The 56,282-nt window shown below is 62.6% G+C and carries 56 protein-coding genes (1 of these 56 running past the window's edge); 31 read left to right on the forward strand and 25 right to left on the reverse strand.

All coding sequences use genetic code 11. The annotated features are described in order from the left end of the window. Positions 1-532, reverse strand: a 532-nt coding sequence (locus VFB05_RS10735) for a nitronate monooxygenase (protein WP_325011990.1), incomplete at its 3' end; no start/stop codon positions are given. A gap of 42 nt (positions 533-574) precedes the next feature. Continuing rightward, positions 575-1,549: a nitronate monooxygenase gene (locus tag VFB05_RS10740; protein ID WP_325011992.1), complete on the reverse strand. Its 975-nt coding sequence runs from the start codon at positions 1,547-1,549 to the stop codon at positions 575-577. Between the two features lie 104 nt (positions 1,550-1,653). Between VFB05_RS10740 and VFB05_RS10745 the strand changes: the two genes are divergently transcribed. Both VFB05_RS10745 and ruvX read left to right on the forward strand, forming a co-directional pair. Next, positions 1,654-2,544 (forward strand): LysR family transcriptional regulator, encoded by an 891-nt coding sequence (locus VFB05_RS10745; protein WP_325011994.1) that lies wholly within the window; start codon positions 1,654-1,656, stop codon positions 2,542-2,544. Positions 2,545-2,546: 2 nt separating this feature from the next. Then, positions 2,547-3,020: a Holliday junction resolvase RuvX gene (gene ruvX, locus VFB05_RS10750; protein WP_325011996.1), complete on the forward strand. Its 474-nt coding sequence runs from the start codon at positions 2,547-2,549 to the stop codon at positions 3,018-3,020. Here the strand turns inward: ruvX and VFB05_RS10755 are convergent. Beyond that, positions 3,015-3,800 carry a CPBP family intramembrane glutamic endopeptidase gene (locus VFB05_RS10755; protein ID WP_325011998.1) on the reverse strand — a complete coding sequence of 262 codons (786 nt, stop codon included), beginning with the start codon at positions 3,798-3,800 and terminating at the stop codon, positions 3,015-3,017. The two genes, ruvX and VFB05_RS10755, sit on opposite strands and share 6 nt — an antisense overlap. Before the next feature lie 26 nt (positions 3,801-3,826). Continuing rightward, complete coding sequence (locus tag VFB05_RS10760) at positions 3,827-5,473, reverse strand: acyl-CoA dehydrogenase family protein (RefSeq protein WP_325012000.1); 1,647 nt, start codon at positions 5,471-5,473, stop codon at positions 3,827-3,829. Between the two features lie 206 nt (positions 5,474-5,679). Here VFB05_RS10760 and VFB05_RS10765 point away from each other — a divergent pair, with 206 nt between their 5' ends. The 3 genes from VFB05_RS10765 to plsY are packed head-to-tail and all read left to right on the forward strand — an operon-like array spanning position 5,680 to position 8,566. Next, entirely contained in the window at positions 5,680-6,633 is a 954-nt protein-coding gene (locus VFB05_RS10765; protein ID WP_325012003.1) for an aspartate carbamoyltransferase catalytic subunit, read from the forward strand. A 4-nt stretch (positions 6,634-6,637) separates the two neighbouring features. Then, complete coding sequence (locus tag VFB05_RS10770) at positions 6,638-7,939, forward strand: dihydroorotase (RefSeq protein ID WP_325012005.1); 1,302 nt, start codon at positions 6,638-6,640, stop codon at positions 7,937-7,939. 36 nt (positions 7,940-7,975) lie between these two features. Next, on the forward strand, positions 7,976-8,566 hold the full coding sequence (plsY, locus tag VFB05_RS10775; RefSeq protein ID WP_325012007.1) for a glycerol-3-phosphate 1-O-acyltransferase PlsY: 591 nt from the start codon (positions 7,976-7,978) through the stop codon (positions 8,564-8,566). 83 nt (positions 8,567-8,649) lie between these two features. Here the strand turns inward: plsY and VFB05_RS10780 are convergent, their stop codons facing one another. After that, positions 8,650-9,888 carry an amidase gene (locus tag VFB05_RS10780; protein ID WP_325012009.1) on the reverse strand — a complete coding sequence of 413 codons (1,239 nt, stop codon included), beginning with the start codon at positions 9,886-9,888 and terminating at the stop codon, positions 8,650-8,652. A gap of 162 nt (positions 9,889-10,050) precedes the next feature. Between VFB05_RS10780 and dprA the strand changes: the two genes are divergently transcribed. Beyond that, positions 10,051-11,163 (forward strand): DNA-processing protein DprA, encoded by a 1,113-nt coding sequence (gene dprA / locus VFB05_RS10785; protein ID WP_325012011.1) that lies wholly within the window; start codon positions 10,051-10,053, stop codon positions 11,161-11,163. Positions 11,164-11,165: 2 nt separating this feature from the next. Here dprA and VFB05_RS10790 read toward each other — a convergent pair whose 3' ends face one another. After that, a complete protein-coding gene (locus tag VFB05_RS10790; protein ID WP_325012013.1) occupies positions 11,166-11,570 on the reverse strand; it encodes a helix-turn-helix domain-containing protein in 405 nt (134 codons plus the stop codon). Between the two features lie 93 nt (positions 11,571-11,663). Here VFB05_RS10790 and VFB05_RS10795 point away from each other — a divergent pair, with 93 nt between their 5' ends. Then, positions 11,664-12,275, forward strand: coding sequence for an FMN-dependent NADH-azoreductase (locus VFB05_RS10795; protein ID WP_325012015.1), 612 nt, complete (start codon positions 11,664-11,666; stop codon positions 12,273-12,275). Between the two features lie 53 nt (positions 12,276-12,328). Here the strand turns inward: VFB05_RS10795 and VFB05_RS10800 are convergent, their stop codons facing one another. Then, positions 12,329-13,108 (reverse strand): glucose 1-dehydrogenase, encoded by a 780-nt coding sequence (locus tag VFB05_RS10800; protein ID WP_325012018.1) that lies wholly within the window; start codon positions 13,106-13,108, stop codon positions 12,329-12,331. A 129-nt stretch (positions 13,109-13,237) separates the two neighbouring features. On the opposite strand from VFB05_RS10800, the gene VFB05_RS10805 reads away from it, so the two are divergent. The 7 genes from VFB05_RS10805 to rpmG all read left to right on the forward strand — a co-directional run bounded on the left by VFB05_RS10805 (position 13,238) and on the right by rpmG (position 22,108). Then, positions 13,238-13,711, forward strand: a complete 474-nt coding sequence (locus VFB05_RS10805) for a helix-turn-helix domain-containing protein (protein WP_325012020.1) — start codon at positions 13,238-13,240, stop codon at positions 13,709-13,711. A gap of 212 nt (positions 13,712-13,923) precedes the next feature. Next, positions 13,924-16,677, forward strand: coding sequence for a type I DNA topoisomerase (gene topA, locus VFB05_RS10810; protein WP_325012023.1), 2,754 nt, complete (start codon positions 13,924-13,926; stop codon positions 16,675-16,677). 166 nt (positions 16,678-16,843) lie between these two features. After that, the gene (gene rnr, locus VFB05_RS10815) at positions 16,844-19,180 is read left to right on the forward strand and encodes a ribonuclease R (protein WP_414643178.1); all 2,337 of its coding nucleotides are present in this window, start codon (positions 16,844-16,846) and stop codon (positions 19,178-19,180) included. After that, positions 19,168-19,608, forward strand: a complete 441-nt coding sequence (locus VFB05_RS10820; protein WP_325012025.1) for a DUF983 domain-containing protein — start codon at positions 19,168-19,170, stop codon at positions 19,606-19,608. Before rnr ends, VFB05_RS10820 begins: the two co-directional genes overlap by 13 nt. Positions 19,609-19,628: 20 nt before the next feature. Then, complete coding sequence (locus VFB05_RS10825) at positions 19,629-20,378, forward strand: NUDIX hydrolase (RefSeq protein WP_325012027.1); 750 nt, start codon at positions 19,629-19,631, stop codon at positions 20,376-20,378. A gap of 115 nt (positions 20,379-20,493) precedes the next feature. Beyond that, positions 20,494-21,819 (forward strand): LLM class flavin-dependent oxidoreductase, encoded by a 1,326-nt coding sequence (locus VFB05_RS10830; RefSeq protein WP_325012029.1) that lies wholly within the window; start codon positions 20,494-20,496, stop codon positions 21,817-21,819. A 121-nt stretch (positions 21,820-21,940) separates the two neighbouring features. After that, the gene (rpmG, locus tag VFB05_RS10835) at positions 21,941-22,108 is read left to right on the forward strand and encodes a 50S ribosomal protein L33 (RefSeq protein ID WP_159011529.1); all 168 of its coding nucleotides are present in this window, start codon (positions 21,941-21,943) and stop codon (positions 22,106-22,108) included. 54 nt (positions 22,109-22,162) lie between these two features. On the opposite strand, the gene VFB05_RS10840 is transcribed toward rpmG, so the two are convergent. Continuing rightward, positions 22,163-23,338, reverse strand: a complete 1,176-nt coding sequence (locus tag VFB05_RS10840) for an MFS transporter (RefSeq protein WP_325012213.1) — start codon at positions 23,336-23,338, stop codon at positions 22,163-22,165. Positions 23,339-23,540: 202 nt separating this feature from the next. Here VFB05_RS10840 and VFB05_RS10845 point away from each other — a divergent pair, with 202 nt between their 5' ends. Next, complete coding sequence (locus tag VFB05_RS10845) at positions 23,541-24,146, forward strand: TetR/AcrR family transcriptional regulator (RefSeq protein ID WP_325012033.1); 606 nt, start codon at positions 23,541-23,543, stop codon at positions 24,144-24,146. An 11-nt stretch (positions 24,147-24,157) separates the two neighbouring features. Here the strand turns inward: VFB05_RS10845 and VFB05_RS10850 are convergent, their stop codons facing one another. Both VFB05_RS10850 and VFB05_RS10855 read right to left on the reverse strand, forming a co-directional pair. Then, complete coding sequence (locus VFB05_RS10850) at positions 24,158-25,531, reverse strand: PleD family two-component system response regulator (protein WP_325012035.1); 1,374 nt, start codon at positions 25,529-25,531, stop codon at positions 24,158-24,160. A 12-nt stretch (positions 25,532-25,543) separates the two neighbouring features. After that, positions 25,544-25,909, reverse strand: a complete 366-nt coding sequence (locus VFB05_RS10855; RefSeq protein WP_325012038.1) for a response regulator — start codon at positions 25,907-25,909, stop codon at positions 25,544-25,546. Positions 25,910-26,133: 224 nt separating this feature from the next. Here VFB05_RS10855 and VFB05_RS10860 point away from each other — a divergent pair, with 224 nt between their 5' ends. Together VFB05_RS10860 and VFB05_RS10865 are read left to right on the forward strand one after the other, a co-directional pair. Continuing rightward, positions 26,134-26,433, forward strand: a complete 300-nt coding sequence (locus VFB05_RS10860) for a DUF3572 domain-containing protein (protein WP_325012040.1) — start codon at positions 26,134-26,136, stop codon at positions 26,431-26,433. After that, positions 26,412-27,737, forward strand: coding sequence for a DNA polymerase IV (locus VFB05_RS10865; RefSeq protein ID WP_325012042.1), 1,326 nt, complete (start codon positions 26,412-26,414; stop codon positions 27,735-27,737). Before VFB05_RS10860 ends, VFB05_RS10865 begins: the two co-directional genes overlap by 22 nt. 111 nt (positions 27,738-27,848) lie before the next feature. On the opposite strand, the gene VFB05_RS10870 is transcribed toward VFB05_RS10865, so the two are convergent. Beyond that, positions 27,849-28,724, reverse strand: a complete 876-nt coding sequence (locus VFB05_RS10870) for a cell envelope integrity EipB family protein (RefSeq protein WP_414643179.1) — start codon at positions 28,722-28,724, stop codon at positions 27,849-27,851. Between the two features lie 183 nt (positions 28,725-28,907). On the opposite strand from VFB05_RS10870, the gene VFB05_RS10875 reads away from it, so the two are divergent. The 4 genes from VFB05_RS10875 (at position 28,908) to VFB05_RS10890 (ending at position 31,894) form a co-directional block, all read left to right on the forward strand. Beyond that, entirely contained in the window at positions 28,908-29,375 is a 468-nt protein-coding gene (locus tag VFB05_RS10875; RefSeq protein ID WP_325012044.1) for a RidA family protein, read from the forward strand. Positions 29,376-29,401: 26 nt separating this feature from the next. Continuing rightward, positions 29,402-30,148, forward strand: coding sequence for a glycerophosphodiester phosphodiesterase (locus VFB05_RS10880; protein ID WP_325012046.1), 747 nt, complete (start codon positions 29,402-29,404; stop codon positions 30,146-30,148). 97 nt (positions 30,149-30,245) lie between these two features. Further along, positions 30,246-31,457, forward strand: a complete 1,212-nt coding sequence (locus VFB05_RS10885; protein ID WP_325012048.1) for a GNAT family N-acetyltransferase — start codon at positions 30,246-30,248, stop codon at positions 31,455-31,457. A 14-nt stretch (positions 31,458-31,471) separates the two neighbouring features. Then, on the forward strand, positions 31,472-31,894 hold the full coding sequence (locus VFB05_RS10890; RefSeq protein ID WP_325012050.1) for an HIT family protein: 423 nt from the start codon (positions 31,472-31,474) through the stop codon (positions 31,892-31,894). Between the two features lie 5 nt (positions 31,895-31,899). Here VFB05_RS10890 and tsaA read toward each other — a convergent pair whose 3' ends face one another. The 7 genes from tsaA to VFB05_RS10925 all read right to left on the reverse strand — a co-directional run bounded on the left by tsaA (position 31,900) and on the right by VFB05_RS10925 (position 37,769). Continuing rightward, complete coding sequence (gene tsaA / locus VFB05_RS10895) at positions 31,900-32,385, reverse strand: tRNA (N6-threonylcarbamoyladenosine(37)-N6)-methyltransferase TrmO (RefSeq protein WP_325012052.1); 486 nt, start codon at positions 32,383-32,385, stop codon at positions 31,900-31,902. 4 nt (positions 32,386-32,389) lie between these two features. After that, positions 32,390-33,376 (reverse strand): tripartite tricarboxylate transporter substrate binding protein, encoded by a 987-nt coding sequence (locus VFB05_RS10900; RefSeq protein WP_325012054.1) that lies wholly within the window; start codon positions 33,374-33,376, stop codon positions 32,390-32,392. 51 nt (positions 33,377-33,427) lie between these two features. Next, positions 33,428-33,772 (reverse strand): AzlD domain-containing protein, encoded by a 345-nt coding sequence (locus VFB05_RS10905; protein ID WP_325012216.1) that lies wholly within the window; start codon positions 33,770-33,772, stop codon positions 33,428-33,430. Between the two features lie 8 nt (positions 33,773-33,780). Continuing rightward, entirely contained in the window at positions 33,781-34,515 is a 735-nt protein-coding gene (locus VFB05_RS10910) for an AzlC family ABC transporter permease (protein ID WP_325012218.1), read from the reverse strand. A gap of 68 nt (positions 34,516-34,583) precedes the next feature. Further along, a complete protein-coding gene (locus VFB05_RS10915) occupies positions 34,584-35,576 on the reverse strand; it encodes a lytic transglycosylase domain-containing protein (RefSeq protein ID WP_414643181.1) in 993 nt (330 codons plus the stop codon). A 103-nt stretch (positions 35,577-35,679) separates the two neighbouring features. Further along, the gene (locus tag VFB05_RS10920; RefSeq protein WP_325012058.1) at positions 35,680-36,723 is read right to left on the reverse strand and encodes a phenylacetaldoxime dehydratase family protein; all 1,044 of its coding nucleotides are present in this window, start codon (positions 36,721-36,723) and stop codon (positions 35,680-35,682) included. Between the two features lie 11 nt (positions 36,724-36,734). Continuing rightward, positions 36,735-37,769 carry a carbon-nitrogen hydrolase family protein gene (locus tag VFB05_RS10925; RefSeq protein WP_325012060.1) on the reverse strand — a complete coding sequence of 345 codons (1,035 nt, stop codon included), beginning with the start codon at positions 37,767-37,769 and terminating at the stop codon, positions 36,735-36,737. Between the two features lie 216 nt (positions 37,770-37,985). Here VFB05_RS10925 and VFB05_RS10930 point away from each other — a divergent pair, with 216 nt between their 5' ends. From VFB05_RS10930 to VFB05_RS10960, 7 genes are all read left to right on the forward strand, one after another. Further along, positions 37,986-38,939, forward strand: a complete 954-nt coding sequence (locus tag VFB05_RS10930; protein ID WP_325012062.1) for a helix-turn-helix domain-containing protein — start codon at positions 37,986-37,988, stop codon at positions 38,937-38,939. Between the two features lie 112 nt (positions 38,940-39,051). Then, positions 39,052-39,987: a glycine reductase gene (locus tag VFB05_RS10935; protein WP_325012064.1), complete on the forward strand. Its 936-nt coding sequence runs from the start codon at positions 39,052-39,054 to the stop codon at positions 39,985-39,987. Between the two features lie 130 nt (positions 39,988-40,117). Next, positions 40,118-40,477: a PilZ domain-containing protein gene (locus tag VFB05_RS10940; protein ID WP_325012066.1), complete on the forward strand. Its 360-nt coding sequence runs from the start codon at positions 40,118-40,120 to the stop codon at positions 40,475-40,477. A gap of 81 nt (positions 40,478-40,558) precedes the next feature. After that, complete coding sequence (locus VFB05_RS10945; RefSeq protein WP_325012068.1) at positions 40,559-41,917, forward strand: alpha/beta hydrolase; 1,359 nt, start codon at positions 40,559-40,561, stop codon at positions 41,915-41,917. Positions 41,918-41,936: 19 nt separating this feature from the next. Continuing rightward, the gene (locus VFB05_RS10950; RefSeq protein WP_325012070.1) at positions 41,937-42,965 is read left to right on the forward strand and encodes a TRAP transporter substrate-binding protein; all 1,029 of its coding nucleotides are present in this window, start codon (positions 41,937-41,939) and stop codon (positions 42,963-42,965) included. A gap of 25 nt (positions 42,966-42,990) precedes the next feature. Then, positions 42,991-43,488, forward strand: a complete 498-nt coding sequence (locus VFB05_RS10955) for a TRAP transporter small permease (protein WP_325012072.1) — start codon at positions 42,991-42,993, stop codon at positions 43,486-43,488. 9 nt (positions 43,489-43,497) lie between these two features. Further along, entirely contained in the window at positions 43,498-44,781 is a 1,284-nt protein-coding gene (locus VFB05_RS10960) for a TRAP transporter large permease (RefSeq protein WP_325012074.1), read from the forward strand. A gap of 69 nt (positions 44,782-44,850) precedes the next feature. Here the strand turns inward: VFB05_RS10960 and VFB05_RS10965 are convergent, their stop codons facing one another. Beyond that, complete coding sequence (locus VFB05_RS10965; protein WP_325012076.1) at positions 44,851-45,933, reverse strand: hypothetical protein; 1,083 nt, start codon at positions 45,931-45,933, stop codon at positions 44,851-44,853. Between the two features lie 12 nt (positions 45,934-45,945). Here VFB05_RS10965 and VFB05_RS10970 point away from each other — a divergent pair, with 12 nt between their 5' ends. Next, positions 45,946-46,272 carry a hypothetical protein gene (locus VFB05_RS10970; RefSeq protein ID WP_325012078.1) on the forward strand — a complete coding sequence of 109 codons (327 nt, stop codon included), beginning with the start codon at positions 45,946-45,948 and terminating at the stop codon, positions 46,270-46,272. Positions 46,273-46,406: 134 nt separating this feature from the next. Here the strand turns inward: VFB05_RS10970 and VFB05_RS10975 are convergent, their stop codons facing one another. The 3 genes from VFB05_RS10975 to clpS form a co-directional block, all read right to left on the reverse strand. After that, positions 46,407-47,315: a dioxygenase gene (locus VFB05_RS10975; protein ID WP_325012080.1), complete on the reverse strand. Its 909-nt coding sequence runs from the start codon at positions 47,313-47,315 to the stop codon at positions 46,407-46,409. A gap of 94 nt (positions 47,316-47,409) precedes the next feature. Beyond that, positions 47,410-49,833 (reverse strand): ATP-dependent Clp protease ATP-binding subunit ClpA, encoded by a 2,424-nt coding sequence (gene clpA, locus VFB05_RS10980; protein WP_325012083.1) that lies wholly within the window; start codon positions 49,831-49,833, stop codon positions 47,410-47,412. A gap of 272 nt (positions 49,834-50,105) precedes the next feature. Beyond that, positions 50,106-50,438, reverse strand: a complete 333-nt coding sequence (clpS, locus tag VFB05_RS10985; RefSeq protein WP_325012220.1) for an ATP-dependent Clp protease adapter ClpS — start codon at positions 50,436-50,438, stop codon at positions 50,106-50,108. A gap of 888 nt (positions 50,439-51,326) precedes the next feature. On the opposite strand from clpS, the gene VFB05_RS10990 reads away from it, so the two are divergent. Further along, complete coding sequence (locus tag VFB05_RS10990) at positions 51,327-53,123, forward strand: D-alanyl-D-alanine carboxypeptidase (protein WP_325012085.1); 1,797 nt, start codon at positions 51,327-51,329, stop codon at positions 53,121-53,123. 193 nt (positions 53,124-53,316) lie between these two features. On the opposite strand, the gene VFB05_RS10995 is transcribed toward VFB05_RS10990, so the two are convergent. Continuing rightward, on the reverse strand, positions 53,317-54,048 hold the full coding sequence (locus VFB05_RS10995) for a DnaJ domain-containing protein (protein WP_325012222.1): 732 nt from the start codon (positions 54,046-54,048) through the stop codon (positions 53,317-53,319). A 139-nt stretch (positions 54,049-54,187) separates the two neighbouring features. Between VFB05_RS10995 and VFB05_RS11000 the strand changes: the two genes are divergently transcribed. Continuing rightward, entirely contained in the window at positions 54,188-54,586 is a 399-nt protein-coding gene (locus VFB05_RS11000; protein WP_325012087.1) for a DUF302 domain-containing protein, read from the forward strand. A 5-nt stretch (positions 54,587-54,591) separates the two neighbouring features. Here VFB05_RS11000 and VFB05_RS11005 read toward each other — a convergent pair whose 3' ends face one another. Both VFB05_RS11005 and VFB05_RS11010 read right to left on the reverse strand, forming a co-directional pair. After that, positions 54,592-55,344 (reverse strand): VWA domain-containing protein, encoded by a 753-nt coding sequence (locus tag VFB05_RS11005; RefSeq protein WP_325012089.1) that lies wholly within the window; start codon positions 55,342-55,344, stop codon positions 54,592-54,594. A 134-nt stretch (positions 55,345-55,478) separates the two neighbouring features. Continuing rightward, positions 55,479-56,282, reverse strand: partial view of an alpha/beta fold hydrolase gene (locus VFB05_RS11010; RefSeq protein WP_325012091.1) — the 3' portion only. It continues 60 nt past the right edge of the window; only the last 804 of its 864 coding nucleotides appear in the window; the start codon falls outside the window, past its right edge; it ends in the stop codon at positions 55,479-55,481.

Consider the following 56,282-nt stretch of genomic DNA (forward strand, 5'->3'; position numbering starts at 1 on the left):
CCTGCGCGATAATGATGTCGGCGCCGTTGGCTTCCAGCCAGACCGCCTCCTTCACGATGGTCGCCGAGCCCATCACCAGGCAGCCGGCGGTCTTGACGCGCTTGAGCAGCGCGCCGTCGGGCAAGCCGAAATGGAAGCTGACGACCTCGGGCTTCAATTCCTCCATCAGCTCACACATCGCCGCATCGAACGGCGCGCGATTGGCGGCATTGACCGGCGCGGAGGGGTCGAGCCCCAGTTCCTTGTAATAGGGGGCGAGCCGCTGCCGCCAACCGGCCTCCCGGCCGGGATCGGCCTCGACCGCCTGATGGCAGAAGAAGTTGAGATTGATCGGCGACGCAACGCGCTGGCGGATGATGTTGACCTGCTCGCGCGCCTTGTCGGCGGAGAGCATCGCGCAGGGCAGCGAGCCGAGCGCGCCGCCCTGCGCGGCCGCGATCACGAGTTCGGCGTCCATCACGCCCGCCATCGGCGCGAGCACGATCGGAAATTCTGTTCTGAAGAGGTCGATCAGTCGGTGGTCGGGCCACATGGTCTTGTCTCGCTTGAAATTGGAGCGCTGTTTGTCGGCCGTTTACGCAGCCTGGAAGTTACGCCGGCCTGCTAGAATTTGGTCGGCTTCACTGACAAGCCGCTCGACGATCTCAGCGGCTGGCGGAATGTCGTGGATCAGGCCGACGGCCTGGCCTGCAAACACGGCAGCAACATCGTAATTTCCGGCGTCACGCTCGGCCGCATAGGCCGCTGCGACGGCCTCGACATTGTGGACGAGCTCGGTCTCGCGTCCGGCCCATCGGCGCGCATGGTCGTTGATCAACGTGCGCGCGGTGAAAGGCGCCGGCCACCAGATCTTGCGCGAGATGTCAAAGACCATGCCTCTCACGGTGTCACTGGTGGTCGCGGCGCAGATCCGCTTCTTGGCTTCGTCGGCACCGTCGCATTCGACGCTTGCATAGAAGCGCGTGCCGAGCAGGACGCCGCTTGCGCCCATCATCAGCATCGCAGCCAGCCCTCGCCCGTCGGCGAGGCCGCCCGCCGCGACAACCGGCACGCGGCCGGCCGCAAAATCGACGATTGCAGGAACGATGTCGAGCGTGGTGCGGGACGCGCCGTGGCCGCCGGCTTCGGTGCCCTGCGCAATCAAGATGTCGGCGCCGGCATCGAGCGCCTGCTTCGCCATGTCCTCGGTCTGGACCTGACAGATCAAAAGACACCCCGCAGCCTTGATACGTGGAGCAAACGGTTTTGGGTCGCCGAACGACAACATGATCGCGCGCGGATTGGCCTCCAGCGCGATGTCGAGAAGTTCGGGTTGTTTTGCCATACTCCAGGTGATGAAGCCGATGCCGAATGGCGCCGAGCATTGCTGGAGCTTGGCGGCTTCCTGCACCAGCCAATCCTTGTCGCCGTACCCGCCGCCCAAGATACCAAAGCCACCGGCATTGCCGACCGCCGTGACCAGCCGCGAACCGGCAATGATCGCCATCGGCGCCGAAAGCACTGGATGGCGGATGCCCAGGAGAGATGTCAGTGGCGTAGAGATCGGCATGAGCATTTCCCTGTATGGACAGCTACCGTAACTCAGCCTACCATTCTGCAAAAGTGAATATTAGAGAAGCAAGCTATCTCAAAATGAAAACGGGAGCCCTGCCCGTGGAACTGATCGACCTCGTCACCTTTTCAGCCGTGGCGCGCAATGGCGGCATCACCCGCGCCGCCGAAGAGCTCAAGACCGTGCAATCCAATGTCACGCAACGGGTGAAGGCACTCGAGGCGGAAATTGGTACCGCGCTGTTCGAGCGGCATAGCCGCGGTATGACCCTGACCGGCGCCGGCCGCCGGTTGTTTCCCTATGCGCAACGGATGGCGGCTTTGGCGCGCGAAGCCACGCTGGCCGCACAAGACGACGGCGAGCCAAAGGGTCCGCTTGCGATCGGCTCGATGGAAACGACAGCCGCCGTTCGTCTCCCCACTTTGTTCGCCGAATTTCATCGCCGTTTCCCGAAGGTCACCCTGACGCTCACGACAGCAACGACCGGAGATCTCATTGCGGGCGTATTGAACGCCACGCTCGACGGCGCTTTCGTCGCCGCTCCGATCGAACATGCCGATCTCGTCGCGACCGTCGCCTTCCATGAGGAACTGGTGCTGGTCACGCCAAAGCGATTCACAAGCCTTGCCGGCTTACGCGCCGGCACGCCGGAATCTGGCCCAACCGCGCTGGTGTTCCGCTCCGGCTGCACCTATCGCCAACGGCTCGAACAGCTGTTCACGGATTTCGGCTGGCCATCGGCGGCGCGTTTCGAACTCGGCACACTGGATGGCATGGTCGGCTGCGTCGCCGCCGGCATGGGTGTCTCCGTGCTGCCGCGCGCCGTGGTCGAACGCAGCGAGCAGCGCAAGGATGTCAGCCTGCACACAATCGACGCGCCGTGGTCGCAGGTCGACACGCTCTTCATCCAGCGCCTCAGCGCGCATCAATATAGTGCGCTTGAAGGCTTTACCTCCTGCCTCACCGGCGCCGACCGCGTCATCGCGGCTTGATCATGCCCGCTGTCATCCTGCCATTGATCGAGGCAGCCCCGCACTGGCCGCCGCGCGGCGCACTGGTCGGACTTGATCTCGGTACCAAGACCATCGGCGTTGCCGTGTCCGATCCCGACCGGCGGCTGGCGACAGGCGTGACGACCATTCAGCGCAAGGCTTTCAGGGCAGACGCGGCGCGCGTGATAGAGATCGCCGCGGAGCGCGCCGCTGTTGGATTCGTGCTGGGGCTCCCCATCAACATGGACGGCAGCGAGGGCCCGCGCGCGCAGTCGACCCGCGCCTTTGCGCGCAATTTTTCGAAATTGACGGAGCTTGCCATCGCGCTGTGGGACGAACGGCTTTCGACCGCGGCCGTCGAGCGCGAATTGATCGGCATGGACATGAGCCGCGCCCGCCGCGCCGAGGTGATCGACGAGCACGCGGCGATCTTCATCCTTCAGGGCGCGCTGGACCGGCTTTCGAAGAAGCTATGAGCTCGTGAGGAGGATCGTTTGCACCACGGCGCCAAGATTATTGAGACCGTGCAAAATGATCGTCAGCCAGGTTGAGTTGCTGCGATAACGCAGGTAACCGAGCAAAAGTCCGATCGAGAACACCTCGCCGAGAAAGTACCAGTTGTATTGCAGGTGCAGTCCGGTCCAGACCAGCGACGACAGGATGATCGCGCCGGGGACCCGCAAAAACGACTCCGACCATCCGCGATAAAGGAAGCCGCGGGCGAAAAACTCCTCCGTGATTGGCGCCGCCACGCAGAATGCGATTACAAGGAGCCACAGTGCGCCGTCGGCGCGCGCGGTTTTCAGTACGTCGCCCATGAAGCCGGGCTCGACCTCGCGCCCCGTCGCGCGCGATACCGCATCCCACGCCATCACGAGCACGAACAGCGCAACGACACCAATCCCGAAGTTGGCCCATGAGAAGCCGCGCAGCGCGAGATAATCGGCAAAGCCCGCGCCCTTGATCCGGATCGCGATCCACAAGGCAATCGCGACCGCGGGCAGGCCGGTGATCACCGAGAGCGAGATGGTTACCCCGCGACTGACGACAATGCGCACCGCTTCTCCGAAGGAGCCCTGGTCGAGCGGACCACCCTGTTTGAACATGAACCAGCCGACGACCGCGATTTGGCCCAGGAACATCGCCGCGAAAACAGCCAGGCCCCAGAACGTGGTGCCCCAGAACTTCCAGACACGAGGGCTGGACGTTATGGGCGGCGCGGCGACGATCGGAGATTCGGGGTTGAGAGAATCCATCACTGACTTTCGCTGGGTTGAAACGTTTATTGGGGCAGCGCGCGGTCGAGCAACCGGCCGATATCGTCGGACGCCAAGTCCACGGCGCCGTACATGCCGCCATGATTCCCGGCAAGGCGGGTCGCAGCAAACAGTTCGGCGTGACGCGGCGAGATCGCGTTCAGCGCAGCAGTGGCCGCCAGAAGCGCGAGCTTTTCGACTGCAAGCCGCGCGACACCTTCGGCATCGCTTCGGCGGAAAGCCTTGCCAATAAAGGCCGCCGCCTCGCCCGCTCCCGGCAGACCAGCGGTTTCCTGCGCGAGACCTTGCAGGATTTTAGTGGCCGCCTCCGCTTCACGCGACAGCGCTCGCAACACGTCGAGGCACATCACGTTGCCCGAACCTTCCCAGATCGCGTTGACAGGGGACTCGCGATAATGCCGCGCCAAAATGCCGTCCTCGACATAGCCGTTGCCGCCGAGGCATTCCATTGCCTCGTAGAGAAATCCCGGCGCACTCTTGCAGGTCCAGTATTTGATCGCGGGTGTCAAAAGCCGCATGTACGCGGCTTCACTGGCGTCGACGCCAGCGCCATCGAACGCGCGGCAGAGCCGCATCACCAGCGCAATCGATGCCTCCACATGCAGCGCCATGTCTGACAGCACCGCGCGCATCAAGGGCTGATCGGCAAGATGCTTCTGGAACACGCTGCGGTGCCGCGTGTGATGCAACGCGTGTGCGAGGCCCGAGCGCATCAGGCCGACGGACGCAATCGCGCAGTCCTGCCGTGTCAGTTGCACCATTTGGATGATGGTGCGGATGCCCTTGCCTTCCTCGCCGACCAGTTCGCCGTAAGCGCCCAGGAATTCGACTTCGGACGAGGCATTGGAGCGGTTACCAAGCTTGTCCTTCAACCGCTGGAATTCGATCGCGTTGACTGATCCATCCGGGCGGAAGCGCGGCATGAAGAAACAGCTCAAACCTTGATCGGCCTGCGCCAGCACCAGGAACGCGTCGCACATCGGCGCCGACATGAACCATTTGTGGCCGGTGATCCGATAGCCCGCGCCGTCGCGTTCCGCACGCGTCATGTTCGCGCGCACGTCGGTGCCGCCCTGTTTCTCGGTCATGCCCATGCCGAGCGTCATGCCACGCTTGGATGACCACGGCGCAAAAGTCGGGTCGTAAGCGCGCGTGCCGATGACCGGCATCGTCTTTTTCAGGATATCGCCCTGCACGGCGAGGGCCGCCACCGAAGCGCGGGTCATGGTGATCGGGCACAGATGCCCGGTCTCGACGCCGGAAGCCATGTAGAATTTGGCCGCGCGCACCACCTCGGCCGGTGCGCCCGCGGGTCGGCCATCAGCGCCCCACGTCGAATTGTGCAATCCGGCATGCGCAGAGTGCGCCATCAACTCGTGATAGGCCGGGTGAAACTCGACCTGGTCACGGCGGTTGCCGCGGGAATCGAAGCTGCGCAGCTTCGGCGTGTTTTCGTTGGCAAGCCGCCCGCGTTCGGCCATCGCGGCCGAGCCCCAGTGACGACCGAATTCGGTGAGTTCCTTTGCGGCCGCCTTTCCGCCATTGGCGGCGACAGCCTCAGCCAGTGCCGGATCGAGCGCGAACAGATCGACATCGACGAAGGGCGGCGACTGGTTAAGGACCTCGTGGGTTGCGAATGAAGTCTTGGTCATCGGACATCCCCGGCGGGATAAGCTTGCGCGTTAATCATACGCGGGCGCGCACCCTCTCCGCAGCGAAAAATGCGCCGATCCTCCGGCATAATTGACGAAACCTTGCCGGCAAATGCGGCCCCAAACCGGACTGATCGGGGGATAACTCTTAAGTTCCCTCTTCGCTCTTGCTAGGGGCTGCTCCTGCGCCTATAGCTCTCGCTTTAATGACATCCGTATCGAAATCGACCTTCGTCCTCGGTCACCGGCATCTGCTGGGCATAGAGGGCCTTTCCGCAGCCGATATCACCGGTCTCCTCGACCTCTCCGAGGAGTATGTCGAGCTCAATCGCCAGGTCGACAAGAAGCGCACATCGCTCCGCGGCCGCACCCAGGTCAACCTGTTCTTCGAAGCCTCGACCCGGACGCAATCCTCGTTTGAACTCGCGGGGAAGCGGCTTGGCGCCGATGTCATGAACATGTCGGTGTCCTCGTCCTCGATCCGCAAGGGCGAGACGCTGATGGATACCGCGGTCACGCTGAACGCCATGCATCCGGATATTCTCGTGGTCCGCCATCACGCCTCCGGCGCGGTCGAACTGCTGGCGCGGAAGGTCGACGGTTCCGTGATCAATGCCGGCGACGGCGCGCATGAGCATCCGACGCAAGCGCTGCTCGATGCGCTCACCATCCGCCGCAACAAGGGCCGCATCGAGGGATTGACGGTCGCGATCTGCGGCGATGTCATGCATTCGCGCGTCGCGCGCTCCAACATCATCCTGCTCAACACCATGGGCGCACGCGTCCGCGTCGTCGCGCCGTCCACGCTATTGCCGCACGGCATCGAGCGCATGGGCGTCGAGGTGGCCCGCGACATGCGCGAGGGCCTCGAAGGCGCTGACATCGTCATGATGCTCCGTCTGCAACGCGAGCGCATGAACGGCTCGTTCGTGCCGTCGAGCGGCGAATATTTCCACTACTTCGGGCTCGACCAGAAGAAGCTCGCTTACGCCAAGCCCGATGCGCTCGTGATGCATCCGGGCCCGATGAACCGGGGCGTCGAAATCGACTCCATCGTCGCCGACGGCGCGCAGTCGCTGATCCGCGAGCAGGTCGAAATGGGAGTGGCAGTGCGCATGGCGGTGCTGGAAGCGCTCGCCCGCAACCTGCCGAACGCGTGAAATCATGTTAACCGATCGCCGCCCCATTCTTCTCGCCAACGCCCGCGTCATCGATCCCTCGCGCGATTTCGATGGGCCCGGCGATGTCCTGATCGCCGATGGCCTCATCCGCGACAACAAGCGCGGCATTGGTGCTGCCGGCGTGCCCGAGGGCACCGACATCGTCAATTGCGCCGGCAAGATCGTCGCGCCCGGCCTGGTCGACATGCGCGCTTTCGTCGGCGAACCCGGCGCAAGTCACCGCGAGACCTTCGCCTCCGCGAGCCAGGCGGCCGCGACCGGCGGCATCACCACCATCGTGTGCCAGCCGTCGACCTCGCCGGTCATCGACAATTCGGCGACCGTCGACTTCGTGCTGCGGCGCGCCCGCGACACCGCGATCGTCAACATCCATCCGATGGCGGCGCTCACAAAGGGCCTCGCCGGCGTCGAGATGACCGAGATTGGTCTGCTGAAGGCCGCGGGTGCGGTTGCCTTCACCGACGGCGACAAGAGCGTCACCAATGCGCAGGTGATGCGGCGCGCGCTCACTTACGCGCGCGACTTCGACGCGCTGATCGTGCATCACACCGAAGACCCGCATCTGGTCGGCGAAGGCGTCATGAACGAGGGCGAGTTCGCCACGCGCCTCGGGTTGATGGGCATTCCGACCGCCGCGGAAGCCGTGATGCTTGAGCGCGACATGCGCCTCGTGGCGCTGACCGGCGGCCGCTATCACGCCGGCTCGCTCTCATGCAGGGAGTCGCTCGACATCCTCAGGCGCGCCCGCGAGTCCGGCCTCGACGTGTCCGCTTCGGTCTCGATCAACCACATCACGCTGAACGAGAACGACATCGGTCCCTACCGCACGTTCCTGAAACTGTGTCCGCCGCTGCGCACCGAGGACGATCGCCGCGCGCTGGTCGACGCGGTCGCTTCCGGCCTGATCGATGTGATCATGTCCGACCACAATCCGCAGGACGTCGAAGTCAAGCGCCTGCCGTTTGCGGAAGCCGCCTTTGGCGCGATCGGGCTCGAGACCATGCTGCCGGCCGGCTTAAGGCTGATCCATCAGGGCGAAATGGATTTCAAGACCCTCATTCGCGTGATGTCGACACGGCCCGCCGAACTGCTGGGGCTGCCCGGCGGATCGCTGCGGCCGGGCTCGCCGGCTGACGTGATCGTGATCGACACCGATACGCCTTGGGTGCTCGATCCCGCCGACCTCAAGTCGCAATGCAAGAACACGCCCTTCGACGAAGCGCGCTTTTCCGGTCGGGTGGTACGCACGATCGTCGGCGGACGAACGGTCTATGAACACGTCTAGACACGTGCGACAGTAGCGGATCACGGGGAGGCCGAAATGTCCGCAAACGTGTGGCTGCCGCTCGCTTTCATCATCGGTTATCTCCTCGGCTCGATCCCCTTCGGTCTGGTCCTGACAAAACTTGCCGGCACCGAAGACCTGCGCTCAATCGGTTCCGGCAATATCGGCGCGACCAATGTGCTGCGCACGGGACGGAAAGGGCTCGCGGCTGCGACGCTGATCCTCGATGCGCTCAAAGGCACGGTTGCCGTCATCATTGCGAGCTATGGCGGCGCGGAAGCCGCAATGCTGGCCGGGCTCGGCGCCTTTCTCGGCCATCTCTTTCCGGTCTGGCTCAAGTTCAAAGGCGGCAAAGGCGTCGCGGTCTATATCGGCATCCTGATCGGCCTGTTCTGGCCGGCCGCGATCGTGTTTTGCGTCGTCTGGCTCATCACCGCTGTGATCTCGCGCTACTCATCGCTTTCGGCGCTGATCGCAAGCGTCGTGACGCCGATCTTCCTGTGGTGGTCCGGTCACCCAACGCTTGCGGAGCTGTCGGCGCTGGTGTCCTTGCTCCTGATCTACATGCACCGCGCCAACATCAGCCGGCTGATGGCCGGCACCGAAGGCAAGATCGGGCAGAAATAGAGCATGATCCGGAAAAGTGGGAACCGGTTTTCCCTCGCGACAAACGCGAAGCGTTTGCGCGGAGATCATGCTCAAACAAAAACTTACGATTTCAGCGCCCGCTCCATGAAGCGCGCGGCCGCGATCGCCTTCGCGTCATCGCCGTAATCGGCAATCGTCTGCACGCCGACCGGCAAGTTGCCATCGGCGATATAGGCCGGCACGTTGACGCAAGGCGTGCCCATCAAGGTCCAAAGCGCGTTGTAACGGGGATCGCCGGTCGAATCCAAACCCTTCGGCGGGACGCCCGGCGCCGACAGCGCGAGCAGCACGTCGATATCCTTGAAGATTTCGCTCAAGGCGGCGCGCGCCTTCACGGCAACGATACGCGCGGCGTCGTAATCGGCCGCGGTGTATTGACGGCTGTCGTCCATCCGCCGGCGCAGCATCGGCGGGAAGATGTCGTAATTCTGGCGATACTCCCAGGCGAAAGCCTGGTGCGCCTCGAACTGCTGCACGACGTTGTGAATCTTCCAGGCTTCCGCGACGATGTCGGGCATCTTCAACTCGCGCACCGAAGCACCGGCTTTCGCCGCTGCGCGCGCCGCATGCTGCAAGGCCTCTGCCCCGCCTGCCTCAGGCGGACCGGCAAAATCCTGCGTCACCACGCCGATGCGAGGCGACGTCATCTCAGCCGCGTTCAATTCGCTGCGGCCGGTGATGACGCTAAGCGCAATCGCGACATCCTCGACGCCCGCCGCAAACAGCCCGACGGTGTCGAGCGTCCAGGAAAAGCATTTGACGCCGACGGGCGGCAAAAGCCGATAAGACGGTTTGATCGCCGCGACGCCGCAGAACGACGCGGGCCGGATCACCGAACCGCCGGTCTGCGTGCCGACCGCGAGCGGCAACATGCCCGCGCCAACCGCCGCCGCCGAACCGGATGACGAGCCGCCCGGCGTGTGCGCCCGATTGCGCGGGTTGAGCGTCGGCGTCGGATCATTCGCCGCAAAAGCCGTGGTCGTGGTCTTGCCAGCGACGGTGGCGCCAGCCAGCTTGAGCTGCATCACGATGGGCGCATCGGCGCGCGGCTGATTGCCTTTATAAATCGACGGCGCGCCCATTTCGGTCGGCAGATCCGCCGTATCGATGATGTCCTTGATGCCGACCGCGATGCCGGCGAGCGGGCCTTGCGCCTGCGCCTTCGGATTTTTCGCTCGCGTGACGAAGGCCTTGATATCAGCTTCGTGCTTGTCGATGGCGGCAAGCGATTCCGCGAGCGCGCCTTCCGGTGTGAGCTTGCCCTGTTCGATGCGGCGTTTCTGGTCGGCGAGCGAGATCATGGGATTTTTCCTTCATGTCCGGCATCATGCCGGGCGTCCCGGTTCTTGTTGGCCAAATGCGTAGCAAGGCTGGCATGGCGGGGACAAGGGCCGCCATGACGGGACTGGGTTGCGAGGCCGAGCCCCCTTCCCTGTCCGCGCGGGTTGATCCATTCTGGTTGAATGGACACACGAACACCCGCCATGACAGAGATCACCGGCGCTGAGCGCATCGACCGCTTGCGGCTGATCCGGTCCGACAATGTCGGGCCACGGACGTTTCGCTCGCTGGTTCGTCATTTCGGCAGCGCACGGGCTGCTCTCGAAAGGCTGCCCGATCTCGCCCGTCGCGGTGGCGCCTCAAAGCCGCAGCGTATTCCGAGCGAAGCGGATGCCCGCGCGGAGCTGGAAGCCTGCGCCAGACTCGGCGTCAGCCTGATCGCGCCTGGCGAGAACGGCTACCCGCCGCGGCTGACCGAGCTCGATGATGCGCCACCGCTGCTCGGCGTGCGCGGCGTCATCGACACCATGATGCGGCCGATGATCGCGATTGTCGGCTCGCGCAACGCATCAGCCGCGGGATTGAAATTCGCAAGCGTGCTGGCGCGCGACCTCGCCGATGCCGGCTTCGTCGTCGCGTCAGGATTGGCGCGCGGAATCGACCAGGCCGCGCATCGCGCCTCGATCGAAGGCGCCACGCTGGCCGTGCTCGCCGGCGGTCATGACCGGATCTATCCACCTGAGCATACCGACTTGCTGCAAAGCCTGCTCGCTTCGGGCGCTGCGATCTCGGAAATGCCGCCGGGCTATGTCGCACGCGCGCATGATTTTCCACGGCGCAACCGGCTGGTCGCGGGTGTCTCGCTTGGCGTCGTCGTGGTCGAGGCAGCGCTGCGCTCGGGCTCGCTGATCACCGCGCGCCTCGCCAACGAACAGGGCCGCGAGGTGTTTGCCGTGCCGGGCTCGCCGCTCGATCCGCGCGCGGCCGGCACCAACGGCCTGATCAAGCAAGGCGCGACGCTGATTACGGAAGCCTCCGACGTGATCCAGGCAGTCGAGCCGATCATGGGCCGGCCGCTGAACTTGCGTGAAGATGATGTCGAGCCGCTGGCGCCCGATCCCGATGGCGCGATGCGCGAACGCGTCGTCAATCTGCTCGGCCCAACGCCGGTCCAACTCGATGATTTGATCCGCCTGTCAGGCGCCTCACCTGCCGTGGTGCGGACCGTGCTGCTCGAGCTTGAACTCGCAGGAAGGCTGGAGCGGCACGGCGGCGGCTTGATCTCGCTGATCTAGTCTTACTCGGCCGCTTCCTTGCGGCCGTCGAAACGCTCGCGCGCCGCTTCGATCTCGGGCTGATGCGCCTTGGCCCATTCGCCAAGCGCAATGACGGGTTTGCTCAAGCCGCGTCCGAGATCGGTCAGCTCGTAATCGACCCGCGGCGGAATGGTCGGGAAAATGGTGCGCGTGACGAGGCCGTCGCGCTCCAGGCCACGCAAGGTGAGCGTCAGCATGCGCTGAGAAATGCCGGCGACGAGGCGCTTGATCTCGTTGAAGCGCTTCGGCCCGTCGAACAGCATCATGATGACGAAGACGCTCCATTTGTCGCCGACCCGTGCCAGCACCGAGGCAACGCCCCGGCAATCCGCATGCGGGTCCGGTAGGGTCGGAAGAGCGGGAACCTTGCTGTTAGTCGGTTTCAAAGATGTGCCCTGAGCTCAAAAAAGTGCGTTCTTGTGGGGTCTAGCTAGTCACTCATATAGCGTTGGTTACAAACCAATACCAAGGGTGACTCCATGAAAAAACTGCTCCACATCGATTCCAGCGTGCTCGGCCCCAATTCGATCAGCCGGCAAGTGTCGGCGGCGATCGTCGACCGGCTGCGCCAGACAACACCGGATCTCAATGTGACCTACCGCGACCTGAGTTCCACCCCGCTGTCGCATCTTTCCGGCGCGCATCTTGCCGCCGCGCAGGGCGCCAGTCCGAGCGCTGACGTTGCGCAGGAACTCGCAGCGGGCGCAGTGGTGCTGGACGAGTTTCTCGCCGCCGATACCGTCGTACTCGGCGCGCCGATGTACAACTTCACCATTCCGAGCCAGCTCAAGGCCTGGATCGATCGCATCGTCATCGCTGGCAAGACCTTCAAATACGGCGAGCAGGGCCCGCAAGGATTGGCCGGCGACAAGCGCGTCATCGTCGCGATCTCGCGCGGCGGCTTTTACGGTCCGGGCACGCCGATTGCCGCGCTGGAACATCTGGAATCCTATTTGCGCGGCGTGTTCGGCTTCATCGGCGTGACAAAGCTCGAGTTCATTTCCGCGGACGGAATTCAGCTTGGTCCCGAGCACCGCAAGAAGGCGCTCACAAGCGCGCTGCAAGCCGTCACCAATCTGCGCGCGGCGTAAACATGAAAGAGCCCGCTGCCGTCGTGGCAGCGGGCTCACTCATTACTTTATGATTATCCTCGGAAGACCGGCGCGCCTGCAGGCGAACTGGTCGCGCCACCATCGACGAATATCTCCTGGCCCTGAACATGGGCTGCGTCGTCGGAAGCAAGGAACAGCACGGTCTTGGCAATATGGTCGGGCTCGGCGATGCGGCCGAGCGGCGTTACGCCAGCGATGCGCTTTTCCAGCGCGGCGAAGGCATCGGCCGTCGGCGCGACGCTATTCCAGATCGGCGTGCGAACGGCGCCCGGCGCCACGACATTCACCCGGATACCACGCGGCGACAGTTCCGACGCCATCACCCGCGCCATCGCATTGACGCCAGCCTTGGTCGCCGCATAGGCGGACCAGCCGGGATTGCCGAGCACGGAGATCACCGAGCCATTGAGGATGATCGAGGCGTTATCGTTCAGGTATGGCAATGCCGCCTGCACCGTGAAAAATACCGACGTGAGATTGGTGCGGATCACCTGCTCGAAGGCTTCCGGTGCGGTCTCGCCGACCGGCGTCAGGCCGGGAATGCCGGCATTGGCGAATACAATGTCGATCTTGCCGAATTTCTCCGCCGCCTGCTTCACCGCAGCTTCCGTTGCGGCAACGTCGTTGGCATCAGCGACGATGGCCAGCGCATTCGGCCCCAATTCTTTCGCGGCCGCCGCAAGCGTCTCTTGATTGCGGCCGGTGATCGTCACCCTGGCGCCTTCGGCCACGAACAGCTTTGCGGTCGCAAGCCCGATGCCGCTGTTGCCGCCCGTGATCAACGCCGTCTTGTTTGCGAGCCTGTTAGTCATGACCATCTCCTGATGTGGTTGCATTATTAAACTTCTTGGCCCACATAGGCCACGTGGTTTAATATTGCAACCACACAAGACCGTGATGCCGCCTCGCGGGTCATGGCTTCCATGAGATGGAGGACGCCGATGAAACGGACGAGCTTTGAGGGCGATGAGTGCCCGATCGCGCGCGCGCTCGACGTGATCGGCGACTGGTGGTCGCTCCTGATCATCCGCGACGCCATGCTCGGCCGCCGCCGCTTTGGCGAGTTTCAGAAGAGTCTGGGCCTTGCGAAAAACATCCTCACGGCACGCCTGCGCATGCTGGTCGATGAAGGAATCCTCTCGACCGCGCCGGTCTCCGACGGCAGCGCCTATCAGGAATACATCCTGACCGAGAAAGGCCGCGGGCTGTTTCCCGTCATCGTCGCGCTACGACAATGGAGCGAGGCCTTCGATGGCCACCCGGAAGAGATCGCCACCTTGCTGGTCGATCGGGAGAAAGGCTTGCCGGTCCGCAAGCTCGAACTTCACGCCCAGGACGGGCGGCTCCTTGAGATCGGCGACACCACACTGAAGCCCCGCCCTCTGACTACGCGGAAACGCCGGACGACCGGTTGAGCCGTCTGTTCCCAGGAGACCATTTGCCGCTTCAAATACAACTTATGATGCATATTTTACAACTATTATGAGGTGGGAATCACCCGCTTTTGCCTGCTTTCAACTGCTGGCGATTTGACAGGGACGGCCTCACCACCCATGTTCGGTCCGGAACGGCCGACGCGAGTCTCGCGGAACCGGCCCTTCTTTTTTCCCTAAGCTATTGGAATGACATGAATATCGTCATTGTGGAGTCGCCTGCCAAGGCTAAGACGATCAACAAGTATCTGGGCGCTTCCTATGAAGTGCTGGCGTCTTTCGGCCATGTTCGCGACCTCCCCGCCAAGAACGGATCGGTTGATCCGGACGCCAATTTCCAGATGATCTGGGAAGTCGACCCCAAAGCCTCCGGCCGGCTGAACGATATCGCCAAGGCCTTGAAGGGTGCGAACAAGCTCATCCTGGCTACCGACCCTGATCGCGAAGGCGAAGCGATCTCCTGGCACGTTCTGGAGGTGTTGAAGGAAAAGCGCGCGCTGAAGGATCAGGCGATCGAGCGCGTCGTGTTCAACGCCATCACCAAGCAGGCAATCACCGACGCGATGAAGCATCCGCGTCAGATCGACGGCGCATTGGTCGACGCCTATATGGCGCGCCGGGCGCTCGATTATCTCGTCGGCTTCACGCTCTCTCCTGTCTTGTGGCGCAAGCTGCCCGGCGCCCGCTCGGCCGGCCGCGTGCAGTCGGTCGCCTTGCGGCTGGTCTGCGACCGCGAACTTGAAATCGAAAAATTCGTACCTCGCGAATACTGGTCGCTGGTGGCAACACTGACCACCCCGCGCGGCGAAACATTTGAAGCGCGGCTCGTCGGCGCCGACGGCAAGAAGATCCTGCGCCTCGATATCGGCACCGGCAAGGAAGCCGAAGATTTCAAGAAGGCACTGGAGACCGCCACTTTCACGGTCACCTCCGTCGAGGCAAAGCCCGCGCGGCGCAACCCGCAAGCCCCCTTCACCACCTCGACGCTGCAACAGGAAGCGAGCCGCAAGCTCGGCTTCGCGCCTGCGCACACCATGCGGATCGCGCAGCGGCTTTATGAGGGCATCGATATCGGCGGCGAGACCACCGGTCTCATTACTTATATGCGAACCGACGGCGTGCAGATCGACGGCTCCGCGATCACGCAGGCGCGGAAAGTGATCGGCGAGGATTACGGCAACGCCTATGTTCCGGATGCGCCGCGCCAGTATCAGGCCAAGGCCAAGAACGCGCAGGAAGCGCACGAAGCGATCCGCCCGACCGATTTGTCGCGACGGCCGAACGACATGCGCCGAAGGCTCGATGCCGAGCAGGCCAAGCTTTATGACCTGATCTGGACCCGCACGATCGCGAGCCAGATGGAGTCGGCCGAACTCGAGCGCACCACCGTCGACATCACGGCGAAGGCCGGCGCCCGGGCGCTCGAATTGCGCGCCTCCGGCCAGGTGATCAAGTTCGACGGTTTTCTCGCGCTCTATCAGGAAGGCCGCGACGACGATCCGGACGATGAGGAAAGCCGCCGCCTGCCCGCGATGAGCGAGGGCGAAAATGTCAAGCGTCGGGACCTCGCCGTCACGCAGCACTTCACCGAGCCGCCGCCGCGCTTCTCCGAAGCCTCGCTCGTGAAGCGCATGGAAGAACTCGGCATCGGCCGTCCCTCGACCTATGCATCGATCCTTCAGGTGCTGAAGGACCGCGGCTATGTCCGGCTGGAGAAGAAGCGCCTGCATGGCGAGGACAAGGGCCGCGTCGTCGTCGCGTTCCTGGAAAACTTCTTTGCCCGCTATGTCGAATACGACTTCACCGCGGGATTGGAAGAGCAGCTTGACCGCATCTCGAACAACGAGATTTCCTGGCAGGAGGTGCTGAGGGATTTCTGGCGCGGTTTCATCGGCGCGGTCAACGACATCAAGGACCTCCGCGTCGCCGAGGTGCTCGATGCGCTGGACGAGATGTTGGGCCCGCATATCTACCCGCCCCGCGCGGATGGCGGCGATATCCGGCAATGCCCGAGCTGCGGCAACGGCAAGCTCAATCTGAAAGCCGGCAAGTTCGGTGCCTTCGTCGGCTGCACCAACTATCCGGAATGCCGTTATACGCGTCCGCTCGCCGCCGACAGCGAAGCCAGTGCCGACCGTCTGCTGGGTCAGGACCCGCAGACCGGCCGCGACGTGTTCGTGAAGGCCGGGCGTTTCGGGCCCTATATCCAGCTCGGTGAGCAAAAGGATTACGAAGAAGGCGAGAAGCCGAAACGCGCCGGCATTCCGAAAGGCACCTCACCGGCGGACGTTGAGCTTGACCTCGCGCTCAAGCTGCTGTCGCTGCCGCGCGAAATCGGCCTGCATCCGGAAACCGGTCAGCCGATTACGGCGGGTCTCGGGCGCTTCGGGCCGTTCGTCAAGCACGAGAAAACCTATGCGAGCTTGGAGGCCGGCGACGAAGTCTTTGACATCGGTCTCAACCGCGCGGTGACACTCATCGCCGAGAAGGTGGCAAAAGGTCCAAGCGGCCGGCGTTTTGGCGCCGATCCTGGCAAGCCATTGGGCGATCATCCGACGCTCGGCGCGGTCGCGGCCAAGAAAGGCCGCTATGGCGCCTATGTCACCGCCGGCGGCATCAACGCGACCATTCCGGGCGAACAGACGCAAGACACCATCACGCTCGCCGAGGCGATCGCATTGCTCGACGAGCGCGCGGCCAAGGGCGGCGGCGCAAAGCGAGGGGCCAAGAAGGCGGCCAAGCCGAAGGCCGAAAAGGCCGCTGCGGCCAAATCGGACGCGGATAGTGCAGCCAGTCCTGCGAAGAAGGCGGTTGCGAAAAAATCGGCCGCCAAGCCGAAATCGGAATCGACCTCCAAGGCGCGCGCGCCGGTGACGGCCAAGAAGACCTCGGCCAAAAAGGCCGCCAAACCCGCCGCCAAAAAGAGCGCCGGCAAAGCAAGTGGATAAGGCAAGCGGATAGTGCCGCCCATTTGAAGTTCCCGCACCACAAGCGGCGAATTTCGTTCGGGAACTTCAAATGGAAAGCGGCACTATAGTTTTAAGTTTGCTAGTGCCCATGACTTTCCGAAGTTCGTGAAAGGTGGGTGCTGAGATGGTGCACGAACTTCGGAAAGTGGGCACTAGTGTGGCCAAACAACGCGACAGCGGCTTTCCCTCGACGGACGCCATCGTCGCCTTCATCCGCGCGCATCCGGGAAAGATCGGGACCCGCGAGATCGCGCGCGAGTTCGGCCTGAAGAATGCCGACCGCGCGGCGCTGAAACAGTTGCTTCGGGAGCTCGCTGACGAAGGCGTCATCAAGAAGCAAGGCAAGGATATCGTCGAGCCCGGCCTGCCCGCGACCTTGCTGGCCGACATCACCAAGCGCGACAGCGACGGCGAGTTGCTCGCGGTGCCTGCGGAATGGGACGAGGTCGAAAGCGGCGAACCGCCGAAAATTCGAATCCATATGCCGCGTCGGGCAAAGCCCGGCACTGCGGCCGGTGTCGGCGACCGCGCGCTGCTCCGCGTCGAAAAGCTCGACGAACGCGTCCGTGACGGCGTCGCCTATCGCGGGCGGATCCTCAAAGTTCTCGATCACGCCAAGACGCGCGTGCTCGGCCTGTTCCGAAAAAACCCCGATGGCGGCGGTCGCCTGATCCCGGTCGACAAGAAACAGGCCGGGCGCGAATTGAACATCGCCAAGGCGGATACGCAGGGCGCCGAAGACGGTGACCTCGTCAGCGTCGATCTCGTCCGTTCGCGCGGCTTTGGCCTCGCCTCGGGCAAGGTCAAGGAGCGGCTCGGATCAATCGCCTCCGAAAAGGCGATCAGCCTGATCGCGATCCACGCCCACGACATTCCGCAAGCCTTTTCGAAGAGCGCACTCGCGGAGGCTGACGCAGCCCAGCCGCCGACGCTGAAAGGCCGCGAGGACTGGCGCGACGTTCCGCTCGTCACCATCGATCCGCCGGACGCCAAGGACCACGACGACGCGGTCCACGCCGTAGCTGATTCCGATCCGAACAACAAAGGCGGCTTCATCGTCCATGTCGCGATCGCCGACGTCGCCTTCTACGTCCGTCCGGGCTCGGCGCTCGATCACGACGCGCTGGAACGCGGCAATTCGGTCTATTTCCCGGACCGCGTGGTGCCGATGCTGCCTGAGCGCATCTCCAACAATCTGTGCTCGCTGGTGCCGGGCGAGCCGCGCGGCGCGCTCGCGGTGCGCATGGTGATCGGCGCGGACGGGCGAAAGCGCTCGCACACATTCCATCGCGTGCTGATGCGTTCGGCCGCGAAGCTCGCTTATGCGCAGGCGCAGGCCGCCATCGACGGCCGTCCCGACGACACCACGGGCCCCCTGCTCGATAAAATCCTGAAGCCGCTTTATGCTGCCTATGCGACGGTCAAGCGCGCCCGTGACGAGCGCGATCCGCTCGACCTCGACCTGCCCGAGCGCAAGATCCTGCTGAAGGCCGACGGCACGGTCGACCGCGTCGTCGTGCCGGAACGGTTAGATGCGCACAGGCTGATTGAAGAGTTCATGATTCTGGCCAACGTCGCCGCGGCCGAAATGCTTGAAAAGAAGTCGCTGCCGCTGATCTATCGCGTGCACGACGAGCCGACGCTCGAAAAAGTCCACGCACTGCAGGAATTCCTGAAGACGCTGGACCTGCCGTTCGCAAAAGCCGGCGCGTTGCGGCCGACCGTGTTCAACCGCGTGCTGGCGCAGGTCAAGGGACACGATGCCGAGTCGCTGGTGAACGAGGTGGTGCTGCGGTCGCAGGCGCAGGCTGAATATTCGGCCGAGAATTACGGCCACTTCGGCCTCAACCTGCGTCGCTATGCGCATTTCACCTCGCCCATCAGGCGATACGCCGATCTTGTCGTTCACCGCGCCCTGATCCGTTCGCTCGGGCTCGGCGAAGGCGCCATGCCCGACAATGAAACGATAGAAAATCTTGGCGAGGTCGCCGCGCAAATCTCCGTCACCGAGCGCCGCGCCATGAAGGCCGAGCGCGAAACGGCCGACCGGCTGATCGCGCATTTTCTCGCTGATCGCATCGGCGCCACCTTTCAGGGGCGCATCTCCGGCGTCACCCGCGCAGGTCTATTCGTGAAGCTGACTGATACCGGCGCCGATGGGCTGATCCCGGTGCGATCGCTGGGGGACGAGTATTTCAACCATGACGAGACGCGCCATGCGCTGATCGGCTCACGCAGTGGTGCCATGCACCGGCTCGGTGACGTCGTCGACGTTCGTCTGGTAGAAGCTGCGCCAGTTGCTGGCGCATTGCGGTTCGAGTTGTTATCTGAAGGTCAGGTCGCAGCGCGCGCGCATCGCCGTGATTTCAGGAAGGCCAAGAGCCATCCCGGTAACAAGGTCTATCCGGGACGAGACGCGCGTAAAAAGCGCCGCAAGCCGGACAAGGCTGGCAAGAAGAAAGGCAAGTCATGGAAACGGTGAGCACCCATCCGACGGTCTGGAGCCAGAACACTGCGCTTAAGGAGAAGCGCGACGTCTGGCAGGCCTTGAAGCGCGGCTTTCGCGGCCGCTGCCCGCGCTGCGGCGAAGGCAAGCTGTTTCGCGCCTTCCTGAAAGTCGATGACGCCTGCTCGGTGTGCGGTCTGGACTTCACGCCGCACCGTGCCGACGATCTGCCCGCCTATCTCGTCATTGTCATCGTCGGCCATATCGTGGTGCCACTCGCACTGATGATCGAAACCAACTATTCGCCGCCGATGGCGCTTCAGCTTGCGATCTATCTGCCTCTGACCTTCGTCGCCTCGCTGGGGCTGTTGCAGCCCGTCAAGGGCGCCGTTGTCGGGATACAATGGGCGTTACGCATGCACGGATTTGACGAAGCGAATCCCGAGCCAGACACGCTGGTCTAGGAAAAGGTCGTCACGAAACTATGAGCGAAGCCGGAACTGAGGAGAAAGAGGCCGATCATCACCCCTATCGCCGCCCGGTCGATGCCGCGACGCTGATCCTGGTCGATCGTTCCGGTGCGATTCCAAAAGTCCTGGTGGGCCGGCGTCACGACAAGGTGGTGTTCATGCCCGGCAAATTCGTTTTTCCGGGCGGGCGCGTCGATACGGCTGACGGACGGGTGCCGGTGGCCGCATCCATTCCCGCAGCCCTTGAAGCAAACCTGCTGAAAGGCAGTCCCAAGATCACATCAGCGCGTGCTCGCTCGCTCGCGGTTGCCGCCATCCGCGAAGCCTGCGAGGAAACCGGTTTGTGCCTGGGACGCAAGCAAGACGGCGTTGCGCCGGCGTTGTCGGGCCCGTGGCAACCCTTTGCCGACGCCGGCCTCCTGCCCGACCCATCCGGCCTGTTCTTGATTGCCCGCGCGATCACCCCGCCCGGCCGTGTCCGGCGCTTCGATACGCGTTTTTTCACGGCCGACGCCTCGACAATTGCGCACCGCGTCGAGGGTGTCATTCATGCCGACGCGGAGCTGGTCGAACTGGTCTGGGTCGAGCTCGGCTCAAAGCCGCTCGCCGACCTGCACCCGATGACGAAAAATGTGCTGAACGAATTGGACAAGCGTCTCGGTACCGGCGCGCTGCGCCACGACGCTGACGTGCCGTTCTACCATTTCTATAGCGGCAAGATGCACCGGGACATTTTGGGCGCGCTCCAAAGCCCATCAGCATAACGCCTTTGTCGCTTCACCTTCCAAAAACAAAATAATCTTCTGACTGGTTGCCGATGGCGATGCGGCCCGCCGTGCCTATCTCTCCATGCAACGATAACGGCAAGGATATGGGGCGATGGCACAACGGCAACTCAAGCTCGGCGCGTTCATGCGGCCGATCAGCATTCATACCGGCGCGTGGCGCTATCCCGGTGCGTGGCCCGACGCCAACTTCAGTTTTTCCCACATCAAGCAGTTCGCCCAGAAGCTGGAAGCCGGCAGGTTCGACGCCTTCTTCATGGCTGATCACCTCGCCGTGCTCAACATGCCGATCAATGCGCTCAAGCGCAGCCACACGGTGACGTCGTTCGAGCCGTTTACGCTGTTATCGGCGTTATCAGCCGTGACTGAGCGCATCGGGCTGATCGCAACGGGTTCGACCACGTTTGACGAGCCCTACCACATCGCCCGGCGTTTCGCGTCACTCGACCATTTGAGCGGAGGACGGGCGGGTTGGAATATCGTCACGACGTCAAACCCGGATGCGGCGCTGAACTTCGGGCTCGACGAGCACATGGAGCACGCCGAGCGCTACAAGCGCGCCCGCGAATTCTACGACGTAGTGACTGGGCTGTGGGACTCGTTTGCCGACGATGCCTTTGTGAAGGACGTCGAAAGCGGTCTCTACTTCGATCCCGAGAGGATGCACACGCTCGACCACAAGGGCAAATATCTGTCGGTGCGCGGCCCGCTCAACATCGCACGCCCCGTGCAAGGCTGGCCGGTCATCGTTCAGGCCGGTGCTTCCGACGACGGACGGCAGCTCGCGGCGGAAACCGCCGAGGCCGTCTTCACCGGCGGCGGAAGTCTCGCAGACGGACAAAAACTTTACGCTGATATCAAGGGGCGGATGGAGAAGATCGGGCGCAACCCCGAGCATCTGAAAATCCTGCCGGGCGCATTCGTCGTGGTCGGCGACAGCATCGAGGAAGCCAAGGAAAAGCGCGCGCTGCTCGACAGCCGAGTGCATTACGACAGCGCCATAGCTTCGCTCTCAGTGATCCTGGGCACCGATGCTTCGGGTTTTGATCCCGACGGACAACTGCCGCCGATCCCCGAAACCAATGCGAGCAAGAGCGGCCGTCAGAGGATGGTCGACCTGGCCGCGCGCGACAAGCTCACGGTGCGCCAGCTCGCCCAGCGCGTCGGCGGCTATGGCGGGTTGTCGTTCGTCGGCACGCCGCAGTCGATCGCCGACCAGATGGAAGAATGGCTGACCAGTTACGGCAGCGACGGCTTCAACATCATGTTCCCGTACCTGCCCGCCGGCCTGACCGACTTCGTCGACAAGGTGGTGCCGGAACTGCAGAAGCGCGGGATCTTCCGGAAGGAATATGAAGGACGAACCCTGCGCGAAAATCTGGGCCTGCCGCGGCCGAAAAACCGCTTCTTTGAGAGGTAAATACCCCCTATTTTGCAGATATTTAGCCTCAAACCTTGACTTTGGGCGGTTTGAGGCTAGGTTGCGGCGCAAATGCAGGCCGTGGGCCGGCTTTTCACCCTGACATCTGAGGTTTTAAGACATGGCCAAGGCCGTCACCATCAAGGTCAAGCTCGTTTCTTCGGCGGACACCGGCTTCTACTACGTCGCCAAGAAGAACTCGCGCACCATGACCGACAAGCTCGTGAAGAAGAAATACGATCCGGTCGCGCGCAAGCACGTCGAGTTCAAGGAATCCAAGATCAAGTAAGACCGCGCGATATTCGCGACGGAAACGAACGGGGCCTCGGGCCCCGTTTTTGTTTTATGCCGTCTTCAGCATCGGCGGCGCGGTCGGCCTGATCAGCGCGAACGCAACCTGGACGATGCCGCCGGCAAGCCCGAGCGCAACACCGATCCGCCAGGCCATCGTGTAGGACCCCAGTGAATCGTAGAGGAGCCCTCCGCCGAACGCGCCGAGGAAGCTGCCGACTTGATGACTCATGAAGGCGAGGCCCTGGATCATCGCTTGCCATTTCAGGCCGAACATTTCGGCGACGGCGCCCGCAACCAGCGGACCGACGCCCATCCACAAGAATCCCATGATCGCGCCGAACAGGAGCGTCGTGGCCGGCGTCGGCGGCAGCGTGAAGTACCAGGCCAGCGCGAGCGAACGCAGGATATAAATGCCCCCTAGCAGCGCGAGCTTGCTCCAGCGCTGCCCGGCCCAGCCGAAGAAGATGCTGCCGAGCACGTTGAAGCCGCCGATCATGCCAAGCGTCTGCGCGCTCAGCATCGGGTCCATGCCGCAGATCGCCAGATACGACGGCAGATGCGTGGTCAGGAAGACGAGCTGCATGCCGCAGACGAAATAGGCGCAGGTCATCACTACGAACGAAGCATTGCCGAATGCAAGTCTGACCGCCGCGCCCGCCGAACTGTCACCGATGTCGTCGCGCGAAGGTTTTGGCAGCGGAACGGCATCGACGCGGCCGGCAAACCAGGCTGCCGGGATCATCGCAATCGCCAGCACCACAAAGCCGGCGAGCCCGACCCGCCAGCCATAGCCGGCATTGAGCATTTGTCCGATCGGCGCCGACAGAAGCGCGCCCAGCGAGCCTGCACCGGAAACGAGGCCAAGCACGGTGGAGCGCACTGTCTCGGGCACCGCGCGCGCCGCAACCGACATCGCAATCGCCGCCGCCGTGCAGGCGAGCGAGATTCCGATCAGAAGGCCTCCACCGATCATCACGCTCAGAAGACCATGCGCGGTTGCCATCAGCACAAGACCCGCGATATAGGCGGCGGCGCCTAGCACCATGATTGGGCGGAAGCCGAAACGGACCGTCAGCGCGCCGGCCAAGGGCTGCAGAAATCCCCAGGCGAGGTTTTGCACGGCGATCGCCAGCGTGAAATCGGAGACGGAAATGCCAATGTCATGCGTCAAGGGCTGCATGAAGATGCCGAGCGACTGGCGCAGCCCCATGCTCAAGGTCAGCATGAGGGAGGTGCCGATCAGGATCGGAAGCGTGGGACGCAACACCTGCAACAAGGGCGCTGTTTTGGGCACGGTTCTCATTCTCCCTTGACCTGCTGCGGGCGACCACGCAGCCTTTTGTCGTTCGCAATAGGGTACACAGACCTGTTTACCTACGCTATAGTCGAAGCGTTGTTGCCAGGGCATGAGGATATCGCGCGTTCGCATGGCAAGCCCGACGACCAAACCGACCATGAAAGAGCGGATCCTGGAGACCGCCGACAGGCTGTTTTATCTCAGGGGTATCAGGGCGATCGGCGTCGATACCATTGCGGCCGAAATCGGCATCAGCAAGCGTACGCTCTACAACCACTTTCCGTCGAAGGATGCGCTGATATCGGCCTATCTGGACCGGCGTTCCGTGCAACGGCCGCCCTCCGACAAGTCTCCCGTGGAGCAAATTCTCGGCATCTTCGATTCGCTGGAGCGGCGCTTTGCGTCGAAGGAATTTCGCGGCTGTCCCTTCGTCAACGCCGTGGCCGAGGTGGGCCCGGAGAACCCGTCAGTGCGCAAGATCGCGGTCGCCTTCAAGGAAAGCCGCCGCCTCTGGTTCCGCGATCTGCTGGTGAAAATCGGCGTTGCCGATCCCGAGGGCCTCGCCACGCAGCTTGTGCTGCTGGTCGACGGCTCGATCGCGCAAGATCTGGTGCGCGACGATCCCGCCATGGCGCGGGCCGCGAAGGAAGCCGCCAAAATGCTATTGTCGGGCGCTGGCGTCAGGGTCGACGACCCGTCGTCTGCGCCACAGCCAAAAAGCCGGACGAAAGGCTAATGCCCGAAGGATTACGCCGCGTCGGCCACGACGCGGTTGCGGCCATCATGCTTGGCGCGATAGAGCGCATTGTCGGCTCGCTTGAGCACGTCGGCGACCGCCTCACCCTTCCGCTCCAATGTCGCGAGCCCGATCGAGATCGTGACCTCGATGCGCTTTTCCCCCTTGTTGACGGCGAAAGGCTCGCCGGCGATCGAGCGCCGCAGGCGCTCGGCCACCATGCCCGCGACATGCATGTCGGTTTCCGGCATCACGATGACGAATTCCTCGCCGCCATAGCGGCAGGCAAGATCGATGCCGCGGATCGATTTGCGCACGCGCACCGCGAATTCGCGTAGCACGTCGTCGCCGGCATCGTGGCCGTAATTGTCGTTGATCGATTTGAAGAAGTCGATGTCGAGCATCATCACCGCGAGCGGCTTGCCGCGGCTTGACGCCTGCTCGGCGAGCGTCGCCAGATGGCTTTCCATGTAGCGGCGATTATGCAGCCCGGTCAAAGCGTCGGTAATCGCGGCCTCGATGGAGTTCTGCACATTGTCGCGCAGATGATCGGTATAGCGGCGCTTGCGGATCTGGGTGCGCGCGCGCGCCAGCAGTTCGTTCTTGTCGACCGGGCGCAGCAGGTAGTCGTTGACGCCGATCTCGAGCCCGCGCATCAACCGCGTATTTTGATCGGCATCCGCGATCGCGAGGATCGGCACATGACGCGTCCGCTCCAGCGAGCGCGCCTGGCTGCACAGCCGCAAGCCGTCAAAATTGTCGAGGCCAAGCGAGACGATCAAAAGATCGTAGTCGCCGTCAGCGGCATGAAACAACGCTTCGGCCGGGTTGGTTTCGAGATCGACGGTGTGTTCAGACGTCAGGACAGGCACCAGCCGCTCGTAGGACGACGGCCGGTCGTCGACCAGCAGCACGCGACCGCCCTTCCCGGTATCGACAACCGCGCTGCGCTCCGGCGCCTGCACGCCGATTTCCAGCGACGTGATTGCGCGCATCCTAAGTTCGTCGGTCATCATCTTGAGCCGCGTCAGCGAACGCACGCGCGCGATCAGGACGATATCGGAGACGGGCTTGGTCAGAAAATCGTCGGCGCCGGCCTCGAGCCCGCGCACACGGTCGGCAGGGCTGTCGAGCGCCGTCACCATGACGACCGGAATGAAATGGGTGGCCGGGTTCGACTTGAGCTGGCGGCAGACCTCAAAGCCGTCGATGTCCGGCATCATGACGTCGAGCAGGATGATGTCGCATTCGGCGCGCGCGCAGATCGCCAGCGCTTCGGCGCCGTTCGACGCGGTCAGCACATCGAAATATTCTGCCGACAGCCGCGCTTCCAACAATTTGACGTTGGCGGGAACGTCGTCGACCACAAGAACACGCGCGGACATCTTGCAAACCCTCTATCCGATAAACCGTCGGACGGTCTCGATAAACTTGCCGACCGAGATCGGCTTGGACAAATATGCCTCGCACCCGCCTTCGCGGATACGCTCCTCGTCGCCTTTCATCGCAAACGCGGTGACCGCGACGACTGGAATGGAACGCAGTTCCGGATCGTCCTTGATCCACCGCGTCACTTCAAGACCTGAGACCTGGGGAAGCTGGATATCCATTAGGATCAGATCGGGACGAAGCTGGCGCACGAGATCGAGCGCCTCGAAACCATTGCTGGTGCCGGAAGTCTGATAGCCATGCGCCTCAAGCAGATCGCGAAAGAGCTTCATATTGAGCTCGTTGTCCTCCACGATCAGGACGGTCTTTGCCATCCCGCCCCTCCACTCCCGCCAATGCAAACACAGAGGGCAAAACCCCCGGTGCCGCTCAGCCCTTCAAAAAGTGAAATCAAACTAGCGCCAGATTCGCTCTAACCCGTTAAGCCGAGGTCCCACTTCCGCGACGTGGTTGCCGATTGCTTGAACAGTTTCCGCAGACTCGGGCATGATCGTTTGGAAACTAGAGACCATTAGTTAGCGAAAGGCAAATCGGAATCTTGAGAAAATCGAAGCGGAACCCCCGAGAAGTCGCTGAAATCGTTGCGATTCAGGCGCTTTCCTTTGTCGCAGGCGATCCCGAACGGCTGGGCGCGTTTCTGGCCGAATCCGGGATCGGCCCGGAGACGCTGCGCACTGCCGCCGCCGATCCCCGATTCCTGGCGCATGTGCTCGATTTTGTGATGCGCGACGATGCGACGGTGAAGGCATTTGCGGAAGCATCGCAGCTTCATCCAACCAACATTGCCGCGGCCCATCAGGCGTTAAATGACCCTGCATGGGAGCGCGATGTGCCGTGACATCCAGCGCTCCGAGCGTTGCAGATGGACCGGCCTGCTTTTGCAGGGATTGTCTCCATGATCTGGAATTCGCCGCGAAGCGATGCCGCGCCTGCGGCTCGCCGCGGCTGGTGCGTCATCGCGCGCTTGCCTCGCTCAATCTCGCGCACATCGATTGCGACGCCTTCTATGCCACCGTCGAGAAACGCGACAATCCGGAGCTTGCCGACAAGCCCGTGATCATCGGCGGCGGCAAACGCGGCGTGGTCTCGGCCGCCTGCTACATCTCGCGTACCTATGGCGTGCGTTCGGCAATGCCGATGTTCAAGGCGCTGGCGCTCTGCCCTTCCGCAATCGTGATCCGGCCGGACATGGCCAAGTATGTGCGCGTCGGCCGCGAGGTGCGCCGCGCGATGCAGGCGCTCACCCCTTTGGTCGAGCCGCTCTCCATCGACGAGGCATTTCTCGACCTCTCGGGAACCCGGCGCGTGCACGGCATGATCCCGGCGAAAGTGCTGGCGCGCTTTGCGCAGTCAATCGAACGCGAGATCGGCGTCACCGTTTCGGTCGGGCTCTCCTGCAACAAGTTTCTCGCCAAGATCGCGTCCGATCTCGACAAGCCCAGGGGCTTTGCGACGATTGACCAGGAGGAAGCGCGGATCATGCTGGCAGAGAAACCGGTCAACTTCATCTTCGGGGTCGGGCCGGCGACGCAGGAGCGCCTGATCCAGCGCGGCTTTCGCCTCATCGCGGACCTGCAGCGCGCAGACGAAGCCGAACTGATGAAGCAGTTCGGCGGTGAGGGACAGCGGCTGTGGCGCTTGGCGCGCGGTCTCGACGACCGGCGTGTGGTGGCCGATCGCGGCGCCAAGACGATTTCGAGCGAAACCACCTTCGAGACTGATATTCGCGACTTCGCGACGCTCGAAAGGCTGTTGTGGCGGTTGTCGGAGAAAGTCTCCAGCCGCCTTAAGAGCAGCGGGCTTGCGGGATCGACGATCACGCTGAAGTTGAAGACCGCCGATTTCAAGCAGCGGACCCGATCGCAATCCATCTCGGCGCCGACGCAGCTTGCTGCAAAGATTTTTTCGGTGTCGCGGGAAATGCTGGTGAAGGAAATCGACGGCACCGCGTTTCGCCTGATGGGCGCGGGCGTCAGCGCACTTCGCCCCGGCTCACAAGCCCATGACACCGACATGCTGGACCGGCGTTCGGCCGACGCCGAGCGCGCCATCGACGACTTGCGCAAGAAATTCGGCAATGCCGCCGTGATCCGAGGCATTGCCTATGACGGGCCGGAGACGACGGAGGAAGAGGAAGATTAAGCCGAGCCGATCCAACACCGTCATTCCGGGATGGTCCGAAGGACCAGACCCGGAATCTCGAGATTCCGGACTCGCGCTAATGCGCGCTCCGGAATGATTGGCTTTCGCCAATCACTTGCAGGGCTTGGCGTCCTTGACGTTGAACTTTCCGAGCGCTCCGGAAATGACGAAGTCGTTGTAGTCGAGCACCAGCGCCCGCGACACACCGTTTTCGAACAGCTCGAACGACATGGCATAAACCGGCGTCTGCTCGCCTTCATTGGGCTTGGCATCGTGGTCAAAGTAACTGACGGTCACCGGCCAGCGGGTCGTTGACTTCATCAGGTCGTTTTCGGTCGAGGGATCGGGCGATGCGATGCTCTGATCGCCGCGGATCGGCTGCCCGATCACAGCCATGGTGTTGAAGACCTTCTCGCCGTTGTCCGAACCGTCATAGACGGTCTGCTCGAGGATGCTTTTGCCTTCCTTGGCGGCGGCGATGATGTGCTGGATCTGCTCGGTCGGGAACACGGTCGAACCATCGAGATTGAAGGTCTTGGCCTGCGGCTGCTTCAGCTTGACGGTGATATGGTCGCCGACCCGCTCCGCGATCCCGTCCACCGGACCCGTCTCGATGTCGTTCATCCGCGAATCGATCTTGAAGCGGTAGGTCTTGCCGGACGCGTCTTCCCACGACGTCGAGCGCAGGTCCGATAGCGTGACCTTGTCCTCGCCGTTGTCCATCTCCGACACCTGGCGGAATTCGGAGGTGTAACCCTCGCAGGCGCTTCCGCTGAAGCTGTAGAGGATGCGGCCCCTGGCGCTGTTGATCGAGTTGGATCCTCGCGATTTCAGCAGCGAAAGATCGTAAAGCGCCTGATGTGACAGAAATGCGCCGCTGGCGGCGGCCTCGGCTTTTCCGGCCGTCGCCACCGCCATGGCCGATACCGCGAGGGCGAGCGGCAGCGATTGGGCGTTGCGGGACAAAATCCGGAAAGCTCGGGCCATAGTTCATCCCTTGGATGGTTTCACAAGAATATTCACCGACTCATTGCGCCGCAACTGCGGCCAAAAGGCGAAAAACCACAGTTCATCGGCGGTTATGGTTATGTTTTTGGACATCGCGCCTCGCTTGCAACCGCTCGTCCAATGCGCGAAACAGTTCATCCGGCAACAATCGAGGGATGAACCATGGCGGGTACGGTCGAAAAAAATCTGGCAGAACAAGGCATCACCCTGCACCAACCGCCGAACCCGGTCGCCAATTACGTACCTACGGTGCGCAGTGGAAATTTGCTGTTTGTTTCTGGCCAGGTGTGTCTCGGTGCCGACGGCAAACTTATCGCCAAGGGCAAGCTGGGCGCTGGCGTGAGCGCCGAGCAAGGCGCCGCCGCCGCGCGTGGCTGCGCGATCAACCTTCTGGCCCAGGTGAAGGCCGCGCTCGGCGATCTCGACAAAGTCACGCGCGTGGTGCGTCTCGGCGGCTTCGTCAACTCAGCGCCTGACTTCCTCGACGGGCCGAAGGTGCTCAATGGCGCCTCCGACCTGATGGTCGCGGCCTTCGGCGACAAGGGCCGCCACGCCCGCACCACGGTCGGCGTCTCCGCGCTGCCAGCGGATGCTGCGGTCGAGGTCGAAGGGGTGTTCGAGGTCTCATAACAGGGGCCGAAAAACGAGAGGCGAAGATGCGAGCGCCGGACTGGTTGACCGCGCGGCCGGTGGCCCATCGCGGTCTGCACGATCGCTCGAGCGGCATCGTCGAAAACATGCCGAGCGCGGCACTCGCCGCCATCGAAGCGAATTTCGCCATCGAATGCGACATCCAACTCACTGCCGACGGCGAAGCCATGGTGCATCATGACGATGAACTTGGCCGCCTCACCGAGGGCGCGGGCGCCCTGCTCGGCCTGAGCTGGATGGCCTTGAAGGAAATTCGTTTCAAGGACACGGGCGAAAAGATGATGTCGCTCGCCGACCTCTGCATCCTGGTGCGCGGACGCGTTCCGATCATTGTTGAGGTCAAAAGTCGCTTCGACGGCGATCGCAGGCTCGTGAAACGGATGGCAGAAGTGCTCAAGTCCTACGCCGGACCGGTTGCCGGAATGTCGTTCGATCCGGACCAGGTGGTCGCGCTTCGCGAAATGATACCGGACCGGCCGCGAGGCATCGTTGCGCAGCGCGACTACACTGAGGCCGATTGGCCCGAAGCGACGCCGGCCCAGCGTACAGGCATGCGGCATCTCAAGCACGCGTTGCGAACCCGGCCTCAATTCGTCGCCTATTGGGTCAACGATCTGCCGGCGCCCGCGCCCTGGATCGCGCGGCATCTGTTCGGCCTGCCGCTCCTGACCTGGACGGTCCGCACCGCCGAGCAACGAGCGCGTGCCGGCCGATATGCCGATCAAATGATCTTTGAAGGGTTCCGCCCCTGATCTCGGGACCTTGAAGTCCGCATTGCATTGCACGATCTTAGGGGTGGTCGCCACGGGCGATGGCTGATCAATATCTTGGGACCAGCGCCGACCCTCCATGGATTCATCCGAAATCACCCTCGAAGCGGTTTCCTCCGTCAGCCAGATCCCGGCCGACGAATGGAATGCCTGCGCGAATCCAGTCGTTTGCCCGGTCGGCCTGCCTGACGGTTTCAAAAGCCCCTACAATCCCTTTGTTTCACATACGTTTTTTTCAGCCGCCGAGGCGTCAGGGTCGGCAACCGCCCGCACCGGCTGGGGGCCGCGTCATCTGATCGCCCGGCGCGAGGGCCAGATCTCAGGCATCGTGCCCTGTTATCTGAAATCGCATTCGCGCGGTGAATACGTGTTCGACCGCGGCTGGGCCGATGCCTATGAACGCGCGGGCGGAAGCTATTATCCGAAGCTACAAGCTTCGGTTCCGTTCACTCCGGCGAGCGGCCCTCGCCTCCTGATCCGCAGCGACGAGGATCAGGAGGAGATCCGCACTGCGCTGGCGCGAGGCCTTGTCGGACTATGCCAGGCAACCGAAGCCTCTTCCGTGCACGTGACATTCGCGCGCGAGGCCGAGTGGAAATTTCTTGGCCAGCACGGCTTCCTGCAACGCACCGACCAGCAATTCCATTGGCAAAACCAGGGCTACCAGACCTTCGACGATTTTCTGGCGACGCTGAATTCGCGCCATCGCAAGGCGATCAAGCGCGAACGGCGCGAAGCGGTCGCAAACGGCATCACCATCCATGCGTTGAACGGCGGCAACATTACCGAGGAAGCCTGGGATGCATTCTTCGAATTCTACATGGAGACCGGTTCGCGCAAATGGGGGCGACCTTACCTCACCCGTTCATTCTTCTCGCTGATCGGCGATAGCATGGCGAAGGATGTGCTGCTGATCATGGCGAAGCGCAACAACCGCTGGATTGCGGGCGCCATCAATTTCATCGGCTCCGATACGCTGTTCGGCCGCAATTGGGGCGCGATCGAGCATCACCCGTTCCTGCATTTCGAGGTGTGCTACTATCAGGCCATCGACTATGCGATCACCCACGGCCTGAGAACGGTTGAAGCCGGCGCGCAGGGCGAGCACAAGATCGCTCGTGGATACCTGCCGCAGACCACCTATTCGGCGCACTATATCGCCGACCCGGGCCTGCGCTACGCGATCAACGATTATCTCAAGCGCGAACGTGCCTATGTTGCCGAGATGGGCCGCGAGCTTGCCGAGACCGGACCGTTCCGGAAAGACAACGGGATTGTCGGAGACGAATAGATCAGGAGCTTTTCATGCCCGCTTATGACCCGCAAAATCCCTTTGCCAAAATCCTGCGCGGCGAATTCCCCTGCTACAAGGTTTTCGAGGACGAGCATACGCTGGCGTTTCTCGACATCATGCCGCGTTGCCCCGGTCATACGCTTGTCATCCCGAAGGCGCCCGCTCGCAATATTCTCGACATCAGCCCGGATGATCTGGCGCATGTGACGCGTGTCGCACAAAAGATCGCCAAGGCCTCAATGACGGCGTTCGGCGCGCAAGGCATCACGGTGCAGCAATTCTCGGAAGCCGCCGGCGGCCAGGTGGTGTTTCACCTGCATGTGCATGTGATGCCGCGGCACATGGGTGTGGCGCTGTTACCGCCCGCAAGCCGCAAGGAAGACCCCAAGGTGCTGGAGGCCAATGCCGCGAAGCTGGTGGCGGCGTTGAAATAACGCGCTTACCGCGCCCCGCCCGCGCTCTGCGCTGCAAGCGGCGAGAATTCGCAGCGGTCCGGCTTCAAATCGATCAGCGGCGTCTCGTCGAGGCAATCGAGCCCGCGCACCAGCACGCTTGAGCCCTCGATGGCGACGAACTTGACGATCGAGGTGCCGATCGGATTCGGCCGCACCGGCGAGCGCAGCGAAAAGGTGCCGCGCGTCGATCTGTCATTTTTCGGGCTTTGCAGCACGATATTTCGCCGCGACTGATGCAGCCAGTAGATCACTTCCAGGTGCTGGTAGAAGTCGACGCCCTGAATTGCCGGCACCCAAGGCTCGAAGATTTCGAGCCGGCAGACCGGGCCGTCATGGTTGCCTTGCCGCGGCGTCTCCTCGCGCGATTTCCAGGGCGTGCGGATGCGGCCGATGAAGACAATACCGGCATCGTTCGCCGCCGGCATGTCGACCGCGACTTCACCTTCCCGTAGTTGCGTTTCCACAGTCATCGTTTCAGTCCAATGAAATATTGCGGGCCTTGACCACTTCAGACCACCGCGCGCGGTCGTCCTCGATGAATTTGGTGATCTCGGCCGCGCTCTGCGGCCGCTTCACCGAATAGCCGATTTTGCCAAGCGATGCACGGAAGGACTCGTCGTTGAGCGCCCGGTCGAGGCTCGCTTTCAGAATGGCCGCGACATTCTCCGGCACCTTCGCAGGCACCGCAATCGAGAACCAGACGCTGACGAGATAATCCGGATAGCCGCTTTCGACAATGGTCGGGACGTCGGGCAGTTCGGCGCGCCGCTCGGCCGAACTGACCGCTAATGCCCGCAAGGATCCGGCCTTGACCGCGGGCAAGGCCGTGCCGAAGGAATCGAACATCACCTGCACATTGCCGGCGATCAGATCGACCATGGCGGGTCCAGCCCCCTTGTAGGGCACATGGGTCATCTCGATGCCGGCCATCTGCTTGAACATCTCGCCGGCGAGATGGATGACGCCGCCCGTTCCGGCCGAACTGAACGAGAGCTTTCCCGGATTCTGCTTGGCATAAGCCACGAACTCGGCAACCGATTTCGCCGGCACTGAGGGGTGGACCTCCATCAACAGCGGATCTTCGGTGACAATCGCCAACGTGAGGAAATCGCGGTCGGGATCGTAGGCCAGTTTCTTGTAGAGCATCGGATTGAGCGTGAACATTGAGCCGGATACGACGAGCAGCGTGTACCCATCGGCATCACCCCGAGCGACCGCTTCGGCGCCGATCGCGCCTTGCGCACCGCCCTTGTTCTCGACAAACGTCGCCTGCTTGAGGTCTCTTGCGAGATAATCCGCAACCATCCGCCCGACGACGTCGGTCGGGCCACCCGCTGCATAGGGAACCACAAGGCGGATGGGACGTGTTGGAAATTCGGCGGCATCGCCATGCGTCGCGGCGAGAAGAAAGGCTAAGCCCGCAAGGCAGCCGAACAAGGCTTGCTTGAGATAGCCTCCCATGCTGTTTCTCCGCTGGAGCTGTTTTGCTTGATCAAACCAGCAACGGAGCGATCAGCCAAGCCACCATTTGCCCACGAGCATCACAACTTCGCCGGAGACAACGCCTGCGAAGATCGAGCGCTTCGTCAGCGAAAAGGCGACGAAACCGACAATCAGCGCGCCATAACGCAGGGCGTCGGGAACGCTCGCCAGCGCGCCCGGCGGATGCACCAGGATCTCCGCGATCACGCCGGCGAGGATCGCTGTTGCCACTGCCTTGACCAACATCAGGAGGTCGGAACCCTCGTCGAGCCCGCCGCCGAGCCATAGCCCGAGCATGCGCCAGATCTGGTTCGGGATCACGCCTGCCAACAGCAACACCACGAGCGCATGCCAATCGCCAACGAAATTGCGCAACAGATCGCTCATGGCCCCTCCCGCCATTTGTGGACGAGAAAGGCGATGGTGCCGGCGGCAACGCCGCTGATCAGGATATCGAGGCCGCTGTCGAGCAGCGATGCGAGCGGATAGAAAGCAAGCCCCAGCCCCAGCGCCAGCACGTCCGCCAGCTCTTTCGAGTTGCGCGCGGTCGAAAACAGGAATGAGAGTGGCGTCAACAACAGGATCGCCGACGCGAATGTCTGGGTGAGGTTCGCGGCGAGCTCATAGCCGATCACGGTCGCAACCAGGCCGATCAAAGCGAGCCCGCTACCGAGGCCGTGGACGAAAGCGATGCGGCGATCGCGCGGCACATGCGGCAGGAAGCGGTAGCACTCGACCCATAACGTGACGGCGGTGAAATGTGCGACCAGCACGAGGTCGCGCCGCCTGGTCTTCGGCGTGCGCATCATCGGCAGGACGGCGACCACCATCGGAAACAGCCGGATCGCACTCACGGTCACCGCGATCGCCGATTGCACGATGGAGACGCCTGAGGACAGCGTCGAGATCAGGATGATCTGCGAAGGCCCCGCCCAGACCAGCAGCGTCGCAAGCAAGGCCCAGACCAGCGAGAAGTACGTATCATGGGCCAGCGCGCCGATGCCGATATAGGTGACGAACAGCACAGCCGAGAGAATCGTCGATCGGACCGACGCCATCCCCCACGCGAAGGCGCGAAGCGGCATATTCCATTGCGGGGAGTCGAGCGGCGGAAACATGCGGGAACGGAGTAACGTGAAAGAGATGCTCGTCAACCACGCGGATGCTCAAGGCTGTCATGCACCGCTCATCCCCTCGCCCCAAAATTCCTCAGCACAAAGCAGGCCCCGCCGGCGCGGCGAATGCGATTGCACAAATCGTCGGCCTCGGGCCGCGTTTCGGCGCCAATGCGCACCTGATAGAACGGCCGCATGCCGCGGTTGCGGTTCTGCGAACTGAGCAAGCTCGGCGACTGCTCGCCGATCACGCCGCGCAACTTCGCCATCGCGCGCGAATACATCGCCATTGCAAGGTTGCGGTCAAATCCCCCGGCAAGCTGAACGCCCCACGGCTTTGCGGCGCCAAGCTGCACGCTCTCTTCGAGCCGGCTGACGAAATAGTTCGGCGCACGTTTGAGCAGCACCATCAGCTCCTGGCAGGTGGTGTGGGTGGCCGCGCGGTCTGATACCTGGCCGCCGCGGCCGGCCGCCTGCCATTCCTCGACCGTAGCGCCGGTAATGACCGCAACGTAGTGCCGGGTCTCCTGCGGCATTGATCCTGAGCCTGCGAGCCATTCCTGCACCCGCCGCGGCCCGGCATTATAGGCGGCCGCCGCAAGCCCAAGATTGCCAAATTGACTGCGCAGCTCGCTCAGGAACTCGGCGGACTTCGGCAACGCCTGAACGGGATCGAAGGGATCGAGCAAACGGCGCTCGCTGGCCGTCCCCGGCATGAACTGCGCGATGCCTTGTGCGCGCTCGCCACGGCGCGTCATCGGCCCGATGGCGCCAGCCTGGAAGCGGCTTTCCTGCCAGATGACGCGGGCAAAGAACTCGAGCGGCAGGTTGTTGGCCCTCGCCGCCGCCTCGATCATCAGGCACATGGCCTCCCGCGTATTGGGATCGGTCGGCTTTTCGGGTGGGATCGCGAGTTCTTCGACGCTGGGAACCGCGATGCCGTAACGGTCGTCGTTCGCGGGCTTGGTCTCCTGCGCGAGCGTATCGCCTGCGCTCCAGAGAAGCATTGCTGCCGCGCCTGAGAGCGGCAGCAAGAGCGCAACAAGGTAGGACGCGACACGCATCCCGACACAAGTTCGCAAGGCCATGCTGGTTCCCAGGCGCCGGTTTGAGCCGACGGCGAGCCTACCACACCTTGCGAAACCGACGATGACGCTGCGAGGGCGACTACACCGCCGCTACCGCCTCGACGCCCGCAAGCATGCCGGTCGCGGGATGGCAGTCGCGGTATTCAAAGAACTGCTCGTCCGCGGCAGCTACCGTCACCTCGTGATAAAGCCTGAGCTTCGCCGCCGGCCCCAGCGTCGAGAGATATTTCATCGCCGCGCCAAAAATCTTCACATGGGTCGGATGGGATTCCGCCCAGCGTTCGAGCGCGGCGAGGCTTTTCCACCAGCTCTGCCCGTAGGATTTTTCCGTCGGCGTCCCGTCGGCACCAAGCACGCGCATATAGCGGTTGGCGTAGCAGCCAATGCCAAGGCCCTCATCGCGGAGGAACTCCATGCCTTCGCGCAGCACCGGTTCGACCTCTTCGAGATAGAGTTTGCGCTCGGCGGCGTCCGTATCGCTCCAGTCCTGGCCGGAGCGGATCAGGCACAGATTGGCATGCGCATTGACGCGCAGCCGCCCGCCATCGCGAACAAGCGCAGGCTTGCCGCCGGGCGCCATCTCGTCGGTCTGCGATAGCGCGATGCGATCACGCATGCCACCCCAGTAAGCGTGCTCCTGCACCGCGCCGCTCATGCCATCAGCAATGACCGCAACGCCTTCGGCGCGTCCGAGCGAGGAGAACAGCGTTTCGTAGCGCGCGACGCTCGGCCGCAGCACTTCGATATAACGGCCAATTCCTGTGGCGCCATCGCCCGTCCAAGCTTCGCGCGCGGGCCCAAACCAGGCATCGAACTTCGCGACATCGTCCCAGTAGGCGACCGAGACGACGTTCGAGAAGCCGGCCTGGTCGACATACTGCGCGCGGTCCCAATGCGAGGGGCCGTTCGCGCCCGTGAAACGCCGGGCGATCTCGCCGAGCGCGCTTGCCACGGCCGCGGGCGGCTCGCCGCGGTATTGCAGGCCGAAATAAGCCATCACGACCCGGGTGACAGTCGGCTTGTGGCGCGCCACAAACGACGGATATGGCGGGCTGTAATCGTCGGGTACGCGGCGATGGCGTGAGCGGTCGGTCTTCAGATGTGGGGGAATCGCGGATTCCATGGCGTCGCTCCTCAAGCTGCCTCGTTGGATCTCGCAGGCGCTACCTCAACCTCTTCCGGCGCGACGCTATCGAGCGGTAGCGCGAACGGCTCGACCCGTTTGAACGGCTTCTTGTTGAGAAGCAGCCGCGTGACGTCAGGCCGCGAATAATGTCCGGCGGGATCGGCGGCATTCTTGGCAACCCCGATGGCGCCAAGGTCGATCTCGGCCATCAGAAGGCCCTCGGCATCCGGTGCGAGTTTCTCGGCGAGCGAACTGCCGTCGGGCCCGTAGATCGCAGCAAATCCGCCACCGGCATGCAGCAGGGCATGCTTGTCCGGACGATCGCAGAGTTCGTCGATCATGGCTTGCGAGACGGTGGCGCAGGGCGCCAGCACGAAGCATGAGCCTTCCACCGCATAGACACGCGAGGCGGCATTGTTCACCTCGGCGCCGAGCGCCGGAGCGAAGGGATCATAAAGCGAGAAGCTCGGCCACGAGGCGACGTGGACTTGCTCGTTCTGCGCGTACATCGCGTATTTCGACAGGGGCTGCAGGTGCTCCCAGCAGCACAGGGCGCCGAGCCGGCCGACATCCGCTCGTTCGTGCACGGCAAGATCGCTGCCGTCGCCCTCGCCATAGACCGTGCGCTCGGCATGCGTCGGACGCAGCTTGCGTCGCTTGGCGATGGTCTCACCGTCAGGTCCGATCAGCCATTGCGCGATGTAGAGGCTGCCGCCGTCGCGCTCGGACAGGCCGATCACGGCCGTGAGTTTCGCCTTCTTGACCGCGGCGCGCAGCTTCTCGGCCTGCGGGCTGTCATAGGCGAGCGAATTGTCAAAATAGCGCTGCACGAAGCCGCGGCCGATGGCCCAGGCGGGCGAATCCAGCCAGATGTACCAGGGGTAGCCAGGGATGAAGACTTCCGGAAACGCGATCAGCTTGGCGCCCTTCTCGGCCGCCTCCTCGATCAGAGCAATGCACTTCTTGATTGAGCCATCGAGATCGAGAAAGGCCGGAGCCGCCTGCACCACGGCCACCTTGTATTTGGAATGCGAAATGCCCATCGCTGTCTCCATCGCTAGCAGCCGGCCCTCCGACGGGCGGTTTCCCGTTGATCGGAACCGGCAATCCGTTGCAATCTGTTTGCGCCAGGCACAGGCAACGCGCTCGTCCGCCAAGGAACAAGAATTCGACTGCCGAGGAGCAGTCCGGGGCAGCGGGCGCGGTCAACGAGACGTTTGAATATTGGCCTTCAGCCGACGTGAACGGAGACAGGCGCGATGCCGATCCATTTCACCACCGATACCGCGCCAGGGTATCGGCGGCTTGCTCTCTGGCAGGACATCGTTTGCGATGTGTATGTCGGGCTCGACTGCACCTCGTCGCTCGGCAGTGACTTTCATGGCGCGGTCATGCGCACCCCGCTCGGCCGCGCCGCCTGCACCGAGGTCTCCTCGCATCAGCAGCGCGTCCAGCGCACGCCCTCGCGCATCAACCGCGCGCATGAGGAATATGTCCTGATCGCGCTCGGCAAGCACGGGATCGGCGGTGTGATGCAGGACGGCCGCGAGACGGTGATCCATCCCGGCGAATTTGCGATCTACGACACCACCCGTCCCTATGAGCTGCGCTTCAATGATGCGTTCACGCAGACGATCCTGCAGGTGCCGCGGGATATGCTGAGCCGCTGCATCGCCGGCACCGAAGCGTTGACCGCGATCAGCTTCGGCTGCGATCGTCCCCTCGCAAAGCTCGCGCACGATTTTGTCTATCAGCTCTGCCAGAGCGCCGACCGCATCGCGCCCGACCAGGCGACGCGCTTGTCCGATCAGGCGGTGGATCTGGTTGCCATGGCGCTCGCCGAGCGGCTCCCGGCGCAGCCTGCGGCCTCGACTCACCGCGCGGCGCTACAGTACCGGCTCAAGGCCCATATCCGCGCGCATCTTTCCGATCCCGACCTCTCGCTGGCCGAGACCGCCGCAGCGCTCGGCATCTCGGCTCGCTATGTCAACGATCTGCTCTCCGATGACGATACGTCATTCCAGCGCCATGTGCTGAAGCAGCGGCTCTCGCAGTGCGCACGCGACCTCGCCTCGCCGATGCTGGCGCACCGCCAGGTCGGCGAAATCGCCTTTGCCTGGGGCTTCAACGACCTCTCGCATTTTGGGCGGGTCTTCCGCGAGCACTACGGCGCCTCGCCGCGCGAGTGGCGGCAAAGCAAGCTGGCGCACTGACGCGTAGCGCGGTTTGCATTGCAGTTCTGCCCCTGCTGCAACGTGCTTGACACCTTCCTCCCGCAGTTTAGCTATCGCTCCAATGATAGCTCGCTGGTGAGGCTTTTCCGATATGGCGGCACCTTCTGACGACCGGACTGGCTTTGCGCCCGACGACGACGCACCGATCCCCTATATGGCGCGCACGCGCGAATATTACGCCGCGATCGGCTACACCACGCCCTATCGCTGGGCGCATTACGTCGATGCGCCGTTCCAACCCCTGCGCAAGCCGCTGGCGCAATCGCGCGTCACCATCATCACGACTGCAGCGCCATTCGATCCCGCCAAGGGCGATCAGGGACCCGGCGCGAAATACAACGGCGGCGCCAAATTCTATACCGTCTATGACGGCGACACTTCCAAGACGCACGATTTGCGAATTTCCCACATCGCCTACGACCGCGTGCACACCTCGGCTGAGGACAGCGGCACCTGGTTCCCGCTGCCGCAACTAAAGCGGCTCGCGAAAGAAAAGCGGATCGGGGAAGTTGCCCCGCGCTTTTTCGGCGCGCCGACCAACCGCAGCCATCGCGTGACGATCGAGACCGATGCGCCCCAAATTCTCGCCCGCTGCCAGGCCGATGGCATCGACGCCGCGGTACTGGTACCGAACTGCCCGGTCTGCCACCAGACCATCAGCCTCGTTGCCCGGCATCTCGAGGCCAACGGCATCCCGACCGTCGTCATGGGCTGCGCCAAGGATATCGTCGAGCACGCCGCAGTGCCCCGCTTCCTGTTCTCGGATTTCCCGCTCGGCAACTCCGCCGGCAAGCCGCATGACGTGGCGTCGCAGGCGTTCACGCTCGAGCTGGCGCTGCGCGTCCTCGAGACCGCACCGTCAGGGCAAACGACGGTGCAATCGCCGCTGCGGTGGAGCGCGGATGCCTCCTGGAAGCGCGACTACAATAACGTCGCAGCGTTAAGCGCCGAGGAACTCGCCCGGCGCCGGCGCGAATTCGACGCCCAGAAGGAAATCGCACGGACCCTCCGCGACACGGCCGCTTAACCGTAAGATTCTCGGTATTCCGGCCGATCCTCCTAAAATCGATTTACGTTAACGCGGCTTTTTGGCCACGATGGCCTTCCGCTACCGGCAAAGCCGCGTAAAAGTCTGCCTGTTTTTTAGGAGCTTTTCGATGCCGGAACGACGCCAGACCCCACGCGACAAAGTGATTTACGGCGGCACCGCCGAAATCGCCGAAAGTGGCGCGTCGAGGGATTGCGTGGTGCGCGATATTTCGAAAGACGGCGCCCATCTCGAATTCAGCAACGACATACGTCTGCCCAAGGATTCGCTGCGGCTGACCATTGCGCGCAAGGGACGCTCGTTCATGGCCCGGGTCATCTGGTTGCGCGACAATTTTGTCGGCGTCGCGTTCAACCAGGAGCACTCCTACGAACTACCCGGCTCCGACCTCGCCGAACGCCTGCGCAAGAGCGAGAAGAAAAAGCGCCTGCTGCAGAAACGGATCAAGGAATTGATCGGCGAAGGCTGACCCCCGGTCAGCTAACCCTCCCTTGTGCGCCCTCCCTCGCCCGCCCATAATCGCGGTGCTACCGGGAGGAATAATAAAAACATGCGCATCCTGTTCGCACCTTTCGCCGCCGCCCTCATCGGGCTCGTCGGCCAAGCCGCCTCCGCACAAACCTCCGACCGCACCATCGACGAAATCAAGAGCGAGACGCTCGCCCGCGCCCAGACCGGCGCCTATCCCGCGCTCGGCATCCAGCCCGCTGACGCCAGCGACGCGCTCTCCCGCATCAAGACCCGCGATCCCGATGAATGGGCGGCCGGCTGGAGTGCGGTTGCCGACAGCTACATGGCCAAGGCAAAAGCAGCCTCCGATCCCAAGGTGGCCGACGCCAACTTTGTGCGCGCCTGGCGGCTTTATTACTTCGGCCAGTGGCCGTCGCCGACGTCACCCGGCAAGCAGGCCGCCTATCAGAAGGCGGTCGACGCCTATTTGCAGCACGCCCGTTATTTCGATCCGCCGCTCGAAGTCGTGCGCATCCCTTATGAGGGCAAGGAGATCGTCGGCTACTTGCGGCTGCCCGCCAATACCCCTCGCCCGGCGCCGCTGGTGCTGGCGATATCCGGCCTCGACAGCCGCAAGGAAACCGTCACCGAGACCTATGCGGCGGCGATCCCTGAGGGGATCGGCTTCTTCGCCGTCGATAGTCCCGGCACCGGGCAGGCGCCACACAAGGCGGACGAGAACGCTGACCAGATCTATTCGCGCGTTCTGGATTATCTCGCGACCAGGCCGGAGATCGACAAGGACCGCATCCTCGTCCACGGCCAGAGCTTTGGCGCCTACTGGGCCGCAAAGCTGGCACACACCGAAGCCCCGCGTCTTTCTGGCGCGGTGGCGCAGTCGCCGCCGATCCATCGCACGTTCCAGCCGGAATTTTTTCGCAGCCGGATGTACACGCGCGAATACTTGTTCGATTACGTTCCGGCGAGCCTGTTCGTCTACGGCATGAAATCACCCGACGAGCTGATTGCCTTCCTGCCAAAAATGTCGCTGCAAGCGCAGGGCCTGCTCGGCAAGCCGACGGCGCCCATTCTGGTCGTCGGCGGCACGCGCGATACCCAGGTGCCGATCGACGACCTCGAATTGCTCATCAACAGCGGCAGCACACCGCGCGAGGCCTGGATCAACCCGGCCGGCGGGCATATGGGCCGTAACGGCACAACGTGGCCCGATCCGGTGATCTTCAGAAAGATCATCCTGCCGTGGGAGGCCCGGCACCTCAACGCCAAGACGGCACCACAAGGCCGCGCCCTAGGACGGTCGGCGCATGGTCGATATTCCTCGCGGGCTTTAAGGTTGCGACGAATATCGCTCTTTCAACGGATGCCCACTTCTGTCAGCTTAGCGCCGCTCGGCAGGCCAGCGGTCGGCTGGGCCATAACGCCAAGAAAAGACAGATAAAAACAGCCGGAGGAAACCGATGCCCGCCACGTCCGAGAGCCGCCTCATCGTCAATCGCCGCACGCTTCTACGTGCCGGCGGAGGTCTGGCAGGCATCCTCGCCACCGGCCGTGCGCCGGTCTTCGCTCAGGCCCAGCCGAAAAAGCTGGTGTTTGCGCATATCAACGCCGTGCCGGAATCGGCTGCGGTCGCGTTCGACTGGATGGCAAAAGAACTCACCGCCCGCTCGAATGGCGCGCTCGAAATGCAGTTCTTCGGCAAGACGCTGATCCCGCAAGAGCTCGAGATCATGAACGCGGTCAAGTCCGGCAGCATCGCGATGGGCAGCCCGGCAGGCGCCGCGGCGACGCTGTTTCCCGAGATGGGCGCGTTCCTGGTGCCTTATCTCGTGAAGGACTACGCGAGCGCCTACGGCATGTTCAACGGCGCTATCGGCGACAAGCTGAGCAAGCAGATCGAGGACAATTACAAGCTCAAGGTGCTCTGCTATTTCGATTACGGTTTCCGGCATTTCTGGACGTCGAAGAAGCCGATCGTCGAGCCGAAAGACCTGCGCGGCATGAAGATCCGCGTGCAGCAATCGAAGATCTTCGGCGATACCATCAATGGCCTTGGCGGCAATGCCGTGCCGATGGCCTATGGCGAGGTCGTCACCGCGGCAAAACAGGGCGTGATCGACGGCGGCGATTTGCCGATCGTCAACATGAAGGCCCTGAAAATCTACGAGGTCTCGAAGTACGCCTCCCTCACCTATCATAACTACGGCCCGACCAATGCCGTGATGAATCTCGATATCTGGAACGGTCTGACGGCTGATCAGCAGAAGCTCGTCCTCGAACTGTCGCGCGCCGCGCAGGAAAAGATTCGCCAGCAGACCGAGTCGGTCGATCATTTCGCGGAGGCCAAGGCACTGCTCGAACCGGTCGGAATGACCGTGGTCGAAGCCAAAACCGACGAATTCCGTAAGGTAGCGCAGCAAAAAATCTGGCCGGCTTACAAGGCGCAGTACGGCGCCCTGTGGGACGAGATCGAGGGTTTCAAGGCTTAAAGCTGCGTCGGACCAGTCGAAGCGCATGCTGCGTATCCTCAAAACCGCCCCGAAATTCGCGGTCACGGCGCTGATCGTGCTTGCGATCATCAACCTCCTGCTCGGCGTCATCCTGCGCTATTTCGTCGGCGCCATCACCGACTGGCTCGACGTCGATCCGGTGCCATTTACCTGGGTCGAGGAAGTCGGCGAACTGTCGCTCGCCTGGCTGACGCTGATTGGGGCTGCGATCGGCATCCAGTCGCGCTCGCATTTCGCGCTGTCGGTGTTCGTGCATCATCTGCCGGAAACGACGCAGCTCTGGATTCGCCGTTTCAATCACGCGCTGATTGTTTGCGTCGGTCTTCTGGTCGCCTGGTATGGCTGGAAGCTATGCCTGCTCAACCGCGCCCTGACGACGCCCGGCCTCGGCATCAGCCTCGCCTGGCTTTACGCGTCAGCCGTGGTCGGCGGCCTTTTGATCGCGGTGTATGGCGTTGCGGCGATATGGTCGCCGCAACCCGAGCAGCAATCACAGCATTAGGACGCGCGCATGCTGCTTGCTGAAGTCGCCGCCATCTTTCTTGTACTGATCCTGCTCTCGATGCCGATCGTCTTTGCGCTCGCGGTTGCCGGTATCGCCGGCCTGTGGATCGGCGGTTATCCGATGCAGCAACTTTCCTCCGCGCTGGTGTCGGGCTCGCAGAGCTGGGTGCTGCTCGCCATCCCTGCCTTCGTCTTCGCCGGCAATTTGATGGAACGCTGCGGCATGAGCCATGCACTGGTTGAGCTCGCCCGCGCGCTGATCGGCTGGGTCAAGGGCGGGCTTGGCATGTCGGTGATCGTGGTCGCCTATTTCTTCTCCGACATCTGCGGATCGAAAATGGCGGAAGTTTCAGCGCTGGGTTCGGCGCTGATGCCGCCCTTGAGCAAGGCCGGCTACGACCGCCGCGATTCCGCCTCTCTGATCGCGGCGGGCACCGCGATGGGCATGCTGGTGCCGCCCGCGATCTTCATGATCGTCATCGCGCAAGTCACCAACACCTCGGCGGTTGCGCTGTTCGTCGCCGGATTCATTCCGGCCATGGTCATCATGCTCTGCCTGATGGCGGTGGTTTACGTTCGCGCGCGGCAGAAAAACTGGCCGGTCGACACCAGGCCGAGCTTGAAACGCATCGGCGAAGCCGCATTGCATGCCGCGGTGCCGATGGTTGTCCCGTTCGTTATTCTCGCGGGCTTCATCCTCGGCATCATCACCGCGACCGAGGCCGGCGCGGTGGTCGCCGGCTACGCCTTTCTCGCCGCCAAACTCTATTACCGCAACGTGTCCTGGCGCGAGATGGGCAGCATCGCCTATGACAGCGCCATCCTCACCGCGGCGGTGGTGTTCCTGCTCGCGGTCGCTTCCGTCTATCAATATCTGATGGGCGTCAGCGGAGTACCGCAGCTTCTCGGCGAGCTATTATCGCCGCTGAGGGGACATCCGTGGCTGTTTCTCACGGTCACCGCGATCGTGAGCTGCCTGTTCGGCATGGTGCTGGAGGGCCTTCCCGCCGCCGTCGTGCTGATTCCCGTGGTGTTTCCGATCTCGGAATCGATGGGCATCGACCCCATCCACTTCAATATCGTTCAAACTGCGGCTGTCGGGATCGGCCTTTTCCTGCCGCCGATGGGCGTCGGCCTCCTGATGGCGCTACGCTTTGCCAGACTGAACGTGGGCGATCATTTCCGCACCTATTTGCCTTACATGCTCGCGCTATTTGCGGGCCTGCTTCTGATCATCTGCATTCCCGAGATCAGCCTGACGCTGCCGAGGCTCGCCGGCCTGATCCGGTAACCCCTGCCAGAAATAAAACCTTCGGGCGCGGGCCAAAGGCCGCACTCGAAGGTTTCAAGCGTTACTCGATCAAATCAGATGCAGCCGCTTGAGCTTGCGGATCTCTTCGACGAACTCTTCGATGCCCTGCTTGTCGTAGATCATCATCAGCCGCTCCGGGCTGAGGTTGGACAGCACGACGTTGCGGAAGAAGTTGTTGAACCGCGAGACATCGCTTGCGTCGTAGCCGAACTGCGGGGCGACTTGCGCCAACAGCACCTGGACCGTGGTGACGGCAGGGATGGAGTTGACGAAGTCAGCGTCCGAGAGGTTGTGGATCTGATATTCGACCAGCACATTGCCCTGTCCGGCCCTGGCCAGATCGGTGCCGGAGCCAAGCTGGGCCAGCGGCGGCAAGCGCAGCTGGCCATTGTCCATCACCAGGTAACCTTTCGCGACGGGATCGATCTGCGCCAGGATCGCAGCCGCCCGTAGCCAGTTGACGACCTTGAATTCGTTGCCGAGCGTCGGCGCCGAATGGGCCGAGGCCTGTGTGATCACGAACAGCGGCGGAAGACCGCGAGCCATGGTTTCCGCGATGCTGATGATGTGGTGACCGCCGGTGCGGGAATCACCGGGCGCACCGAAGTTATCGTTGGTACCCGAGCCGCCGAAATTCAGTTCGGTGAATTCGGTGCCGTCGGCGTTCCACTGGAACACCATCATCTTGCCCCAGTCGTGCCAGATCGGCGCGGCGAGAACAACGTCCTGGTTGATGTCGACGTCGCCATGGCGGCTGATGCCGGTGACGATCGGCAGGTTGTGCGCGCCGGCGATGCCATATTCGCCACGATAGGTATCGGCAAAATTGATCGAGCTCTGGTCGTTGAAGGATTCATGCACGGCGAGACCACCGGGATAGGAGTGGTGACCGCCGAAATTGCTGCCGGGCGTGGCTCTGAACGTCATCGGCAGCGTGGGGCACGCCGAACCGTCGTGAATCACGGGAGGGAACACGCCAGCCTTCACGCCACCGGTGATGGCGGCCGCGTCGGCCGGGTTGACCAGCCCCTGCGCTTCCAGCGTGTTGATGATCTGGGCCTTGGTTGCATCGTTTACGTTGGCCCGGTGACGAATGCAGGTATTCGGATTGAGGAAGGAATCCAGCGTCACATCGCGAAGCTCGTGATCCTGTATCTGCTGCGCGTTGCGCGCCAACAGATCAACGGCGGATTCGACGAGCGCCGATGTCGATCCAATCTGCTGCGCCCGCGCGATACCAGCACCGATCTGGGTCTGGTCCGCGGCATTTGCACCAGCGCCGCTGAGCAAAACGGCAAAAAGAGTTACAGCTCCATGACGAATCAAGGCGGCCTCCATTCTTCATTTCATGAAAATCGAAGCGCGAAAGACTCAAATTCACGGACGCAAAAGCCTGCCTTCGCGCTCGACGGCGGAACGCTTAGTCGTCATGGATGTCTGCTGCATGAAATTTACATGTCCAGCAATTGACCGACACATTGCGAAATCATTTCGGTACCGGTTGTGTTTGACTCACAACGCGATTTGCCGAGTCGATTGTTGCGACACGGTCAGAAATATTTTTCAGAATCGAAAAGCGCTGGCGTCATGTTGCGAAACATAAGTCAAGCTGCCGGTACCTTGCCACGGATCGGAGCGATCGGCCGCCGCGCCTCCCCCGCTTCCAGCACAAAGCGCTGATCGAGCGAATACCACGGCGCCTTAAAGCCGTGTTCGGCCGACGGCGTATCATGGCGGACATAGTTGCCAATCAGCGCCCGCGTGACGCCGAACTGCACGTCGGAATCAATGTTCGGATCGTCAGGTGAGTAGACCTGCGTGATCAGCGTCTTGAGGCCGGTTTTGAACACCATGAAGTGCAGATGCGCGGGGCGGAAGTTGTGGCGGCGGGTGGCGCGCACCAAGTCGCCGACCGGGCCATCGATAGGTATCGGATAACCGGCTGGCTTCACGCTGCGGAAGTTGAATCGTCCATTTTCGTCAGAGACAAAGCGTCCGCGCAAATTCATCTCGGCCTGCTTGGCATCCTGGTTTTCATAAAGGCCTTCCGGCGAGGAATGCCAGACGTCGACCTCGGCACCCGCGACGGGATCGCCATTCGTATCTTCGAGCGAGACCGAAACGAATAACTCCTCGCCTGGCGTCGGCGAACGCAGCAGCGAACTCCCGCTCGCGCACATCGGCTGATCGTCGCGCCAGAATGGTCCGAGCATATTGGCCTGGGTCTCGCTCGCGCCCTGATTGCCGTTATTGAGCAGACAGACCAAAGGCGACACGCCGAGCGAACCGGCCATCAGCATCACCTCGTTATGCGAGGCGGTCGTCTTCTGTCCCATCGCCGCGATGAGCCGGACCGCTTCGCCGAACTCGCGTTCGGTGAGGCGCACCTCGCGCACAAAGCCGTGCAGGTGCTTGACCAACGCCAGCAGTATTTCCCGCAAGCGCGGATCCTCGACTCGCGAGAAGGCCTCTTCGACCGCGTCCGTCACCATGGCCTGGTTTTCGATGATCATATCGGCCTCCCGGCGCCGCCCTCTTGGCTGGCCTTGTTCTAACAAAAAGGCCGGCGCGATGCGCCGGCCTTTCTCAATCCTGATTTTGCCTGCCTCAGGCCTTGACCAACGGGCCTCGCGAGGCCGGGCCTTTCGACCCGCCACCGCCATTGGGACCGGGACCGCTCGGCTTCGGCTTGCGCGGCGGCGTGCGCTTGCGCGCGCCGGGCAGCTTCTCCGGCTTCGGCGTAACCGGGCCATCGACAAAATCGAAGCCGATCTTGTCCAGCGACGTCGCCTCGTCCTTGACCAGCACGACGCGCACGTGGCCGCCGCCCTTGAGCTTGCCGAACAACACCTCGTCGGCGAGCGGCTTCTTGATGTGCTCCTGGATCACGCGCGCCATCGGCCGCGCACCCATTTGCTCGTCATAGCCATGCTGGATCAGCCAGGCCTTGGCGGGCTCCGAAAGCTCGATCGTGACGTCGCGGTCGGCGAGTTGCGCCTCGAGCTGAAGCACGAACTTTTCGACCACCATGCCGATCACATCGGCATTGAGATGCGCGAACGAGATGATGGCATCGAGACGGTTGCGGAACTCCGGTGCAAACTGCCGGTTGATCGCCTCGTGATCGTCGCCTTCCCGCTTGGAGCGCGTGAAGCCGAACGCCTGACGCGCCAGATCCGACGCCCCGGCATTGGTGGTCATGATCAGGATCACGTTGCGGAAATTGACCTGCTTGCCGTTATGATCGGTCAGCCGTCCGTGATCCATGATCTGAAGCAGCACGTTGTAGAGATCGGGATGCGCCTTCTCGATCTCGTCGAGCAGCACCACGCAATGCGGATGCTGGTCCACGCCATCGGTGAGCAGGCCGCCCTGGTCGAAGCCGACATAGCCGGGAGGCGCGCCGATCAGGCGCGACACTGTGTGCCGCTCCATGTATTCGGACATGTCGAAGCGCAGAAGCTCGACGCCGAGGCTTGCGGCCAGTTGCTTGGCGACCTCGGTTTTGCCGACGCCGGTCGGACCCGAGAACAGGTAGCAGCCGATCGGCTTCTCCGGTTCGCGCAGGCCTGCGCGCGCAAGCTTGATCGAAGCGGACAGCGACTCAATCGCCCGGTCCTGACCGAACACCACCCGCTTCAAGGTCTGCTCGAGGTGCCGCAGCACTTCGGCGTCGTCCTTCGAAACACTCTTGGGCGGAATCCGCGCCATCGTGGCAATCGTTGTCTCGATTTCCTTGATGCCGATCGTCTTCTTGCGCTTGTTCTCGGCAACCAGCATCTGCGCCGCGCCGGATTCGTCGATCACGTCGATCGCCTTGTCCGGCAGCTTGCGGTCGTGAATATAGCGCGACGACAGCTGCACCGCGGCCTCGATGGCCTCGTTGGTGTATTTCAGGCGGTGATAGTCCTCGAAATAAGGCTTCAGGCCCTTGAGGATCGCAATCGCGTCTTCCACCGTCGGCTCGTTGATGTCGATCTTCTGGAAGCGCCGCACCAGTGCGCGGTCCTTCTCGAAGTGCTGACGATATTCTTTGTAGGTCGTCGAACCCATGCAACGGATGGTGCCGGAAGCGAGCGCCGGCTTCAGCAGGTTGGACGCGTCCATCGCGCCGCCCGAGGTGGCGCCGGCGCCGATCACAGTGTGGATTTCGTCGATGAACAGGATCGCGTTCGGATGCGCTTCGAGTTCCTTCAGCACCTGCTTCAGGCGTTCCTCAAAGTCGCCGCGATAGCGCGTGCCGGCGAGCAGCGTGCCCATATCGAGCGAAAACACCGTCGCCGCTGACAGCACTTCCGGAACTTCGCTGTCGACGATGCGCTTGGCGAGCCCTTCCGCAATCGCGGTCTTGCCGACGCCGGCTTCGCCCACAAACAGCGGATTGTTCTTCTGCCGGCGGCACAGCACCTGGATCGCGCGGTTGATTTCGGAATTGCGCCCGATCACCGGATCGATCTTGCCGTCACGTGCCTTCTTGTTGAGGTTGACGCAATAGGTCTCGAGCGCTTCGCCCTTCTTCTTGGCGTCCTCGTTGCCCTTGGTCTCGGTCTCCTCGTCGACGCCGCGAACCGGGCGTGCTTCCGAGACGCCCGGCCGCTTGGCGATGCCGTGGCTGATGTAGTTGACCGCGTCGTAACGCGTCATGTCCTGCTCTTGCAGGAAGTAGGCGGCGTGGCTTTCGCGCTCGGCAAAGATCGCGATCAGCACGTTGGCGCCGGTGACTTCCTCGCGGCCTGACGACTGCACATGAATAACCGCACGCTGGATCACGCGCTGGAAGCCGGCGGTCGGCTTGGCGTCGTCGGCGCCGTCAGTCACCAGATTTTCGAATTCGGTTTCGAGATAGTTGACGAGGCTGGAGCGCAGCTTGTCGAGATCGACGCTGCACGCGCGCATGACAGCCGCGGCATCTGAGTCATCGATCAACGACAGCAACAGATGTTCGAGCGTCGCATATTGATGATGACGCTCGTTAGCTATCGCCAGCGCACGATGCAGGGATTGTTCTAGGCTTTGGGAAAAAGTCGGCATTCGCGTCCTCTACGGCCCCCGGCCATCATGATCGTCGTTGGCCGGTGAGGCAACAACAACCTTTGCCATATATAGTTGCTCCCGATCATGGCGAAAGACCGGTTCGCTATCGTTCTCCCTGCACGCTGAAGTGAAGATACGGATTTACCCGTGGTTTTTCGGGTTAACGATCCAGCCAATGCAAGACCCGTTCCTGTTTTCGGGCACAAACCGCGGGAATACGTCAACTACCAATTCGGCTAGGGACCGATTCCGACATTCGGGCGGCGACGTTATTTCTTTTCCATCACGCATTGCAGAGGGTGCTGATGCTTGCGCGCGAAATCCATCACCTGCGTTACTTTCGTTTCAGCGATTTCGTAGGTAAAAACACCGCACTCGCCGATGCCGTGATGATGGACGTGCAACATGATCTTGGTCGCGGCCTCGACGTCCTTCTGGAAAAATTTCTCCAGCACGTGAACGACAAATTCCATCGGCGTGTAGTCATCGTTCAGGATCAGGACGCGATAGAGATTGGGCCGCTTGGTTTTCGGCTTGACCTTGGTGATGACGGAAGTGGCCGGGCCGCCGGTTCCACCGGGGCGGTTTTCGTCGCCGGCCATGCGAGGCGAGAAGGAGGCGATTGACGACGGTTCAGGGCTGGTAATCAAGCGTAACATGGCAGGGTGTTTGAAGTCCTCTTACGGAAGCCGCATAACGACCAAACGAGGTTCTCAAGCGACACGAACCTTCGGCCAACTACCAGATACCTCCTGACCGTATGCCCCGTGCCAGCTCGGCCCGTTTTTCGGCCTGCGGCGCGCAGAAGAATATGTGTCCAGCCTTGCCCAACCGCAAGCTCGGAAAATATTCACGACGGCGCAGGTCGAGATCCCGGTCAGGATCGCTGTGCCAGCCGCAATCGCCGGGTGTGCTGCGAACCCGATTCCCCAGTCAGCGTTCCCAAAGCTTAGTCAATTCAGCTTACTTTGACAAAGCTGGCCGAATTGAAGACGTCGCAGTTTTTGGCAGCTGAACTATTTTTCGATGCGGCGCTCGGCCGTATCTGGCTGTCACAGAACGCCTTCAACCAGTGAGCTCGTTCCGCCTCGAGCCAGCATTCGGAAACTGTCGGCGTTGTCTGCGGCGGACGGTAAAGCCAGCCCCTCGCCACAGCCCTGACGCAGCTACCAGCCGCAAGAACTTTGTGCATTGCACAAAGCGCGCAGGCAGCTACACTGGAAAAACTCGAATCCCGCAGTTTTCCGCAAGCCTTTCTTAATCATTTGGAAACTCCACGCCCCTACCCTGATTCCTCAGGTCTGTCCGGCTGCGGACGGGCTCGGAAATCTGTTTGTGAACAGCGTCTTAGCTAGAATGGCGGACTGTCGGCCGACGCGGCGGAATGAGCCTCGCTGTCGGTTTCTGAACAGGGAAACCCGCTGCTCCGTTGGGCATAATTTGGCCTCACGAAGCGGTGATCAAGACAGAACAATGGGACGGGAAAGTTCATGCATCGGACCAGCTTGGTGACCTCGCGCCGCCTGCGCGCCTGCATTTTCGGGTTTGTTGCGGTCACAGCCGCCGTCACTTTTACCACCGACCTCGCCGAGGCACGCCGTTACCGTCACTCCTCCCATCACTATGTCCGTCATCACCACGCGGAATCGTCGGAAGACAGCTACAGCCCGCAGTTCTCCGAGATCATCGTCGACGCCAATTCGGGCGCGACGCTTTCGTCAAGCAATCCCGACGCGAGCCGCCACCCGGCATCATTGACCAAAATCATGACGCTTTATCTGCTGTTCGAGCGCCTCGACGCCGGCAAGATCAAGCTCGACACCGAAATGCCCGTGTCGCGGCACGCCTCCGAACAGGACCCGACCAAGCTCGGACTGATGCCTGGCCAGACCATCCGCGTCGAAGACGCAATCAAGGGACTGGTGACGCGGTCGGCTAACGACGCCGCCGTCGTGATCGCGGAAGCGCTCGGTGGCGAAGAAGACGATTTCGCCAGGATGATGACCCGCAAGGCGCACATGCTCGGCATGAGCAAGACGGTCTATCGCAACGCGTCCGGTCTGCCCGATGACGAACAGGTGACGACGGCGCGCGATCAGGCGACGCTGGGCCGCGCGATCCAGGATCGGTTTCCGCGCTACTACCGCTATTTCTCGACCGCATCTTTTACCTTCCGTGGCCATTCGATCGCGAACCACAACCACCTGTTGGGTTCGGTCGAAGGCGTGGACGGTATCAAGACCGGCTATACGCGCTCGTCCGGCTTCAATCTTGTGACTTCGATGCGCAGGGGCAACCGCCACCTGGTCGGCGTGGTGATGGGCGGCCACAGCGCCGGCTCGCGCGATGCGATCATGCGCAACCTTCTCGCCGAAAATCTCGAGAAGGCCTCGACCCACCGCACGGTCGCTGCGATCACCGACCACAACACGTCCGATAGCAGCGTGGCGGTTGCCAGCACCGAGGATGCGGCGACGCCGCCGGCTCCCTCCGCCGCGTCGTCAGTTCCACCTTCGATGGCGCCGGCAGCCCCGCGACCGGCGGCAGCCGCATCGCTGATGTCGCAGGCAAGAGCCGATGCGTCATCAGCCAAGTCTGATGGCAAGACCGAACAGGCCAAGATCGAACCAGCGCCGCTGACGAACGGCGTGCTCCAGGCCCAGGCCATCGCGGCCATTCCCGGCAACACCGAGCCCATGAAGCCGGTCAAGGTGAAGACGGTCCAGATCAAGGCCGGACAGGTCAAGTTGGCCTCCGCCTCATCGACCCCGGCGGCCCCGCCCGTCACCAGCGCGATTCCCGCTCGTCCCGACGTTGCGGAAACCTCCAGCGCGGTCGTTGCGAAGGCCGATAACGCCGCGAGGCCCGACGTCGCCCGCACCGACATGCCGCCGCAGCCGCCCGGCCATGGCACCGGCAACGGCATCCTCGGCGTGCTGCCCGCTTCCAGCATCGGGGCTTCGCCGTCGCAGGCGATGGCCTATGCCGATCCCTCCCCGCCGCAGCCGACCCCGGCTCCCGCCAAGCCCGAAATCGTCCACACCGGATGGATCGTCCAGGTCGGTGCGCTCGAAAGCGAAAGCGAAGCGCAGCAACGGATCGAGGCCGCGCGCAATCAGGCCCATGGCCTGCTCAACAAGGCCGAGCCTTTCACCGAGCCGGTCGTGGCCAAGGGGGACCGCAAGCTATTCCGTGCCCGTTTTGCCGGCCTCGACCGCGATCAGGCTGAAGCCGTCTGCAAAACGCTCAAGCGCAGCGACATTTCCTGCATGACGGTACGCAACTAACTTCCTTAAAGCTTTAGGCAAAACGGGCGGCCACTTAACGGGGCCGCCCGTTTCGTTTGCAAACTTCTCGTCAAGCTTTTGCGGTTAGACCTTAAGCAAGATCAGCCACGCCGGACAACGGCGGGCGATGGCGGCGTCACGCGGGTGGAAGGCTGCGGCTCAAGAGCCTTCAGCGTTTGATGGCGTACCGGAGTTAGTTGCGATGCGTGCGAAGCAGAACCTCTTTGGCCTCGTTTACCCGGGCCGCGAGGTACGTCGACCCCCCTTGGTCGGGATGCAGTTTCTTCATGAGCATGCGGTGGGCACGGCCGATCTCGTCGCGCCCCGCGCCCGCCTTCAGGCCAAGGATCTGATAAGCCTCCTCGTCCGACATTTTGCTGCTCGCCGCCGCACCGCGTTGCCGCCCTGCCGCATCTCCTTGCGCGTTCTGACGCCAAGCGGGAAACCGGCGGTCCAGATAGCTTTCAAGTAACGGCACGCTTTCGGCGTCCAAAGCGCCGAACATCGAAAGCAACGCCGGAAGATCGAAATCCTCCAGTGAGCGGCCGGCATTGGGACCGGAAACGATCGTCCCCGTCAGCGCGCCGCTATCGTGATCCAGGGTCATCTCGAAAAAACGGGAGCGTACGCGCGAGGCCTTGCCGCCCGAGTGCCGCCCGCCGAGACCGCCAAAGAGCCTGCCTATCGCGCCGAAAGGCTGGTTGCCGAGCGGCGCCCATCCCAATAGCCCGGCGCCAAAGATGCCAAGCGGAATAGCGACCTCGGGGTTGCCCCTGAACAAGCTGAATGCGGCAACGGCAAGCATCACGACACCGCCGCCGATCTTGATGGCACGCGCCAGCACGGCCGGATTGGCTGCGCGAAACATCTGCAGCAGCAAATAGAGAGTGATAATGGCGACGAGGCCTGCGACCAGTGTGGGCATGGCCGCAATATAGTTTGGGCACACGAAAAAGACATAGCGGCCCCTCGTCGCTGACCGATTGTCAAAAAGTGCTTTCGCGCTGCGCCAAGCTGACGCTATCTCTATCGTTCGAGGTCGTGGAATTCCGGTGGAGTGCAACATGGTGGTGCAGGGTTTGACGACCATCAAAAGCAGCCATGCACCCGACGAAACGATGACTCGGCTGGAAGCCGCAGTGAAAGCGAAAGGCTTGACCGTCTTCGCCCGGATCGACCACGCCGCGGGCGCATCCGCCGCCGGTCTTCAATTGCGTCCGACCGAAGTTCTGATCTTCGGAAATGCCAAAGGCGGCACGCCCCTGATGCAAGCAGCACAAACGATCGGGATCGACCTGCCGCTGAAGGCGCTGGTCTGGCAGGACGCCTCGGGCGATACCTGGCTATCGTGGAATGATCCGGCGTGGATTGCGGCACGGCATGGCGCGAGCGGGGTTGGAGCCGTGGCCGCGAAGCTCGCGGCACTTCTGGAAGACCTGGCCAAGACCGCAACGGCGGCGTAGCGCCGTCACTTCATCTGGCCGAGCAGATTGGCCGCGCCACGGTCGTTTCGTGAAAGCCTCAGCAGGGCCTCGCGTCCTCCCGCGGCATAGGCCGCTGCTGCACGCAACAGCTCCCGCAACTGCGCGGCCGCGCCGGGATCGAACCGCGACCACGCTCCTCCCGTCAGCCGCGCGATTTCGCGAAACGCCTTTTCGACCGCGCCATCACGGCCCTCCTGAAACATGAACACCGGCACCTTGAGCAAACCGAGCTCACCGGCTTTCACGCAGAGCTCCTCGACGTCTTCCTCCATGGCGTCGCCGACAAACACGATCGCTCGCACGCCGGACGACGCGGCCTCGCGCCGCGCTTCGGACAGCACTTTGCCGATCTGGGTGTTGCCGCCGCGGCAATCGATTTTGCCCATCAACCTCGCCAACGTGGCGCTGTCGGAAATCCAGGTAGAGGCACGGCATTCGTTGAAGCCGCGGTAATAGACCAGACGGATATCGAGGCTACCGAGCGAGGCCGCTTCACGAAACATGTCGGCTTGCAGCGCGCATGCCATGTCCCATGTCGGTTGGCGGCTCATGGTGGCGTCGAGCGCGAAGATCAGCCGGCCCTTGCTGCCTGCCGCATAGGGCGACATCGCCTTCGCCTTGGCGACAAAGGCGGCGATGTCCTCGGAGGTCGACGGCTGCCGCTCCGGCAGCGGGTTGCCCTCGCCGCCTCGCGTCACGCCCTTGCCTGATTTTGAGTTGCTGGGATCGCCGGACATCGCCTGCTCCTGCAGGTCCAATGTGGGTTGCTCCCCTCAGCCGGTCAATGCAGCAGTGCCAGACTTGGCCCTGGGCAAGCCCTGTATAAAGGCAAACCCGGCGCAAGCCGGGCCCGACCCAAAACGACAGCCGGTCAGTTGTTGGCGACAGGCTTGAAGGGCGTGACGGGTCCCGCCTCGGTCATCACTGGCTGCACGCTGGTCTGAATCGGCCGAAGGTCGCTGTCGCTATCGTCGTCCAGCATCTTGTCCAGCGTTTCCTGGATCTTCGCCTTGGCTTCGTCGGAACCGGTATCGCGCATGTCGTTGTGCTGGAACGAGGTGCGCACCACGGTGATCCCCGCCTTCTCGCAGATGTCTTCGCTCGGAACGACGCCCGGATCGGGCTTGAAGACCGGGTCCTTCGAGCGGAATGAGATGATCTTGAATTTGCCATCGGTCATAAACGGCACGCGCAGATTGTCGAGCGTCACGACCTTCCTGATCTGGTCGGGATAGAGCTTGGCGAAATACATCGAGATATCGCCGCCGTTCGAGTGACCGATCATGGTGAGGTGATCGTAGTCGGCGTTCGGGTGAATCTTCTTCAGTTCGTCGATCGCAAAGCGGATGTTGGCGACCCCGCGATGATACTGCGGCAGACGGCCGACATAGAGTTCGCCGACCTTGGTCACCAGCGGCGCATCGGTTGCGAGATCGTGCTGGATGCTTGCCACCATGTATCCGCGGGCGGCAAAGAGATTTGTCAGGAAGGAGTATTCGGTGAACTTGACGGTGTTGCCGTGATTGAGGATGGCCACCGGCAACTTGATCAGCCCGGCCTCTGCCTGCATTTCACGATCGCGGCGAACAGCGAGATCGACTGCAACCGGTCGCTCGCCGCGCGAGGCATCATAAAACATCAGCGTCTCGTGGCGGATCGCCCACTTGCTGATGGT

This window comes from Bradyrhizobium sp. (assembly GCF_035652035.1).
Taxonomy (GTDB): Bacteria; Pseudomonadota; Alphaproteobacteria; order Rhizobiales; family Xanthobacteraceae; genus Bradyrhizobium.

Coding starts and splice junctions, on each gene's coding strand:
- VFB05_RS10955 (WP_325012072.1), top strand. CDS start 42,991: ATGCTGCGTATCCTCAAAACCGCCCCGAAATTCGCGGTCACGGCGCTG.
- clpA (WP_325012083.1), bottom strand. CDS start 49,833: ATGCCGACTTTTTCCCAAAGCCTAGAACAATCCCTGCATCGTGCGCTG.
- VFB05_RS10940 (WP_325012066.1), top strand. CDS start 40,118: ATGCCGGAACGACGCCAGACCCCACGCGACAAAGTGATTTACGGCGGC.
- VFB05_RS10820 (WP_325012025.1), top strand. CDS start 19,168: ATGGAAACGGTGAGCACCCATCCGACGGTCTGGAGCCAGAACACTGCG.
- ruvX (WP_325011996.1), top strand. CDS start 2,547: ATGCCCGCTGTCATCCTGCCATTGATCGAGGCAGCCCCGCACTGGCCG.
- VFB05_RS10945 (WP_325012068.1), top strand. CDS start 40,559: ATGCGCATCCTGTTCGCACCTTTCGCCGCCGCCCTCATCGGGCTCGTC.
- VFB05_RS10805 (WP_325012020.1), top strand. CDS start 13,238: ATGAAACGGACGAGCTTTGAGGGCGATGAGTGCCCGATCGCGCGCGCG.
- VFB05_RS11005 (WP_325012089.1), bottom strand. CDS start 55,344: ATGTCCGGCGATCCCAGCAACTCAAAATCAGGCAAGGGCGTGACGCGA.
- VFB05_RS10770 (WP_325012005.1), top strand. CDS start 6,638: ATGTTAACCGATCGCCGCCCCATTCTTCTCGCCAACGCCCGCGTCATC.
- VFB05_RS10780 (WP_325012009.1), bottom strand. CDS start 9,888: ATGATCTCGCTCGCCGACCAGAAACGCCGCATCGAACAGGGCAAGCTC.
- VFB05_RS10990 (WP_325012085.1), top strand. CDS start 51,327: ATGCATCGGACCAGCTTGGTGACCTCGCGCCGCCTGCGCGCCTGCATT.
- VFB05_RS10950 (WP_325012070.1), top strand. CDS start 41,937: ATGCCCGCCACGTCCGAGAGCCGCCTCATCGTCAATCGCCGCACGCTT.
- VFB05_RS10855 (WP_325012038.1), bottom strand. CDS start 25,909: ATGGCAAAGACCGTCCTGATCGTGGAGGACAACGAGCTCAATATGAAG.
- VFB05_RS10875 (WP_325012044.1), top strand. CDS start 28,908: ATGGCGGGTACGGTCGAAAAAAATCTGGCAGAACAAGGCATCACCCTG.
- VFB05_RS10935 (WP_325012064.1), top strand. CDS start 39,052: ATGGCGGCACCTTCTGACGACCGGACTGGCTTTGCGCCCGACGACGAC.
- clpS (WP_325012220.1), bottom strand. CDS start 50,438: ATGGCCGGCGACGAAAACCGCCCCGGTGGAACCGGCGGCCCGGCCACT.
- VFB05_RS10960 (WP_325012074.1), top strand. CDS start 43,498: ATGCTGCTTGCTGAAGTCGCCGCCATCTTTCTTGTACTGATCCTGCTC.
- VFB05_RS10885 (WP_325012048.1), top strand. CDS start 30,246: ATGGATTCATCCGAAATCACCCTCGAAGCGGTTTCCTCCGTCAGCCAG.
- VFB05_RS10930 (WP_325012062.1), top strand. CDS start 37,986: ATGCCGATCCATTTCACCACCGATACCGCGCCAGGGTATCGGCGGCTT.
- VFB05_RS10880 (WP_325012046.1), top strand. CDS start 29,402: ATGCGAGCGCCGGACTGGTTGACCGCGCGGCCGGTGGCCCATCGCGGT.
- tsaA (WP_325012052.1), bottom strand. CDS start 32,385: ATGACTGTGGAAACGCAACTACGGGAAGGTGAAGTCGCGGTCGACATG.
- VFB05_RS10975 (WP_325012080.1), bottom strand. CDS start 47,315: ATGATCATCGAAAACCAGGCCATGGTGACGGACGCGGTCGAAGAGGCC.
- VFB05_RS10910 (WP_325012218.1), bottom strand. CDS start 34,515: ATGTTTCCGCCGCTCGACTCCCCGCAATGGAATATGCCGCTTCGCGCC.
- VFB05_RS10925 (WP_325012060.1), bottom strand. CDS start 37,769: ATGGGCATTTCGCATTCCAAATACAAGGTGGCCGTGGTGCAGGCGGCT.
- dprA (WP_325012011.1), top strand. CDS start 10,051: ATGGACACACGAACACCCGCCATGACAGAGATCACCGGCGCTGAGCGC.
- VFB05_RS10850 (WP_325012035.1), bottom strand. CDS start 25,531: ATGTCCGCGCGTGTTCTTGTGGTCGACGACGTTCCCGCCAACGTCAAA.
- rpmG (WP_159011529.1), top strand. CDS start 21,941: ATGGCCAAGGCCGTCACCATCAAGGTCAAGCTCGTTTCTTCGGCGGAC.
- VFB05_RS10755 (WP_325011998.1), bottom strand. CDS start 3,800: ATGGATTCTCTCAACCCCGAATCTCCGATCGTCGCCGCGCCGCCCATA.
- VFB05_RS10765 (WP_325012003.1), top strand. CDS start 5,680: ATGACATCCGTATCGAAATCGACCTTCGTCCTCGGTCACCGGCATCTG.
- VFB05_RS10740 (WP_325011992.1), bottom strand. CDS start 1,549: ATGCCGATCTCTACGCCACTGACATCTCTCCTGGGCATCCGCCATCCA.
- VFB05_RS10795 (WP_325012015.1), top strand. CDS start 11,664: ATGAAAAAACTGCTCCACATCGATTCCAGCGTGCTCGGCCCCAATTCG.
- VFB05_RS10890 (WP_325012050.1), top strand. CDS start 31,472: ATGCCCGCTTATGACCCGCAAAATCCCTTTGCCAAAATCCTGCGCGGC.
- VFB05_RS10995 (WP_325012222.1), bottom strand. CDS start 54,048: ATGCCCACACTGGTCGCAGGCCTCGTCGCCATTATCACTCTCTATTTG.
- VFB05_RS10920 (WP_325012058.1), bottom strand. CDS start 36,723: ATGGAATCCGCGATTCCCCCACATCTGAAGACCGACCGCTCACGCCAT.
- VFB05_RS10800 (WP_325012018.1), bottom strand. CDS start 13,108: ATGACTAACAGGCTCGCAAACAAGACGGCGTTGATCACGGGCGGCAAC.
- VFB05_RS10840 (WP_325012213.1), bottom strand. CDS start 23,338: ATGCTGACCTTGAGCATGGGGCTGCGCCAGTCGCTCGGCATCTTCATG.
- VFB05_RS10865 (WP_325012042.1), top strand. CDS start 26,412: ATGGGAGCGCGATGTGCCGTGACATCCAGCGCTCCGAGCGTTGCAGAT.
- VFB05_RS11000 (WP_325012087.1), top strand. CDS start 54,188: ATGGTGGTGCAGGGTTTGACGACCATCAAAAGCAGCCATGCACCCGAC.
- VFB05_RS10900 (WP_325012054.1), bottom strand. CDS start 33,376: ATGGGAGGCTATCTCAAGCAAGCCTTGTTCGGCTGCCTTGCGGGCTTA.
- plsY (WP_325012007.1), top strand. CDS start 7,976: ATGTCCGCAAACGTGTGGCTGCCGCTCGCTTTCATCATCGGTTATCTC.
- VFB05_RS10825 (WP_325012027.1), top strand. CDS start 19,629: ATGAGCGAAGCCGGAACTGAGGAGAAAGAGGCCGATCATCACCCCTAT.
- VFB05_RS10830 (WP_325012029.1), top strand. CDS start 20,494: ATGGCACAACGGCAACTCAAGCTCGGCGCGTTCATGCGGCCGATCAGC.
- VFB05_RS10915 (WP_414643181.1), bottom strand. CDS start 35,576: ATGCGTGTCGCGTCCTACCTTGTTGCGCTCTTGCTGCCGCTCTCAGGC.
- VFB05_RS10760 (WP_325012000.1), bottom strand. CDS start 5,473: ATGACCAAGACTTCATTCGCAACCCACGAGGTCCTTAACCAGTCGCCG.
- topA (WP_325012023.1), top strand. CDS start 13,924: ATGAATATCGTCATTGTGGAGTCGCCTGCCAAGGCTAAGACGATCAAC.
- VFB05_RS10845 (WP_325012033.1), top strand. CDS start 23,541: ATGGCAAGCCCGACGACCAAACCGACCATGAAAGAGCGGATCCTGGAG.
- VFB05_RS10870 (WP_414643179.1), bottom strand. CDS start 28,724: ATGGCCCGAGCTTTCCGGATTTTGTCCCGCAACGCCCAATCGCTGCCG.